The organism is Glycomyces sp. NPDC050141 (genome assembly GCF_055586545.1).
Window position 1 is genome coordinate 49,018 of record NZ_JBVJHZ010000007.1, and the last position, 57,143, is coordinate 106,160.

The 57,143-nt window shown below is 71.1% G+C and carries 47 protein-coding genes and 1 pseudogene (1 of these 48 running past the window's edge); 16 read left to right on the forward strand and 32 right to left on the reverse strand.

What is annotated here, in order from left to right:
- Positions 1–148: 148 nt before the first annotated feature.
- From ACZ60M_RS06455 to ACZ60M_RS06475, 5 genes are all read right to left on the reverse strand, one after another.
- The gene (locus ACZ60M_RS06455; RefSeq protein ID WP_465415333.1) at positions 149–1,201 is read right to left on the reverse strand and encodes a LacI family DNA-binding transcriptional regulator; all 1,053 of its coding nucleotides are present in this window, start codon (positions 1,199–1,201) and stop codon (positions 149–151) included.
- 99 nt (positions 1,202–1,300) lie between these two features.
- A complete protein-coding gene (locus ACZ60M_RS06460; protein ID WP_465415335.1) occupies positions 1,301–2,422 on the reverse strand; it encodes a glycoside hydrolase family 53 protein in 1,122 nt (373 codons plus the stop codon).
- 8 nt (positions 2,423–2,430) lie between these two features.
- Positions 2,431–3,318, reverse strand: coding sequence for a sugar ABC transporter permease (locus tag ACZ60M_RS06465; protein WP_465415337.1), 888 nt, complete (start codon positions 3,316–3,318; stop codon positions 2,431–2,433).
- A 2-nt stretch (positions 3,319–3,320) separates the two neighbouring features.
- Positions 3,321–4,691 (reverse strand): carbohydrate ABC transporter permease, encoded by a 1,371-nt coding sequence (locus tag ACZ60M_RS06470; protein WP_465415339.1) that lies wholly within the window; start codon positions 4,689–4,691, stop codon positions 3,321–3,323.
- Positions 4,692–4,713: 22 nt separating this feature from the next.
- A complete protein-coding gene (locus ACZ60M_RS06475) occupies positions 4,714–6,063 on the reverse strand; it encodes an extracellular solute-binding protein (protein WP_465415341.1) in 1,350 nt (449 codons plus the stop codon).
- A gap of 274 nt (positions 6,064–6,337) precedes the next feature.
- Between ACZ60M_RS06475 and ACZ60M_RS06480 the strand changes: the two genes are divergently transcribed.
- The 5 genes from ACZ60M_RS06480 to ACZ60M_RS06500 all read left to right on the forward strand — a co-directional run bounded on the left by ACZ60M_RS06480 (position 6,338) and on the right by ACZ60M_RS06500 (position 12,423).
- Positions 6,338–8,296 (forward strand): beta-galactosidase, encoded by a 1,959-nt coding sequence (locus ACZ60M_RS06480; protein WP_465415342.1) that lies wholly within the window; start codon positions 6,338–6,340, stop codon positions 8,294–8,296.
- 51 nt (positions 8,297–8,347) lie between these two features.
- The gene (locus ACZ60M_RS06485) at positions 8,348–9,463 is read left to right on the forward strand and encodes a glycoside hydrolase family 53 protein (RefSeq protein ID WP_465415344.1); all 1,116 of its coding nucleotides are present in this window, start codon (positions 8,348–8,350) and stop codon (positions 9,461–9,463) included.
- A 99-nt stretch (positions 9,464–9,562) separates the two neighbouring features.
- Positions 9,563–10,702 (forward strand): glycoside hydrolase family 53 protein, encoded by a 1,140-nt coding sequence (locus ACZ60M_RS06490; RefSeq protein ID WP_465415346.1) that lies wholly within the window; start codon positions 9,563–9,565, stop codon positions 10,700–10,702.
- Positions 10,703–10,865: 163 nt separating this feature from the next.
- Positions 10,866–11,477 carry a cysteine hydrolase family protein gene (locus ACZ60M_RS06495; RefSeq protein WP_465415347.1) on the forward strand — a complete coding sequence of 204 codons (612 nt, stop codon included), beginning with the start codon at positions 10,866–10,868 and terminating at the stop codon, positions 11,475–11,477.
- 16 nt (positions 11,478–11,493) lie between these two features.
- Positions 11,494–12,423 carry a GlxA family transcriptional regulator gene (locus tag ACZ60M_RS06500; protein ID WP_465415349.1) on the forward strand — a complete coding sequence of 310 codons (930 nt, stop codon included), beginning with the start codon at positions 11,494–11,496 and terminating at the stop codon, positions 12,421–12,423.
- Between the two features lie 17 nt (positions 12,424–12,440).
- Here the strand turns inward: ACZ60M_RS06500 and ACZ60M_RS06505 are convergent, their stop codons facing one another.
- Entirely contained in the window at positions 12,441–12,812 is a 372-nt protein-coding gene (locus ACZ60M_RS06505) for a DoxX family protein (protein ID WP_465415351.1), read from the reverse strand.
- A gap of 120 nt (positions 12,813–12,932) precedes the next feature.
- Here ACZ60M_RS06505 and ACZ60M_RS06510 point away from each other — a divergent pair, with 120 nt between their 5' ends.
- Both ACZ60M_RS06510 and leuE read left to right on the forward strand, forming a co-directional pair.
- Positions 12,933–13,607, forward strand: a complete 675-nt coding sequence (locus tag ACZ60M_RS06510) for a TetR/AcrR family transcriptional regulator (protein WP_465415352.1) — start codon at positions 12,933–12,935, stop codon at positions 13,605–13,607.
- Between the two features lie 299 nt (positions 13,608–13,906).
- Entirely contained in the window at positions 13,907–14,557 is a 651-nt protein-coding gene (leuE, locus tag ACZ60M_RS06515; protein WP_465415354.1) for a leucine efflux protein LeuE, read from the forward strand.
- Positions 14,558–14,612: 55 nt separating this feature from the next.
- Here leuE and ACZ60M_RS06520 read toward each other — a convergent pair whose 3' ends face one another.
- The 13 genes from ACZ60M_RS06520 to ACZ60M_RS06580 all read right to left on the reverse strand — a co-directional run bounded on the left by ACZ60M_RS06520 (position 14,613) and on the right by ACZ60M_RS06580 (position 36,172).
- Complete coding sequence (locus ACZ60M_RS06520) at positions 14,613–15,056, reverse strand: group II truncated hemoglobin (RefSeq protein ID WP_465415356.1); 444 nt, start codon at positions 15,054–15,056, stop codon at positions 14,613–14,615.
- 115 nt (positions 15,057–15,171) lie between these two features.
- On the reverse strand, positions 15,172–16,881 hold the full coding sequence (locus ACZ60M_RS06525; protein ID WP_465415358.1) for an Hsp70 family protein: 1,710 nt from the start codon (positions 16,879–16,881) through the stop codon (positions 15,172–15,174).
- Between the two features lie 15 nt (positions 16,882–16,896).
- Complete coding sequence (locus ACZ60M_RS06530; protein WP_465415360.1) at positions 16,897–19,029, reverse strand: Hsp70 family protein; 2,133 nt, start codon at positions 19,027–19,029, stop codon at positions 16,897–16,899.
- Positions 19,026–19,595 (reverse strand): nucleotide exchange factor GrpE, encoded by a 570-nt coding sequence (gene grpE, locus ACZ60M_RS06535; RefSeq protein WP_465415362.1) that lies wholly within the window; start codon positions 19,593–19,595, stop codon positions 19,026–19,028. The genes ACZ60M_RS06530 and grpE overlap by 4 nt, the downstream gene beginning before the upstream one ends.
- Positions 19,596–19,603: 8 nt before the next feature.
- Entirely contained in the window at positions 19,604–20,056 is a 453-nt protein-coding gene (locus ACZ60M_RS06540; protein WP_465415364.1) for a hypothetical protein, read from the reverse strand.
- Positions 20,053–25,410, reverse strand: a complete 5,358-nt coding sequence (locus ACZ60M_RS06545) for a CHAT domain-containing protein (RefSeq protein WP_465415366.1) — start codon at positions 25,408–25,410, stop codon at positions 20,053–20,055. Before ACZ60M_RS06545 ends, ACZ60M_RS06540 begins: the two co-directional genes overlap by 4 nt.
- Position 25,411: 1 nt before the next feature.
- Positions 25,412–28,576: a hypothetical protein gene (locus tag ACZ60M_RS06550; protein WP_465415368.1), complete on the reverse strand. Its 3,165-nt coding sequence runs from the start codon at positions 28,574–28,576 to the stop codon at positions 25,412–25,414.
- Between the two features lie 6 nt (positions 28,577–28,582).
- Positions 28,583–29,038, reverse strand: a complete 456-nt coding sequence (locus ACZ60M_RS06555; protein WP_465415370.1) for a hypothetical protein — start codon at positions 29,036–29,038, stop codon at positions 28,583–28,585.
- 282 nt (positions 29,039–29,320) lie between these two features.
- The gene (locus ACZ60M_RS06560) at positions 29,321–31,501 is read right to left on the reverse strand and encodes a carbohydrate binding domain-containing protein (RefSeq protein WP_465415372.1); all 2,181 of its coding nucleotides are present in this window, start codon (positions 31,499–31,501) and stop codon (positions 29,321–29,323) included.
- Positions 31,502–31,765: 264 nt separating this feature from the next.
- Positions 31,766–32,824, reverse strand: a complete 1,059-nt coding sequence (locus ACZ60M_RS06565) for an AI-2E family transporter (protein WP_465415373.1) — start codon at positions 32,822–32,824, stop codon at positions 31,766–31,768.
- Positions 32,825–33,034: 210 nt separating this feature from the next.
- Complete coding sequence (locus ACZ60M_RS06570) at positions 33,035–33,847, reverse strand: heme ABC transporter ATP-binding protein (protein WP_465415375.1); 813 nt, start codon at positions 33,845–33,847, stop codon at positions 33,035–33,037.
- A gap of 241 nt (positions 33,848–34,088) precedes the next feature.
- Positions 34,089–35,189, reverse strand: a complete 1,101-nt coding sequence (locus ACZ60M_RS06575) for a FecCD family ABC transporter permease (RefSeq protein WP_465415377.1) — start codon at positions 35,187–35,189, stop codon at positions 34,089–34,091.
- Positions 35,186–36,172, reverse strand: a complete 987-nt coding sequence (locus ACZ60M_RS06580) for a heme/hemin ABC transporter substrate-binding protein (protein ID WP_465415378.1) — start codon at positions 36,170–36,172, stop codon at positions 35,186–35,188. Before ACZ60M_RS06580 ends, ACZ60M_RS06575 begins: the two co-directional genes overlap by 4 nt.
- Positions 36,173–36,316: 144 nt before the next feature.
- Here ACZ60M_RS06580 and ACZ60M_RS06585 point away from each other — a divergent pair, with 144 nt between their 5' ends.
- Together ACZ60M_RS06585 and ACZ60M_RS06590 are read left to right on the forward strand one after the other, a co-directional pair.
- A complete protein-coding gene (locus ACZ60M_RS06585; protein ID WP_465415380.1) occupies positions 36,317–37,771 on the forward strand; it encodes an HtaA domain-containing protein in 1,455 nt (484 codons plus the stop codon).
- A gap of 5 nt (positions 37,772–37,776) precedes the next feature.
- The gene (locus ACZ60M_RS06590) at positions 37,777–39,186 is read left to right on the forward strand and encodes an HtaA domain-containing protein (RefSeq protein WP_465415382.1); all 1,410 of its coding nucleotides are present in this window, start codon (positions 37,777–37,779) and stop codon (positions 39,184–39,186) included.
- A gap of 63 nt (positions 39,187–39,249) precedes the next feature.
- Here ACZ60M_RS06590 and ACZ60M_RS06595 read toward each other — a convergent pair whose 3' ends face one another.
- From ACZ60M_RS06595 to ACZ60M_RS06615, 5 genes are all read right to left on the reverse strand, one after another.
- Complete coding sequence (locus ACZ60M_RS06595; protein WP_465415384.1) at positions 39,250–39,732, reverse strand: SgcJ/EcaC family oxidoreductase; 483 nt, start codon at positions 39,730–39,732, stop codon at positions 39,250–39,252.
- Positions 39,733–39,843: 111 nt separating this feature from the next.
- Positions 39,844–41,997, reverse strand: coding sequence for an MMPL family transporter (locus ACZ60M_RS06600; protein WP_465415385.1), 2,154 nt, complete (start codon positions 41,995–41,997; stop codon positions 39,844–39,846).
- A 178-nt stretch (positions 41,998–42,175) separates the two neighbouring features.
- Positions 42,176–42,448, reverse strand: coding sequence for a hypothetical protein (locus ACZ60M_RS06605; RefSeq protein WP_465415387.1), 273 nt, complete (start codon positions 42,446–42,448; stop codon positions 42,176–42,178).
- Between the two features lie 13 nt (positions 42,449–42,461).
- On the reverse strand, positions 42,462–42,773 hold the full coding sequence (locus ACZ60M_RS06610; protein WP_465415389.1) for an ArsR/SmtB family transcription factor: 312 nt from the start codon (positions 42,771–42,773) through the stop codon (positions 42,462–42,464).
- 116 nt (positions 42,774–42,889) lie between these two features.
- A complete protein-coding gene (locus ACZ60M_RS06615; RefSeq protein ID WP_465415391.1) occupies positions 42,890–43,327 on the reverse strand; it encodes a DoxX family protein in 438 nt (145 codons plus the stop codon).
- A gap of 179 nt (positions 43,328–43,506) precedes the next feature.
- Here ACZ60M_RS06615 and ACZ60M_RS06620 point away from each other — a divergent pair, with 179 nt between their 5' ends.
- Both ACZ60M_RS06620 and ACZ60M_RS06625 read left to right on the forward strand, forming a co-directional pair.
- Complete coding sequence (locus tag ACZ60M_RS06620) at positions 43,507–44,706, forward strand: sulfotransferase family protein (protein WP_465415393.1); 1,200 nt, start codon at positions 43,507–43,509, stop codon at positions 44,704–44,706.
- Between the two features lie 67 nt (positions 44,707–44,773).
- Positions 44,774–45,880: a winged helix DNA-binding domain-containing protein gene (locus ACZ60M_RS06625; RefSeq protein ID WP_465415395.1), complete on the forward strand. Its 1,107-nt coding sequence runs from the start codon at positions 44,774–44,776 to the stop codon at positions 45,878–45,880.
- Positions 45,881–45,886: 6 nt separating this feature from the next.
- On the opposite strand, the gene ACZ60M_RS06630 is transcribed toward ACZ60M_RS06625, so the two are convergent.
- Positions 45,887–47,107, reverse strand: a complete 1,221-nt coding sequence (locus ACZ60M_RS06630; protein ID WP_465415397.1) for a sulfotransferase family protein — start codon at positions 47,105–47,107, stop codon at positions 45,887–45,889.
- 160 nt (positions 47,108–47,267) lie between these two features.
- Complete coding sequence (locus ACZ60M_RS06635; protein ID WP_465415399.1) at positions 47,268–47,807, reverse strand: DinB family protein; 540 nt, start codon at positions 47,805–47,807, stop codon at positions 47,268–47,270.
- 240 nt (positions 47,808–48,047) lie between these two features.
- Between ACZ60M_RS06635 and ACZ60M_RS06640 the strand changes: the two are divergent.
- Both ACZ60M_RS06640 and ACZ60M_RS06645 read left to right on the forward strand, forming a co-directional pair.
- Positions 48,048–49,082 (forward strand): annotated as a pseudogene (locus ACZ60M_RS06640) (glycoside hydrolase family 62 protein); the annotation flags it as partial.
- 81 nt (positions 49,083–49,163) lie between these two features.
- Positions 49,164–49,436, forward strand: a complete 273-nt coding sequence (locus tag ACZ60M_RS06645; protein ID WP_465415507.1) for a cellulose binding domain-containing protein — start codon at positions 49,164–49,166, stop codon at positions 49,434–49,436.
- 211 nt (positions 49,437–49,647) lie between these two features.
- Here ACZ60M_RS06645 and ACZ60M_RS06650 read toward each other — a convergent pair whose 3' ends face one another.
- Together ACZ60M_RS06650 and ACZ60M_RS06655 are read right to left on the reverse strand one after the other, a co-directional pair.
- On the reverse strand, positions 49,648–50,370 hold the full coding sequence (locus ACZ60M_RS06650; RefSeq protein ID WP_465415401.1) for an ABC transporter permease: 723 nt from the start codon (positions 50,368–50,370) through the stop codon (positions 49,648–49,650).
- Between the two features lie 23 nt (positions 50,371–50,393).
- Positions 50,394–51,308: an ABC transporter ATP-binding protein gene (locus ACZ60M_RS06655; RefSeq protein ID WP_465415403.1), complete on the reverse strand. Its 915-nt coding sequence runs from the start codon at positions 51,306–51,308 to the stop codon at positions 50,394–50,396.
- A gap of 121 nt (positions 51,309–51,429) precedes the next feature.
- Between ACZ60M_RS06655 and ACZ60M_RS06660 the strand changes: the two genes are divergently transcribed.
- Together ACZ60M_RS06660 and ACZ60M_RS06665 are read left to right on the forward strand one after the other, a co-directional pair.
- A complete protein-coding gene (locus tag ACZ60M_RS06660) occupies positions 51,430–52,662 on the forward strand; it encodes a sensor histidine kinase (protein WP_465415405.1) in 1,233 nt (410 codons plus the stop codon).
- A complete protein-coding gene (locus ACZ60M_RS06665) occupies positions 52,659–53,264 on the forward strand; it encodes a response regulator transcription factor (protein ID WP_465415406.1) in 606 nt (201 codons plus the stop codon). Before ACZ60M_RS06660 ends, ACZ60M_RS06665 begins: the two co-directional genes overlap by 4 nt.
- On the opposite strand, the gene ACZ60M_RS06670 is transcribed toward ACZ60M_RS06665, so the two are convergent.
- Together ACZ60M_RS06670 and ACZ60M_RS06675 are read right to left on the reverse strand one after the other, a co-directional pair.
- Positions 53,261–54,094: an MBL fold metallo-hydrolase gene (locus tag ACZ60M_RS06670; RefSeq protein ID WP_465415408.1), complete on the reverse strand. Its 834-nt coding sequence runs from the start codon at positions 54,092–54,094 to the stop codon at positions 53,261–53,263. The genes ACZ60M_RS06665 and ACZ60M_RS06670 overlap by 4 nt on opposite strands.
- Positions 54,084–55,031 (reverse strand): MBL fold metallo-hydrolase, encoded by a 948-nt coding sequence (locus ACZ60M_RS06675; protein WP_465415410.1) that lies wholly within the window; start codon positions 55,029–55,031, stop codon positions 54,084–54,086. Before ACZ60M_RS06675 ends, ACZ60M_RS06670 begins: the two co-directional genes overlap by 11 nt.
- A 92-nt stretch (positions 55,032–55,123) precedes the next feature.
- Between ACZ60M_RS06675 and ACZ60M_RS06680 the strand changes: the two genes are divergently transcribed.
- Entirely contained in the window at positions 55,124–55,423 is a 300-nt protein-coding gene (locus ACZ60M_RS06680; RefSeq protein WP_465415509.1) for a LysR family transcriptional regulator, read from the forward strand.
- On the opposite strand, the gene ACZ60M_RS06685 is transcribed toward ACZ60M_RS06680, so the two are convergent.
- Positions 55,417–56,274: a serine hydrolase gene (locus ACZ60M_RS06685; RefSeq protein WP_465415511.1), complete on the reverse strand. Its 858-nt coding sequence runs from the start codon at positions 56,272–56,274 to the stop codon at positions 55,417–55,419. The two genes, ACZ60M_RS06680 and ACZ60M_RS06685, sit on opposite strands and share 7 nt — an antisense overlap.
- 5 nt (positions 56,275–56,279) lie before the next feature.
- Positions 56,280–57,143, reverse strand: partial view of a DUF1648 domain-containing protein gene (locus tag ACZ60M_RS06690; protein ID WP_465415412.1) — the 3' portion only. The gene runs 279 nt beyond the window's last position; 864 of the gene's 1,143 nt are visible here — the last part of the coding sequence; its start codon lies beyond the right edge, outside the window; its stop codon occupies positions 56,280–56,282.

A 57,143-nucleotide genomic window follows, 5' to 3' on the forward strand; every position in this document is an offset into this window, starting at 1 on the left:
GGGGCGACCGGTGAACCGGTCGCCCCGACTTCGTAGTACATGACATATGACGCAGTACAGAGCGCTGGAGCAGGGCCACTTCGGTGCCGCCGCCGGAGCGAAGCCGCGCTCGAAGAGTGCCCGGCCGTCGCTCGGCCAGCGGCACCGATCAAGCCGAGTCGCGGACGATCAGCTCGGTCGGAAGGATCATCGGTTCGACTTCCTCGTCCTCGAGCAGCGCGAGGAGGAGGCGGACGGTCTCCTCGGCGACCTTCGCGAGCGGCTGGCGGACCGTGGTGAGGGCCGGGCGGGTGGCCGAGGCGATCGCCGAGTCGTCGAAACCGCCGACGGCGACGTCCTCGGGCACCCGGCGGCCGGCCGCGTGCAGCGCCTGCAGCGCACCGGCGGCCATGAGGTCCGAGGCGACGAACACCGCGTCGAGGTCCGGCACGTTCTGGAGCAGCCGGTGCATGGCGGCCTCGCCGCCCGCCTGCGTGTAGTCGCTGTGCACGACCATCTGCTTCCCGGCCTTGCGGCCGAGGACGCTCGTGAAGCCCTCCAGGCGGAGCGAGCCGCCGGGTGTGTCGAGCGGGCCGGTGATCATGCCGATCTTCCGGCGCCCCTGCTCGACCAGGTACTCGGCCATGGCACGGGCGCCGCCGCGCTCATCGGCTGCGGCGTACGGGATCACCGATTCGCGGCCGAGGACCGCGCCGAGGGCGACGGCGGGCACGCCCGCCCGCTCGATCTCGTCGAGCAGCGGGTCGCCCGCGTGGGTGGAGATGAGCAGCGCGCCGTCGGCGTGGCCGCCGCGCAGGTACCGGGCCACCCGGTCGCGGCCGCCGTCGTCGCCCGCGATCATGAGCACCAGCGACATGTCGCGGTCGGCGAGCTGGTTGGTGGCCACGCGCATGAGCACCGAGAAGTTCGGGTCCTCGAACAGCCGCTCCTGCGGCTCCGAGAGCACCATGACGATCGAGCCGGTCCGGCTGGTCTTCAGGCTCCGCGCCGCCCGGTTCACCACGTAACCGGTCTCGGCGACCGCACGGCGCACCGCCGCCTCGGCCGACAGCGACACGTTCGCCTTGCCGTTGAGGACGCGGGAGACGGTACCGCGCGAGACGCCCGAGGCCTCGGCCACGTCGTGGATCGTCGGTCGTTTCCGTGTCAAGATGCTCAGCTCTCCCTTGTGTCTCACTCGATTATCGCCCGCCCCGGCCATCGGCTCGGCCCGGGCGGGGTGCGGGGAGGCCGCCCAAGGGGACGGCGGCCTCTCCGCGGCTTCCGCGCTCTGCGCCGAAGCGGCCGCACCGCAGGGGTGTCACCCGCCGCCGAGCGCCCGCAGTGACGAAAGCGCGTTCCCTTCGAAATCGAACAGCGCCTGGTTGGCCCACGAGCTGCCGTGCTCGTCGACCACGTCGTCGCCGTACTCCATCCCGGCCCGCGAGGCCCAGGTGGTGCCGTCCACCGGCAGCCACGCGGGCTCCCAGTAGACGATCCCGAGGCCGCGCCCGCCGGGCACGTCGTCCACAGTGGTGTACAGGTCGCGCAGGTACGCGGCCTGGCCCTCCGGCGAGGCCGGGTAGCCGCCCGTCTCGGCCAGCCCCAGCTGGAACACCTGGTGGTGCCCGGCCGGGGACTCGCCGGTCCACGCGTACGCGGTCTCGACCACCACGAGGTCCTTGCCGTACCGGTCGGCGAGGTCGTTCAGGTTGGCGCCCAGGTCCTTCAGGGTCCCGTGCCAGTACGGGTAGTAGGACAGGCCGATCACGTCGAAGTCGAGGCCGCGCGCGGTCGCCTGGTCGAACCAGCCGCGGTACAGCTCGTTCGCGCCGCCGAAGTCGAGGTGGATCATCACCCGCGCCTCGCCCGCTTCGCGCACTGCCGCAACGCCCGCCGCAAGGAGCCCGGCGAGGCGGTCGAACGCCTCAGGGTCTTCGCGTTCGAAGCGCCGTTCGGCGTCGATGAACTTCGGGGTCCGGCCTTCGGGCCAGAGCATGCCGTTGGTGATCTCGTTGCCGACCTGCACCATGTCGGGCGACGCGCCGGCCGCCGCGAGGGCCGCGAGCACGTCGGAGGTCCAGTCGCGCACGCGCGCTTCGAGCTCGGCGCCTTCGAGGCCGCGCCACGCCTTGGGCGTGGACTGCTTCTTCGGGTCCGTCCAGAAGTCCGAGTAGTGCAGGTCGAGCAGGACCTGGTGGCCCGCCGCCTTGGCGCGGCGGGCCAGCGCGACGGTGGTCGCGAGGTCGTTGGTGCCGCCCATGTAAGGATCGCCGGCGTCGTCGCGCGGGTCGACCCACAGGCGCAGGCGGATCCAGTTGACGCCTTGCGCGGCGAGCAGTCCGAACAGGTCGTGCTCGGTGCCGTCGGCGCGGAAGACCGCGCCGCGCTGTTCGATCTCGGCGGTCATGGAGACGTCGGCGCCTCGGATGGGCAAGAGCATCAGTTTCCTTACCCCTTCTCGGCGCCCGCGGCGGCCCCGGTGACGAGGTAGCGCTGCAGGACGATGTAGAGGATGGTGATCGGCAGGGCGAGCACGACGGCGCCCGCGGCGAACGTCGTGTACGAGTTGGCGTACTCGGAGCTGATCATGTTGAACAGGCCGAGGGCCACGGTCTGCTTGTCCGCGCTCTGCAGCACCAGGCGCGGCAGGATGAAGTCCATCCACGGCAGCGTGAACTGCGTGATCGCCACGAAGGTGAGCATGGGGCGCATGAGCGGCAGGATGATGCGCACGAAGATCGTCAGGCGCCCGGCGCCGTCGATCGCGGCGGCCTCGTCGAGGCTCGCGGGCAGGTTGTCCGTGTAGCCCTTCATGAGCCAGATGTTGTACGGCAGCGCCCCGGCGATGCTCACGAGCGCGAGGCCGGTGAGCGAGTCGAGCAGGCCGAAGTTCAGGAAGAGCATGTAGACGGCGATGGCGGCCAGGAAGGCCGGGAACATCTGCAGGATGAGGATGCTCAGCAGGCCCGCCTTGCGGCCCTTGAACTTGACGCGGGAGAACACGTAGCCGCAGATCGCGGCGAGCACGACCGAGCCGATCATGTTGACCACGGCGACGAAGAGCGAGTTGAGGTACCAGCGGCCGTACGAGGTCTCGGTGAACAGGTCCACGTAGTGGGCCATGGTCGCACTCGAAGGGAACGGCGAGACCTCGCCGAGGCCGTCGCCGGGGCTCACGGACGCGCCGACGACCCACAGGAGCGGGAAGATGACGATCGCGGCGACGACGAGCAGCTCGAGGTGGATGAGGACCGTGGAGAGGCCCTCGCCGCGGGGCTTGCGGCGGCGGCGCGGGGCGGCCTTGGTGGCCGGGCGTTCGGCAAGTTGCGTAGTCATGGTCAGAGCTCCCGGATCGCCTTGGAGCGGTTGAGGTTCCACACGGAGATCGTGCCGACGATGAGGAAGATGAAGAGGCTCATCACGGCGCCGATGTTGTACAGCTGGGTCTCGAACGTGAGCTTGAACAGCCAGGTGACGAGCAGGTCGGTGCTGCCCGCGAACCGGTAGTCCGCGTTGTCGGGCCCGCCTTCGGTGAGGAAGTAGACCACGCCGAAGTTGTTGAAGCTGGACACGAACGAGAGGATGAGCAGCGGCGCGACGGTCTTGTGGACCACCGGCAGGGTGATGTGGCGCAGCTGCTGGAAGGCGCTGGCGCCGTCCATGCGGGCGGCCTCGTAGTAGCTGGCGTCGATGTTGGTGAGCACGCCGCCGACGAGGGCCATGAAGAACGGGAAGGTGAGCCACAGGTTGATGAGGAGCACTACGGCGCGGGCGAGGTTCGGGTTGGAGGCGTCGGTGAACCAGTAGATGCGCTCGTCGGTGAGGCCGACGTCGACCAGCCACTGGCTGATGGGCCCGAACTGGCCGTTGAACATGGAGCGGAACACCAGGGCCGAGACGATCGCGGGGACCGCCCACGGCAGGAGGAACACCGAGCGCCACACGCGCGGGAACTTGACGCGCTTGTTCGCCAGGAGCACGGCCTGGAAGAAGCCGAGCGCGTAGGAGGCGACGGTGGTGATGAGCGCGAACACGAAGGTCCAGGCGAGGACGCCGAGGAACGTGTTCGTCCAGGCGGAGCCGGAGAGGATCGCGCCGAAGTTGTCGAAGCCCACCCATTCGACGAGGTTCTTGGGGGGCAGGTTGTCGCGGTTGTAGTTGGTGAACGCGACGAGGATGACGAACAGGACCGGCAGGACGGACATGAACACGACGAGCACGAGGCCCGGCGAGAGCATGATGTACGCGAAGGCGCTGTCCCACAGGCGGCGGGCGTAGGCCGCGGAGGACTCGCGGGGGCCGCCCGCGTTGAGCGTCGCGCGGTAGGCGGCGGCGTCGCGGATGCCCCAGATCCAGATGATCGCCAGGAGGGCGAGGACGAGCAGCGCGATGAGGCCGCTGGCCAGGAGGGTGACGGAGTTGTCGCCTTCGGACAGGCCCGTCACGGTCATCTGGCGCGGCTGGGTGCCGAGGGTGAACAGGCCCCACAGGCCCTGGATGAAGAACCCGCCGTTGCTGCGCGGCGTGAAGTCCATTCCGGCGTAGTAGTTGCCGGAGGCGATCTCCCAGCCGACCAGGCCTGCGAAGAACGCGAAGAAGAAGACGGCTTTGCCCGCCTGGCGGTTGATCAGCTGCCCGGCCCCCCACACCAGTGCCGAGGCGAGGCCCGGCACCAGTGCGGGGAGCTTGCTGCTTGGAGCGTTGCTCATCGTGCAGTCAGTCCTAGTTGTCCTAGAGTCCGTGCAGCTCGTTGTAGGTGTCGACGGCCTTGGTCTGGGCGTCGGCGGAGGAGCTCAGCTTGTCCCACACGTCGACGGCGAGGGCGTTGCCGACCTCCCAGAAGTACTCGGGGACCTGCGGGATGAGGTCGGCCTGGGCGGACTGCTCGACGATGCCGGCGACGTGCGGGTCCTCCGAGAGGCCTTCGATGCCCGCGAGCAGGTCGGCGTTGAGGGCCGGGATCTGGCCGGTGGTCGCGTAGAGGACCGCGGCGCCCTTGTCGGAGGCGAGGAAGTTCGCGAAGACGCGCGCGGCGGCCGGGTAGTCGGTGTGCCCGGAGACGACGGCGGTGTGCATGCCCGCGAAGGACGAGGCGGGTTCGCCGCCCGCGACGCTCGGCAGGACGGTAACGCCGTACTCGAAGCCGTTGGCCTCGGCGCCCGCGTCGGCGTCGGCGAAGGCCCAGGGGCCGTTGATCGCGTAGGGGACGGTGCCGGCGGAGAACTCCTGGCGGATGTTCTCCTCGGTGGCGTCGGCGGCCGGGACGTCGAAGATCTCGCGCAGGCCCGCGTAGTAGTCGAGGGCGGCGATGAGCTTCGGGTCGTCGAAGTTCGGCTTGGCCGGGTCGAGGTCGGGGTAGAGCTGCCAGCCGGTCGCCGAGAGGATCGAGTAGGCGTGGTAGATCTCGCCGGGCGTGAACTGGACGGTCCACTGGTTCTTCGACGCGTCGTTGTACTCGGCGGCGAGGGTCTTGATCTCCTCCCAGGTGGTGGCCGGGGCGTCGGAGCCGGTGAGCTGCTTGAGGAGGGTCTTGTTGTAGAACAGCGCGATCGACTCGGTGGTGATCGGCACGGCGTGCATCGAGTTGTCCTCGCCGCCGGAGACGACGCCGGTGAAGGTCTCGCTCATGCGGCTCTTGAGGACGGCGTCGTACTCGCCGAGGGGGGCGGCCACGCCCTGGTCGATGGCGCGGGAGAGCTGGTCGTAGAAGGACATGTAGACGTCCGCGCCCTTGCCGGCCTCGGCGGCGGTCGTCATCTTCTCGACGGCGTCGTTCTTGGGGACGAGTTCGTACTCGACCTTGACACCCGGGAACTGCTCGGTGAAGGCGGCGATGGCGGCTTCGGCTTCGTAGTCGGTCTCGAACCAGACCTTGAGGGCCTTCTTGCCGGAGGCGATGTCCTCTTCCATCACGTACTGCTGGGCGTCGGCGTCCCACTCGATGCCGCCGCTCTCGGTCTTGGCGTCCTCTTCGGGGCTGCCGCAGGCGGCGAGTGTCCCGGCCGCGGCGACGCCGCCGCCGAGGGCGAGGAGGTTGCGGCGGTTGAGTGAGGGTCCCGCGTGAGCACCTTTGCTGCGCATGTCAAGTCCTTGTCTCGGTAAGTGAGGGGCCAGGTCGGCGCTGGGCGTATGAAGCGCGCCACCGGGCTGTGAACGTTTACACGAATCTAGCGACTCAGATCCCAGTTAGCAACCAAGTTTTGCGCCACTTGTCCGCTTTTTGGTTAAATATTCTTCATGAAACGATCACAATTTTGAAACGGCCCTCGACATAACCTCAGGTTGCGCGATCGCTAGGCGTCGAGTACTGTGCACGTTCACAGGCATTGATGCAAGGAACCTCACAGGAGACACGGTGCAGACCATTCGCTACGGAGGCGACTACAACCCCGAACAGTGGCCCGAGGAGGTCTGGCACGAGGACGTCCGCCTCATGCGCGAGGCGGGAGTGAACCTCGTCAGCCTCGGGATCTTCAACTGGGGGATCATCGAGCCCGCCCCCGGCGAGTACGACTGGACCGGCCTCGACAAGGTCATCGGCCTGCTGCACGACAACGGCATCGGCGTCGACCTGGGCACCCCCACCTCGGCCCCGCCGTCCTGGTTCCGCCGCGCGCACCCCGAGACCCGCCTCGTCGACTTCGAGGGCCGCACCATGGCCTCGGGCTCGCGCCACGGCGTATGCCCCTCGCACCCGGTCTACAGCGACGCGTGCGCGTCGATCGTGGAACAGCTGGCGTCCCGCTACGGCAAGCACCCCGCCGTCGAGATGTGGCACCTGCACAACGAGTACGGCTGGGCCAACGTCCAGTGCTACTGCGACGAGTCCGCCGCGCACTTCCGCCGCTGGCTCGCCGACAAGTACGGCGACGTGGACGCGCTCAACGAGGCCTGGGGCACCGCCTTCTGGGGCCTTACGTACCGCGACTTCGACCAGGTCGAGGCCCCCGCGCTCGCCCCGCCCGGCGTCAACCCCGCCCTGCAGCTGGACTGGATGCGCTTCTCCAACGACGCGCACATCGCCAACTACCGCCTCCAGCGCGACATCATCGCCAAGCACTCCGAGGCCCCGGCGACCACGAACTTCATGGTGCCCAACTGCAAGGACATGGACTACTTCCGCTGGGCCGAGCACGTGGACGTCGTCTCCAACAACCACTACCTGATCGCCGAGCGCGAGGAGCACGAGATCGAGCTCGCCATGAGCGCCGACCTCACCCGCGCCGTCGCGGGCGGCCCGTGGATGATCATGGAGCACTCCACCTCCGCGGTGAACTGGCAGCCGCGCAACATCGCCAAGACCCCCGGCGAGCTGCGCCGCAACTCCCTCTCGCACGTCGCACGCGGCGCCGACGGACTCATGTTCTTCCAGTGGCGGGCCTCCCGCGCCGGGTCCGAGAAGTTCCACTCGGCGATGCTCCCCCACGGCGGCACCGACACCCAGGTGTGGCGCGACGTCGTCGCCCTCGGCAGCGACCTCGACAAACTCTCCACTGTGGTGGGTTCTGACGTGCACGCCGACGTCGCGGTCCTGTGGGACTGGGAGTCCTGGTGGGCCCTCGAACTCGAATGGCGCCCTTCGGTGGAGCTGGAGTTCCGCGAGCGCGTCGAGGCCTACTACAGGTCGCTGTGGAAGCAGCACATCACCGTGGACTTCGCGCACCCCGAGGCCGACCTGGGCCGCTACAAGGCCGTGATCGCGCCGTCCTCGTACCTGCTCACCGCCGCCGCGGCGAAGAACCTGCGCGGGTACGTCGAAGGCGGCGGGCAGCTGCTCGTCTCCTACTTCTCCGGGATCGTCGACGAGCACGACACCGTCCACCCCGGCGCGCACGCCGCCGTGCTGCGCGAGACGCTCGGCCTGTGGGTCGAGGAGTTCCACCCGGTGCACGAGGGCACCCGGCTCGCCCTCACCTCGGGTGCGGGCGGCCGCATCTGGTCCGAGCACGTGCGCCTCGACGGCGCCGAGGCCCTGGCCGCGTTCGCGGACGGGCCCGATGCGGGCCGCCCGGCGATCACCCGCCACCGGGTCGGCTCCGGCTCGGCCTGGTACGCGGCGACGGCCCTCGACCACGAGACCGGTCTGAGCGAGCTCCTCGCCGAAGTGCTCGACGCCGCCGGTGTCGAACGGCCCCAAGGGCTCCCCGACGGGCTCGAGGCGGTCCGCCGCGGCCCCTTCAGTTTCCTGATCAACCACACCGGTCAGGACCAGCACGTCCCGGACCTCCGGGGCACTGACGCCCTCACCGGCGCCGCCTACGCGGACGGCGTCCCGGTACCCGCCGGAGCGGTCGTCATCGTCGCGAGCGCCTAGGCGCTGCAACCCTTCCCACAAGTCTCTACCTCACAAGGACGTGATCTCGCAATGAAGCGAAGGACAGCCCTCACCACCGCCGCCGCGGCCCTCGCCGCGCCGGCCCTGGCCCTCGGCGCGGCCGAGTCCGCCCAGGCCCAGACCGCGTTCGCGCGCGGCGCCGACATCTCCAGCCTCGCCAAGTCCGAAGCCAAGGGCGGCGTGTACATGTGGGCCGACGGCTGGCAGGAGGACGCCATCTGGATCCTCCAGAAGAGCGGCGTCAACTGGATCCGCCTGAAGGTCTGGGTCAACCCGGCCGACGGCTACAACAACAAGACCCACGTCGTCAACGTCGCCAAGCGCGCCCGCGCGGCCGGGATGAACGTGCTCGTCGACTTCCACTACACCGACACCTGGGCCGACCCGGGCGCGCAGACCAAGCCCGCGGCCTGGGCGAACTACAGTGTCGCGCAGTTGAAGACCGCGATCTACAACCACACCGCCGACGTCCTCGGCGCCATGAACGCCGCGGGTGCGGCCCCGCAGATGGTGCAGGTCGGCAACGAGCTCAACGCCGGGATGCTGTGGCCCACCGGCCGCTACGACCAGCTCGACAACCTCGCGCAGTTCCTCATCTCGGGCGTCAACGCCGTCCGCGCGACGGTGCCCGCCGCGAAGGTCATGCTGCACCTCGCCGAGGGCGGCAACAACTCGGTGTTCCGCTGGTTCTTCGACGCCATGCAGGCCCGCGGCGTCTCCTGGGACACCATCGGTGCCTCGTACTACCCGTACTGGCACGGCTCCCTCTCGGGGCTCCAGACGAACCTCAACGACATGGCCTCGCGCTACGGCAAGCCCGTGTACGTGGTCGAGACCGCGTACCCGTTCAACCCCGGCGACCGGGACGGGTTCGGCAACATCATCAGCGCCGCAACCCCCGTCGCGGGCTACCCGGCGAGCTACACGGGCCAGTCGAACATGCTCACCGCGATCGCCAACGTCGTGAAGGCCGTGCCGAACGGCCGGGGCGCGGGCGTGTTCTGGTGGGAGGCCACCTGGACCGCGGTGGCGGGCAACGGCTGGGACCCGTACGACGCGAACAGCAAGAACGGCTGGGAGAACCAGGCGCTGTTCGACTTCGCGTGGAAGGCCACCCCGGCGCTGAAGACCCTCGGCACCCTGTAGAGCCACACCCCTAGGCTGGCCGGTCCCGCGACGCGCTGCCTTTACAAGGCACCGCCCCGGACCGGCCCGCCGATCCCCTCCCTCAAGAAAGCGAACCGCATGAAGCGCAGAACCGCCCTCACCGCCGCCGGAGCCGGCGTCCTCGCCGTCGGCGCGGCCGCCGCCGCGACCCCCGCCCTCGCCGAATCGCTCAGCGGCGGCCGCCCCTCCAAGCAGGGGTTCGTCCGCGGCGCCGACATCTCGGGCCTGATCAAGAACGAGGACTTCGGGGCGGTCTACCGCCGCGCCGACGGCCGCCGGGGCGACGCCGTCAAGATCCTCGCCGAAAACGGCGTCAACTGCATCCGCGCCAAGGTGTGGGTCGACCCCGCCGACGGCTACAACACCAAGACGCAGGTCGTCGAACTCGGCAAGCGCGCCAAGCGCGCAGGGATGGACCTCCTGGTCGACTTCCACTACTCCGACACGTGGGCCGACCCTGGCAAGCAGTACAAGCCCGCGGCCTGGGCGGACCTCAGCTTCGCGGACCTGAAGACCGCGGTGTACGAGCACACCGCTGACGTCCTCGGCGCGCTCAAGGCGGCCGGGGTCAAGCCGGGCCTGGTGCAGATCGGCAACGAGACCAACGGCGGGCTCATCTGGCCCGACGGCCGCTGGGACCAGCTCGAGCAGATGGCCGAGCTCCTGACGGCCGGATGCGACGCGGTCGCCGACGTCCTCCCCAAGGCGCAGACCATCCTCCACCTCGCCGAAGGCGGCAACAGCGGCGCGTTCCAGTGGTTCTTCGACAACGCGGTCGCCAACGGCGTGCCGTTCCACGCGATCGGCGCCTCGTTCTACCCGTACTGGCACGGCGAGCTGAGCGGCCTCGCGGCGAACCTGAACGACCTCGCGACCCGGTACGGCAAGCCGCTGTACGTGGTCGAGACCGCGTACCCGTTCACCACTGAGGACTCGGACGGGTTCGGGAACATCATGACCGACCCCGAGCCCGTGGCGGGCTTCCCGTCGAGCCCGGAGAACCAGTCGTACTGGATCGAAGCCATCGCCGATGTCGTCAAGGCCGTCCCGGACGGGCTCGGCAAGGGCCTGTTCTGGTGGGAGGCGACCTGGACCGGCGTCGCGGGCGCGGGCTGGGACCCGGCCGACCCCGCGAGCGGGAACGGCTGGGAGAACCAGGCGCTGTTCGACTTCGACGGCAAGGCGCTCCCGGGGCTCAAGACCCTCGGCAGCCTGTAGCACCCCCATTGGACGGCCGTGCCGTCCGATCCGAAGCCGCCCACCGGGTCAAGACCGGGCGGCCCGGGATCGGGCGGCACGGCCTTTTCCATGACCAGATCGGTCCGGGGCCGGGCCCGATCGTGCCTGGCCGCAGGGCCTCCGCTCCGCGAGCATTGACCGTATGAGAACCGCGCTCTTCGTCATCGACGTCCAGGAATCCTTCCGCCAGCGCCCCATGTGGGCCCACATGTCCAACCCCGGCATCGTCGACAAGATCAACCCGCTCGTGGAGACCGCGCGCGCCAACGGCGACCTGGTGGTGTGGGTGCGCCACATCGAACCGGGCACGGACAACGTGTTCGACCCGGCGCTCGGGTTCGTGGAGTACCTGCCCGGGCTCAAGCCGTTCGCGGGCGAACCGGAGCTGTTCAAGACCTCGCACAACGCGTTCACCACGACCGGCGCCCAGCAGCTGCTCGTGCAGCACGGGGTCGGCGAGGTCGCCGTCACGGGCATCCGCACCGAGCAGTGCTGCGAGACGACGGCCCGGGTCGCCTCGGACCTCGGGTACGCGACGGTGTTCGTCACCGACGCGACGTCGACGAACCCGATCGAGCACCGCGACGCGCCGCAGGGGCGCGGCCTGGAGGAGATCCTGGCCGACCCGCGCACGCTGGGGACGGACGCGATCATCGAGCGGACCGAGTACGCGCTGGCGGGGCGGTTCGCGACGGTGACGGGGGTGGACGCGCTGGTGCGCGAGTGGCAGGATCGTGCTTCCGATCGCGACTGAGAGGTGAGGAGGCGCGGTGTCGGAGGTGGTCTTCCTGCTGGTGCCGAAGCTGCACCTGCTGGATCTGGCGGGTGCGGCGCAGGTCTTCTCGACTGCGGCGGACCTGTCGGTCGCGGCGGGCGCCGCCCCGGCGTACCGGTTGCGGTACATCGCGGAGGAGCCGGAAGTGCCTACGGCGCAAGGGCTCCCGGTGCGGGCCGAGACCGGGTGGCCGGAGCTCGACGCTGACGACCTGGTGATGGTGCCGGGCTGGCGGTCGCCGGGGACGGCGGGCGGGCCGAGGCTTTCGGAGACGCAGGCGCGGCACCTTTCGGAGCATCACCGGCGGGGCGGCACGGTCGCGAGCGTCTGCTCGGGCGCGTTCGCGCTCGGGCAGGCGGGCCTGCTCCACGGGCGCCGGTGCACGACGCACCATGACCTGCAGGACGAGCTCGCACGTCGTTTCCCTGAAGCCGCAGTAATACGTGACGTCCTATACACCGAGGACGACCGGGTGATCACGTCTGCGGGGATCGCCAGCGGCATCGACTTGGCGCTGCATTTGGTGGCGGTGCGGCACGGGCCCGCGATGGCGGCGCTGGTGGCGCGGGAGATGGTGGTCTTCGCCCGCCGCAATGGCGATGAGCCGCAGGCGAGTGCGATGCTGCGGCACCGCTCGCACCTGTCGGACGCGGTGCACCGGGTCCAGGACCGGATCGACGCCCACTACACGGAGCCGCTGCGGCTGCCGGTGCTAGCGGCCGGTTGCGGTGTCTCGCAGCGGACGCTGACGCGGCAGTTCGCGGAGGCGACGGGCTTGACGCCGTTGCGGTACCAGTCGGTGCTGCGGCTCGAGCGGGCCGAGCACCTGATCGGCCAGGGCGCCACGGTGGATTCGGCAGCGCGGGCGGTCGGGTTCGCCGACGCGAGGATGCTGCGGCGCCTGCGGGCGGGCGCCGCAGCGTGAACTGCGGGCGGTCGTCGTTAGAAGGCGTAGGGGCCGAATCGGCCCCAGGCGACGATCCCGGCGAGGATCAGGATGACGGCGTTGACGGCGATCGTGGAGTATTCGCCCTTGCGGAAGTGGTAGATCGCGGCGAGGACCATGATCAGACCGAGGCCGACGGCGGCGAGGGGTGTGAGGATCACCGCGATGCCGGTGAGGGCGGGCAGGATGAGGCCGAGCGCGGCGAGAACCTGCGAGATGCCGACGAGTTTGACCGCCGCGAGCGGGAAGTCGGACACCCAGGGGAAATTGGGGGCGAGCTTTTCCTTGGACTTGATGGCCTTCTGCGAGCCGGTGTAGAGGAATGCGGCGGCGAGCAGGCCTTGCAGGATCCAGAGGACGACGTTCATGGGGGCGATCTCCTTGTCGGTGCGCAGGGCGGCTCCGGAAGTGGAACGCCCTATCCGTTATTCGTCGGCCAGTGTAACAACCTAAGCGGATAGGGCATTCCACTTGGTTAGGATGTTCGGATGGAACCGAGCTCTGAGAGTGCCGTGTGCAAGCGCGTCCGACGGCTGCGCAGCGACGCCGAGCAGAACCGCGACCGGATCATCGAGGCCGCCCGGGCGGTCTACCGGCGCGAGGGGCTGAGTGCGTCGATGGCGAGCATCGCCCGCGCCGCCGGGGTCGGGATCGCGACCCTGTTCCGCCGGTTCCCCACCCGCATGGACCTGATCGCGGCGGTCTTCGAGGAGGCGCTGCGCCAATGCCGGGACGCCGCCGTGGCGGCGCGCGACGCGGAGGTCGCCTGGGAGGGCTTCCGGGACTTCGTGGAGACGGTGTGCGGGCTGCAGGCGGCCAACCGCGGATTCGCCGAGGTCCTGACCATGAACTACGGGGCGGTGAAGTCGCTCGAACGCCAGCGCCAGGAGACGTACCGGGCGTTCGCCGACCTGATCGCACGGGCGAAGCGGGAAGGGCGTCTGCGGGAGGACTTCTCCCCCGAGGACCTGCCGATCATCCTGATGGCCAACGCGGGCGTCCTGTCGGCGGTCGGCGACGCGGCGCCGGAGGCGTCGAAGCGGCTGGTGGGTCACCTGCTCAGGGCGTTCTCGGAGAGCGGCACCGAGCCGCTGCCGCCGTCACCGAGCCCGAAGGCCTTGATGCGCGGCATGGCCCGGCAGCGGCGGGCTGCGGAGTCCTGAAGGCGGCCGGTGCCATGTGACCGGTGATATGTCACATATCGCCGGGCCAAACCACGACAACGACCGAACGCGCCGCCGAGCGCCGCAGACGGGTTGCCTGGATGACCGACCACGGGCCGACGCTTCGGGAGCCCGGGTACACGGTTGCCGCCGCCTCCGGGTCGGCAATAGACTGGCGGAGTTTCGCGCGTCCGGCAGGCGGTGCGCCCGACCCCCCTCTGGTCGCCGAATCCGCGACCCCGGCCTCCCGTTCGACCACCCGGCCGCTCGGCCACGCATCCCCTTGAGAGGAACCGCCCGTGTTCGGCACCGTCGATCTGTGGACCTATGTCGTGGCCACCGTGCTCATCATCCTGCTGCCGGGGCCGAACTCGCTGTACGTGCTGTCGGTCGCCTCACGCAAGGGCCGCCGGGCGGGGTTCCAGGCCGCGACGGGGGTGTTCCTCGGCGACTCGGTGCTGATGGTGGCTTCGGCCGCGGGGCTCGCTTCGATGTTCGCCGCTTCGCCGGTGCTGTACAACCTGGTGCGCTGGGCGGGTGTCGCGTACTTGGCGTACCTCGCGTTCGGGCTCTTGCGCGGCGGCTGGAAGACCTGGCGTGCGGCGCGGCGGGGCGAGCCGCTGGAGGCGAAGGTCGTCCATGCGGGCGCGGCGAACGAGCGGCCGTTCGTGCGGGCGCTCATCGCGAGCCTGCTGAACCCGAAGGCGATCCTGTTCTTCGTCGCGTTCTTCGTACAGTTCGTGGACCCGTCGTACGCGTGGCCGGTGCTCAGCTACGGCGTCCTGTACGTGATCCTGCAGGTCTGCTCGATGGTGTACCTGTCGACGCTCATCGTCGCGGGCGACGGCCTGGCCCAGACCTTCCGCCGCCGCAGACGCCTCGCCGCCGCGGGCAACGGCGTCGTCGGCGCGGTCATGATCGCCTTCGCAGCAAAACTCGCCACCAGCTGACCGCACCTGCGCCCTGCGCGCATGCAGCCCCGCATCGCCGCTCCGCTCTCAACCGTTACGGCCAGCGCGGGACTTCCTGGCAGGGGTGCAGGTCGTCCTCGCCTTTGGCGTGGGAGTTCACTTGGGCCACTTCGGTGCCGAAGACGATGTAGTCGTGGAGCGAGGCGCGGAGCTCGTCGTCGGCGTCGCCGTGTTCGCTGACGGCGCGGTCGAAGAGTTCGATGAACCGGGCGCGCTGCTCATCGGTGATGGCGAGTCCGCGGTGGGCGTGGAGGAGCGTGCCGAAGCCGCCGAGTTCGTCGGTGTACCGGGAGGGGCCGCCGAAGACCTCCGCGAGGAACGCGGTGAGGTGGTCGACGTGGTGCGCCGCGCCCGCGCCGAACAGCGGTTGCAGGACGGGGTCCTTCAGCACCGAGCCGTAGAAGGCGTCGACGGTCTCGCGGAGGACGTCCTCGCCGCCGGCCCGCTCGTAGATGGTGGTGGTGTCGCCGTCGCTCATCGAGGTGTCCTTCCGTCAATTCGCTTTCGGAAACGCTTGGCGTCCAAGGGTTTCGGTCCACTCGAGCCTAGCCGGAGCCCGGTGGTATGTCACATAGCGGTGCGAGACGGCGGGCTCATCCGAGGCGTTTGAGACGCCGGAGGAGGTCGTCGGCGCCCTCGTGGTCGGGGTTCCACGACAATGCCTCCTGCAGGACCTCCTGGGCTTCCCGCGTCCGGCCCTCGCGTTTGAGTTCGCCGCCTTGGAGGAACGCCCGCTCCGCGAGGAGGTCGAGGACGCGGGGGTTCCCCGGGTTGTGGTGGTAGGCGCATTTGAGCCAGTTCTGCTGCCGCTCGTAGTCGTCGACGGTGGGCCGGTTCATGGCGGCGGCGATATGGACCTCGATCACCTCGTCGAAGAGTTCCGGGTCGGTGCCGTCGCGTTCCCAGGCCCGGTGCGCGAGCCGGACGGCCTCTTCGGGGCGGCCCGCGTCGATCTGCTTCCGGGCGGCCCCTCGCAGCAGGACCGCCTTCGACGGGGTGGGCCGGGCGGGGGTCGCCGGTGCGGCCGGGGGTTCCTCCACGACGGGAGCGGGCGTGGCCGGGTCGTCGGCCGGGGCGGGTTCGGTCGCTCCATCACGGCCGGAACGGATGCGGCCGAGCAGTTCCTCGGCCGCGGCGATCACCGCCAGCGCCTCCTTCTCCGCTTCGTCGGGGCGCCCTTCGGCGAGGAGGCTCGACGCGGCGGTCAGTCCGGTCACGGTAGCCGGGGTGTCGGCCACCGTGACGAGGGGTGCTTGGAGCCGGAGCGGGATGCGCTGCGGCGCAACGGCGGTGGCCGTAGACCAGTCGGCTGATCGGTCCTCTTCGGCGGCGCTCCGCGAGGCGTGGCTGAGCGCGCCGAGCGCGAGGGCCCGCGCCGAGGCGACCGCGACCGGCAGGCCCCGGCCCGCGGCGGTCTCGGCCACGATCGGGAGGCACACAGTCCCTCCATAGAGGAGTATCTGCCGCACCTCGCCCCAGTCCGTGTCCGCTTCCTCCAGCAGCGTGTCGAGCCGGGACATCGCCCCCGACGCGAGCTCGGCCGCCATCTGGTTGAACGCCTCGACGGTGAACCGGTCGGCCCGCAGCCGCCTGCCGATGTCGGGCAAGGCGATCCGGGTGCGGCCCGCCGACAGGCCCTCCTTGATGTCCTCCGCCGATTCGCGGAGTCGGCGCCAGGCGGCCTCGCCGCGCGGCGGTGCGTCGCCCTGGTCGCGGCCGGTGTCGAGATACCACCGCATCACTCGTTCGTCCAGTGTGGCCCCGCTGCCCTCGGCCGTGCCCCCGTACCCGAGGGCCCGGTAGCGGTGCCGGGTAGCTTCGACCAGGCCGAACTCGCATCCGCTGTAGCCCATGCCGAAGGCCGCGATCAGCCCGTCGGCCTTGCCGACGGTGTGGCCGATGACGGTGGCGAGCGTGTCGTTCAGGAGGCTCACCTCCCCCAGGCCCGCGGCGGCAGCGGCCCGCAGCAGGGCGGTCCGCTGCCGCGACTCGAAGCGGGCGGGCACGGCGATCACGGTGTGCCGCAGGGGCAGCGCGGTAGCGTCGCCGACGCGGTCGCGCAGCTCCCCCAGGGCGCGGGCGAACCGCGCCTCGGGGTCGTCCGGGCAGTCGTCGGGTCGGCCGAGGCGGCTCTTCCAGGTCGGAAAGGCCGCCGCGGCGTCGGGCCCGCCGGGCGCTTCGTAAGCGAGCCAAGGCCACTGCGCGCCTTTCAGCTCGATGAAACCCTCGGCTCCGCCGTGCGGGCCGAACGCGGCCCGCACGCCGGTGCCGCCCAGATCGATCCCGAGGTCGACGCTCGCCACCCGTTGCCCCCGGCCCTAGTCGCGCTTGCGGAGGATGCCGCCGAGGTCGTCGGCGTCCTCGATCTGCTGGACGCCGGCGTTCTCCCGGTAGACCCGGTTGATCATGGTGTTCAGCGCGCGGGACTGGTCGTTGACAGTGGCAGTGCTCCCCTTCAGGTGCGCCTCCTGGATCTTCGCGATGGACTCGTTGATGCTCTCGGCGTCCTGTCGGCTCGCCTGGCTGGCGGCCCGCTCGGCGAGGTACAGCTGCGTGGCCAGGCCCGACCCGAAGATGTCGCGGTTGAGCACGTCGACCATGCGGCGGCACTCGTCCTTGTTGTCGAACATCAGCGCCTCTTCGGCCCGGTCGAGGTCGCTGCGGATCTTCATGGCCTGCGCCGGGTTCACGTACTGCTCGTACACCGCAAGGAACTGCTTCGCGCCGTCCATGGTGGACATCAGGAGTTCGCGGTAGTCGTCGTCCTCGTCCTCGGCCTGCTCGGGTTCGACGGCGCGCTTGGTGCGCGCCTCGGTCACCTTGAGTCCCACGGTCTCCTCGAAGCCGACGCTGGGCACCGTGACGGTGACGTGCAGGATGCGGTCGCGGTCGAGGAACATGGCGACGTCGACCGGCGCGTGCATCTCCACCCCGGGCGGGAGGGTCACGTCGATGGCGCCCTGCTCGGTGTTCTCGCTGGCGACCTTGCTGTCGCCTTCGTAGACGGACACGAAGATCCGCGACGTGTCGGTGACCTCGAACGCGCCGCGGCGCGGCTCGGTCATCGGGTAGGGGGTGTGCGCGGGGATGATATCGACGAACACGTCGGTGTTCGAGCCGACCGCCGCGGCGATGCCCATGCCCATGCCGGTGACGTCGTAGACGTTCGTGTCGCCCACCGACACTCCGGCGGCGAGGCTCGCGCCGCACGCCGAGCAGGTCTCGGCCGTGTCGTCGTTGACCGTGCGGCATTCGGCATCGGGGCATTCCACGCCGCGGAGCGTGTCCGCGAGGATCGCCGCCCCGACGGCCACGCACTCCATCGGGTCGATCTGGCGGCGGACCTTGTCGGCGCCGAACACGCCCGACACGGCGGCGGCGACCTTCGGGACCATCGTCGAGCCGCCCACCAGGATGACGTCCGAGATGTCGTCGGGCTGCAGCTGCTCCTTCTTCAGCGCCTCCCGCACCAGTTCGAGCGTCCGGTCGATGAGCGGGGCGATCATCCCGTCGAACTCGTCGCGGGTCAGCATCATGTCGACGTCGCCGAGCCCGCCCGCGTCCTGGAAGGCCGCTCCGATGTAGATGTCGGCGCTCGGGGCCTCGGTCAGCTCCAGCTTGGCCTTCTCGCCGGCCTTCTTGGCCATGAACAGGAACCGCGGGTCGGCGGAGGGGTCCACGCCGTAGGTGTCCCGCACCCACGCCACGATCCGGTCCACGATGAGCTGGTCGAAGTCGTCGCCGCCGAGCCAGTTGTCGCCGACGTAGCTGAGCACCTGGAAGTGGTTGCGGCCCTCCTCGTCCCGGATCGAATTCAGGATCGAGATGTCGAAGGTGCCGCCCCCGAAGTCGTAGACGAGCACCCGGCGGCGCTCCCCCTCGCGCTGGTCGAGGCCGAACGCGATCGCGGCGGCGGTCGGCTCGTCGATGATCCGCTTGACCACCAGGCCCGCGGCCTCACCGGCCTTGCGGGTCGCGGCCCGCTGGGCCTCCCGGAAGTACGCCGGGACCGTGATCACCGCGTGCGTGACCTCCTCCCCCAGCTTCTCGGTCGCGCCCGAGCGCAGGTGCTCGAGGATCATCGTCGAGACCGCCTCGGGCGTATAGGGACGGTCGCCCATGACCACATGCGCCCGTGCGTCGTCGCCCTCGCCGGAGACGATCGCGTAGGGCCGACGCCCGGCGGCCTCGGTGACCGCCTTGTCGTCGAAGTCGCGGCCCATGAGCCGCTTCACCGACTGGATCGTGTTCTTCGGGTCGCGCTCGGCGAAGTTCAACGCGAACGTCCCGACCAGGAACTCGGGGTCGTGGCCGGGGCGCTGGCGCATCCCGACCACCGAAGGCGTGCTGTTCTTGCCGTGGATCTTCACCACTTCCACGTCGGCCCGCTCGCTGTCGCGGCGCGCCACGACCGAGTTGGTCGTCCCCAGGTCGATGCCGATGGCGGTCATTCGGTTGCTCCTTTGCCTGACGCTGTCGTGACCACTGCGGTGCGCAGCAGCTCTCCTCGGTAGCGGATGCCGTGCTCCCACACGTTGAGGACCGTCAGCTCGGCGGCGTCCGGCCGGTCCTCGACGCCCTTCACCTCGTGCGTGGCCGGGTCCGCGGTCTCCCCGACCCTGCCGATCAGCGCCGCTTCACTCGTCGTCGCGACCGCCCGCTCCAGGTGCCGGGTCAGCGCCTGGATGCGCGCCAGGTGCGGCCCGTCGGCCGCCGCCTCGTCGGCTCCCCAGCGGACGAGGAGGTCGAGCGCGTCGGCGACGCCCTCCAGGAGCGCCTTGACGTCCTTCTCGGGTTGCAGCAGCCGCCGCTCGACGCTCATGAAGCGCTTCAGCAGCTCGGTCAGCTGCGCGCGCTGCTCGTCGGCGCCCTTCACCAGGCCCGCGGTCGCCTTCCGGGCCTCGGCGAGCGTCTCGCGCAGTTCCAACTCGGGTTCGGGCTCGGGCTCGGGCGGTTTCACCGCGCGCCGGGTCTGCGACGCGGGCGGCCTGCCCTTCGCGTTCTTGTTGCGACTCATCGCGTTCCTCACTGGTCGAATCGGATCAGGGTGTCTAGCAGGGAATTGGACGGGAAGGCCGCCAGTTCGGCGGTCACGTCGACCGGCGGCGCCGGGCGGGCCTCGATCTCGGGCAGGTCGTCGCCGATCCCGCCGAGGAGTTCCAGGGCCGCCCCGCGCTGCGACGGGACCTCGGGCGGCGCGGCCGCCTCGGCCCGCTCGCGGTCGAGGCGGGCCCGCGCGTCCGCGAGCGCCGCGTCGAGGTCCACGTCGTACAGCAGCGCGTCGGCCAGCAGCCGGGTCGGCAGGTTCCGCAGCTCGTCCCAGGCCGCCTGGGTCGTGGGGTTCATCAGCCGCCGGGTCATCAGCGTGAACGACGCGTCCTCGACCGCGGCCTGGGTCGAGTCGGGGCCGATCCCGGCCGCCTCCAGCGCCGCGTACGGGTACTTGCCGTCCCACAACGGGTTCGGGTCGCGGATCATGTCGCCGTTCCTTCGCTCGCGAGTTTCGTCTCGACCCCGCCGATCAGCGCCTTCCGGGCGGCGGCGTCGGCCGGGTCCAGGCGGACGGCCCGCACCAGGTCGTCCACGGCGCGGGTGAGGTCGCCCGCGAGCAGCCGCGACTCCGCGCGCGCCAGCAGCGTCCGCGTCGTGTCGCTCTCGCTGTAGGTGCGGGAGATCGCGCCGACCTCCTGCACGGTCAGCCCGAGGAAGTTGACCTCCTTGAGCTCGTCGGCGACCTCGACCAGCGCGGTGAGCGCCCGGTTGCCCGGGCCCGCCGCGTCGATCGCGGCGTCGATCCGCACCAGCGCCTCCAGCAGCAGTCCGGTCTTCGCCCGGGCACCGCGGCCCCGCTCGGCGGCGAACATCAGGAACCGGGCGTGGCTCTCCACCGCCCGCCCCGCGCCGGGGTCGAGGTCGAGCGCCCGGCGCATCTCCGGCAGCAGCGGCGCCGGGTTCACGGTGCGGTTCGCGGCCCACCGGTACAGCACGCGGTCGACGATCCGGCGGGCGAGCTCGCGGTCGAGCTCGGCCGCGCCGACCGGACCGGCCACCGCGGGCGCGGCTTCCAGGAGCCGGATCGCCTCGTCCAGGCGCGTGTGCTGGCGGTTGTCGGAATCGACCAGGTAGTTCGCCCGGCCCAGGATGATCCGCAGGACGTCCTGCCTGGTCTTCACTGACGTGGCGGCGTTGGCCGAGACCGTGACCGCCGCGGCGAACTCGGCGATCGCGTCCTCGATCCGGCCGTCCGCGAGCAGGCTCTGCCCGTTGAACAGCCGGATGCGGACCGCCAGGTCGACCGCGTCGCGCAGGAGCCTGACACGGCGGCGCGGCAGGTGCACATAGGCCGGATCGCGGGCGAGGCAGTCCCGGCAGTGGTCGCAGTCCTCGATCGGGCCGTGGCCCTCGACGGCCGGACCGTCGCAGTCCGGGGGCTGCTCGGTCCTCGGCAGCCGGTGGAACGCGGGGAGCGCCGCGATCGCGGCGTCGTACCGGTGCCGCTCGTACTCGCTGAACGCGGCCGCCGACTGCGAGAACGACCAGCGGAGGCGGCGCGCCACCGACTCGTCGGCGCCGGCGTCGGCGTCGAGCGCCACCGTGAAGCGGCCCAACGCGTCCTGCAGCCCGGCGATGGCCAGATACCCAGGGCCGCAGGCGAACGTGCGCTCGGTGTCGGCGGTGACGAGGAGGCCGCCCGCCTCGCGCAGGACCTTCGCGGCCTCCATCTCGGCCTCCAGCAGCCCCACGAGCGCCCGGCCCCGACCAGCGAGCCCGGCCCTGCCGCCGCGCGCGTGCCGCTCGGTGTACCCGTCGACGACGGCGACCAGCGAGGAGCCGAGATCGGCCCTGAGCCGCCAGATGTCCGAGGGCGTCACGGGCCGCCCGTACCGCTCCGCCCGGGCCGCGCCCCAAGTCGACCAGTACTCGTCGTCGCCGATGAGCGTCGCCCAGCACGGTAGCGAGGCGCCCCACGCACCGGCGGCGGCCTCCCACGCGCCGATCTCCTCGAGTTCCTTCGCGCGCAGCAGGGTCGCGACGGCGAGCCGGTGGGCGTTGGCCATGTCCTCGGGCCGTTCGGCCGTGCGCCTTCGCATCTGCGCGACCGCCGTCTCGCGGTCGCCCGACAGGAGCGTGAACAGCGGCGCCTCCTCCGGCAGGAGGTCCCGCAGCTGCCGCAGCAGGTCACCGTCGAGGTCGGTCGCGGCGAGGGCCCGGCCGAGCGCGGCGGCGTCGCGCGCGGCGTACAGCTGCGTGTCGGTGAGCAACCGCTGCACCGGGTCCCGCAGGGAGTCCCAGGCCCGCCGGGCCTGGGCGCTCATGCCGCCGCGGCTCATCAGCGCGAACGGCGCCTCGTCCACATCAGCGGATCGCGAGTCCGGGCCGATCCCTGCGGCCGCGAGCGCGGCGTAGGGGAACTCGGGGTCGGCGGCGGCCAGCGGGTCGGGGACGAGGCTGCCGGTGAGGAGCGCTTCGGCCCACGGCAGGGCCTCGCGCAGGCGCCGCAGCCGGTCCGCGCGGGCGGCGGCTTCCGGCATGGTGGCGTTGGCGAACGCGGTGATCGCGTCGGTCCAGGCCCCCGCTTCCTCCAGGCACCGGGCCTCGCAGTAGGAGGCCCGCGCGTCGCTGTCGGCGAGCCCCGTGCAGGCGCGGTGGGCGCGGGCGGCCTCGGTCCAGTCGCCGTCGAGTTCGGCGATGCGGCCCTGGGCGTACAGGCCGAGCGGCCGGGCGTCGAAGTCGCCTTCGAGGTTCGCGGCGAGGTCGGCCACAGTGGACCAGTCACCCTGATCGAACGCCTCGTGGAGTGCGGCCCGGCGGGCGAGCGCGGCACTGTCCTCGAAGCCGTCCGGCAGCGCGCGGCACGCTTCGAGCGCGTCGGCCCAGCGCTTGTCCTGGGCGGCCTGCTGGGCGAGCGCGTACCCGCGCCAGCTGCGCACGTCCAGATAGTTCTCGGGGAGATCGGCGCACAGGTCAAGGACGTCGGTCCACTTCTCGGCCTCGGCGCGGACGCGCATGCGGGCGTAGGACCGGCGGTCGTCCTCGTCGGTGGCGTCGAGAACCTCGCCCCAGTTGCGGTCGCGCTCGGCGAGTTCGGTCCGGGCGCGGGCGCGGAGCCTGCCGACGGTGCCTTCGCGGGCCTCGTCGGGGGTGTCGCCGAGCAGGGGCCCGACCGAGTGCCAGTCCCCGGACGCGGCGCAGGCGGCGGCGCGGGCGTGGCGGCGGCGGTGCCCGACCTCGCCGTCCGCGAAGCTGTCGGGCAGGTCGGCGAAGCCGGTGATGGTCTCGGGCCACCGGTCGCGGGCGTCGGCGGCGCGCCCGGCGGCGTACTTGACGCGGGCGGCGGCGTCGCCGAAGCCGAAGGGAAGGCCCGTGAAGCACGCTCCGGCGCGTTCCCATTCGCCGCACTGTTCGGCATGGCGCCCTTCGGCGTAGGCGCGCCGGTGCGCGGCGTCGCGGTGGCCGGTGGACCGGTAGCGGTCGGCGGCGGGCGCCCATTCGCCTTCGAGTTCGAGGACGCGGGCCTCGCAGTAGGACCGGCGCTGCATGGTCTCATCGCCGTCGGGAAGCCTGCTGAGGCAGGCGGCGGCGCGTTGCCACTCACCGTCGTCCTCGGCGCGGTCGGCCTCGGCGCGCAGTGCGATGTGGAGTTCGGCGAGCGGCGGCGCGAGGTCGGGGACCTGATCGAAGTTCTCGGCGGCGGTGAGCCAGTCTCGCGCGGCGAGCGCGAGCTGCCCGGCGGCCAGCGCAGTGCGTCGCGCGCTGTCGCCGAAGCCGTCGAGCGCGGCGTACCGGTCGGCCGCGAGGGCCCAGTCGCCTTCGGTCTCGGCGGCGCGCGCCTCGGCGTACCGGCACCACTGTCCGATGTCGACGGCACTCGTGGTGCGAGGGCTGTCGCCGATCGCGAATCCGGCGTCGGCCGCCGCGCGGAAGCACTGGGCCGCTTCGGCCCAGGTCCCGGCGGCGGCGTGGCGGCGGCCCTGGACGTAGGCGAGCCGCGCTGCGGCGTCGGCGTACTCGCCGCAGCGCTCGTAGTCGGCGGTGGCGTTCTCCCAGGCCTCGGCCGCCTCGCCGATGCGGCCGCTCGCGTAGCCCGCCCGCCGGGTGGCGTCGCGGAAACCTTCGGGGCGTGCGGAGAGGATGCGGTTGAACTGGGCGCGGGCGTCCTCCCAGCGGGCGTCCCGCTCGTAGGCGGCGGCGTTGGCGAACCGCTCCTCGAGGCTGGCCTCCTCGGCGGCGGCGCGGAGCCGCGCGTCGGCGTCCCTGAATCCGCGTTCGCGTGCGGCGAGGACCCGCCGGTACCGGTCGGCGGCTTCGTCCCAAGCCTCGGCGGCCTCGGATGCGGCGGCGCCCGCCATGAGCGCGTCGAGTTCACCGGCCGCGGCGATCTCATCGGCGACCAGGCTTTCGATGTCGGCGGGGAGGCCGGGGGCGGTGCGTTCGAGGAGCGCCGTCGCGGCGGCGGAGCCGTGCTCGGCGGCGAGCTCGCGGCAGATCCCGTCGAGTCCTGCCGAGGCGAGTTCGAGCTGCGCCTCCTGCTTGAGCTGCTTGAGGGGGGCGCCGGGCCGGGGCACTTTCACGGTGCGCAGCACGGCTTCCCAGTCGCGCTGGTCGCGCCGGAACCGGGCGGCCAGGAGGACGTTCTTGGCCGAGACGTTCCCGTCCCCTTCGACCAGTTCGACGGCGATCTTCCCGGAGCTGAGGAAGTCGAGTTCGCCGGTGTCGCGCTCGCTGACCTCGCGGGCCTTGAAGAGCCAGCCGTGGCCGCAGCCTTCGTGCATGAACAGGGTCGGGGTGCCCCATTCGACGGAGGTGGCGCCGTGGTGGGCGATGCGCTGGCGCGCCGAGACGACGGCTTCGTCGATGGTCTTGTTGGCGCACAGGCTTTCGAGTATGCGGGGGCCGATCTCGCGCGCCGCGTCGTCGGTGATGAGCCCGCGCATGCCCACGACGGCGGGGATGCCGCGGCCGATGAGGGCTTCGGCGAGGCCGGAGAAGGGCTCGGCGGGGTTGGAGCGGGCGCTCTGGCAGAGGCTGAGGACGACCAGGCGTAGCTGCTGCGCGTTGACGAGCATGCCGCCGAGGAGGTCGCCGGGGACGATGTCGGGCGCACCTCCGGCGGTCTCCAGGACGACCGAGCCGATGCCGCCGGACGGGTCGAACCGTCCGTGCGCGATGAGGTGGACGGCGGCGGGGCCCCGCTGGGCCTCCAGCCATTCCTCGATGCGGGCGCGGGTGGCGTGGCGGATGACGTGCTGCCGCGAGCTGAACTCGGGTAGGAGATCGGCGAGTTCGGCGATCTCGGCGTCGGTGCCGAGTGCGGGGTACCCGTCGGGCGAAGCGACGGCGATGAGCGTGCTGATCGCCTCGCGCCGGTCCTCCGGGGCGGGGAGCCGGGCGTGGACGGGGTTGCCGCGGAGGGTCCGCACGAGCGAGAGGTTCGCGTCGAACGCGAGGGTCTGCTCAGGGAGGTCCGATGGGGCGCAGAGGGTCTCGATGGGCAGGTCGGCGAGTTCGGCGGGCAGGTCGAAGCGGAGCCGCAGGCCGCGGCTGCGCTGGGCGGCGCGGGCGTTGGCGAGGCAGCGGCCGAGCGGGCCGTCGAAGAGCAGCCGGTAGGTCTCGCTGCCGATCTCGCGGATGCGGGCGGCGACGTCGGCGCACGCGCCGGGGGCGCGGTGCAGTTCGATGTCGACGAGGTCGTCGTAGGCCGCGCGGAGCCGGGCGGGCTCGTCACCGAGGCGCAGGACCGCGGCTCCGGCGGCGATCCCGTTGGCTACCGCCAGGTAGCGCTGGGTGCCGATGCGCCGCAGTCGGATCCGCAGTTCCTCGTATTCCTTCATGTCACCATCCGTTCCGACGGGTGCGGAGGATGTCGCGGAGCGCCTGGCACTCCGTCATCCGTGTCCGCAGGGTGGGGTCCTCGCCGAATTTGGCCAAGAGGGTCTGGAAGTGCGTGATCGCTTCGTCCAGGAGCTCCCCGACCGCGCGGGCGCGGTCGGGCGGCAGGGGGGTGCGGGTGTAGTTGAGGAGTGTCTTCATGGCCGAGTTCTCCAGGACCGTGGCGAGGTTGCTTCGCGGCTGCCGGATGTCCGGGGCGAGTGCGACGGCCTCCCGCAGGTCCTTGAGCGCGTCGGGGAACCGCTCGCGGTCGGCGGCTTCGGCGCCGCGCCGGTTGAGCATGAGCGCGCGGATCTCGGTCGCACTGTCGCGCAGGCGGTTGAGTTCGGTGTCGTGGGGTCGTTCGCGCAGCGCGGCGTCGAACTGGCGCTGCGCTTCGGCGGTGATCTTGAGAATCTTGGCGGGGTCGAGCCGTGTCGAGTCGGCGAGGGCCTTGTCGGCCTGGTTGAGGAGCACGATGCCGAGGTTGCGGCGGGGTGCGATCTGGTGCGGGGCGAGGTCGACGGCGCGTTCCAGGTCGGCTTGGCCTTTCGCGGCGTCGCCGTTGTTGGCGGCTTTGACGCCTCGCACGGCGAGCGCTTCGGACAGCGCGGTGGCGACGCGGTCGCGGCGGGCGGCGGCCGGGCTGTCGCTGACGGGTGCGCCGCTCCTGGCGGACAGGAGGTCGCAGACCTGTTGGAGGAGGTCGATGACCTGGGTGTGCTTGCCGCGTCGGAACAGGGTCTCGCCGCGTCGGGTGGCCGTGTCGACCATCGCCGCCTCCACCGCGCCCCGTCGCGCGCACAATGCCGCGAGGCGCGCCGCGAGGCGCCAGTGGTCGACCGCTTCGGTGACCCCGTTGCCGCCCTTGGCGACTGCGGCGGCGGCCAGCTGCTGCAGGGCATCGCACGCGACTCCGGCGGCGAGGGACCTGAGCCGGTCGCGGCCGTCGGTCGAGGTGGCGAACGCGGGGTTGTGGGCAGCGAACTGAGGGCAGGCGGCGGCGCAGACGAGCGGCTGCTCACCGGTGTCGGGTTCGGAGCGGCATTCGGGGCAGCGCAGGTCGAGGGCCGCGTTCAGGGCCTCGCCAGGGTGGTCGCGGTCGAGCGCGGCCTGGGCAATGCCCGCAGCGGAGAACCACAGCCGCAGGTCGTCGTCGCCGAGGTCGCGGACGAGACGGCCGCACCAGGGGTGGAGGCCGAGTTCGACGAGTCGCAGTGGGCCGCAGACCAGTGCGTTGTCACCGTGCGGCAGGCCCCCGAGGCGGGCGAGGGCCTTGGCGGCGGCGATCTCGCGGTGCATGAGCGAGGCGGCGTCGGCGGCGCCCGCTTCGGCGGCGGCCGTTTCGACGAGTCGGCGCAGCCGGTCGCGCGCGGTAGCGATCGCGGTGGCGGGAACGGCGGCGGCGTAGCGGGTCTCGGCCGAACGCCGCCAGCGCTCCCAGCGGGCGTCGTCGCGCAGCAGCGGGGCCCAGGCGGCGATGCAGCGTTCGGCGGTGTCGCGGTCGCCGCCGCCGTTGAGGCCGTGCAGGAGCATGAGCGCGCGGGTGTGGTCCGAGCCTTCGCCGAGGTCGTCGAGGAGTTCGACGCCGCGTTCGTGGTCCCCGCCCAGGGCGGCGATGTACGCGGCGAGCTCGGTGGCGGCCGCGCCGGACCGGCGGTCCTGTTCGGAGGCGCGCTGCCAGTCCCCTTCGGCGGCAGCGTCGTAGGCGGCGGCGCGCAGGGCGCGGGCGGCTTCCTCGGCGGCGCGTCCCGTGCCGTGCCCGATGTCGGCGTCGGCGCCGCCGCTGATCGAGGCGGGCAGGTGCCAGGGGTTTTCGGGCAGGTCGAGGAGGTCGGCGGTGCGGCCCGACCGGTATAGGGCCTCGCCGTAGGTCGCGTCGGTGCGCGGGGGTTCGCCTTCGCGTTCGAAGGCGGCGCAGGCCCCGGCCCAGTCGCCGCCGCTGGCGCGGAGGGCCGCCAGTGCGCGCGTCGCCGCGTGCCGGATCGCCTGCGGCATGGTCGCACTGCTGAGTTCCTGCAGTTCGGTGCCGGGTCGTTCGCCTCGTTCGAGGGCCGCCAGTGCGAGTCCGAGCCGCACGGTCGGATCGCCGGGGGCGCGGGTCCATGCGGTCGCGGCGGCTTCGGTCTCGCCTTCGGCGAGGTCGATGAGGCCGAGGTAGACGTCGGCGCGGGGGTCGGCGGCGTCCTTGAGATGCGTTCGGGCGCTGTCGAGGTCGCCGTCGGCGACGGCTGCGGAGGCGGCGTGGAGGCGCAGTGCCGTCGTGGGGGCGTCGAACCCGTAGGGGGCGGCGGCTTCGAAGTCGGCGATGGCGCCGGTGTGGTCGTGGTCGTCGCGGCGTCGCAGCGCTCTGGCGTAGCGGGCTTTGGCTTCGAGGTCGCCGCGTCCGGGCACGCGCGACCAGGTCTCCAGGGCGCTGTCGTGGTCGCCGAGGCGGTAGGCGGAGGCGCCGTGGAGGGCCAGGATCGCGGGGTCGTCCAGTCCGGCACCCGTGGCCTTGGCGGTCGCTTCGAGGGCGGCAGTCGTGTCGCCGCGGCGGTGGGCGACGACGGCGCGGACGGCGTCGGCGAGGGGCGATTCGGCCATGGCGGCGAACTGCTCGGCCTGCGGGACGCGGTGGTGGCGCAGGGCGAGGAGCGCGCCGAGCGCGACCGCCGAGGGGTCGAGCGGGCCGTGCCTGGCGGCCTCGGCGAGGTCGTCGAGGGCCTGGAGGTCGTGTCCTCGTCGGACCCGGGTGTAGGCCCGTTGCAGGTGGGCGGTGCCGTCGGGGGCGCCGCGTGCGGCGGCGGCGGTGAAGCACCATTCGGCGCGGGCGTAGGAGGTGCCGTGCGCGGCGGCGCATCCGGCCCAGTAGAAGCCGCGCCAGTCCGCGGGCCAGCGCTGCTGGATCTCGCCGAACCACTGGTCGGCGGTGTGGGCCTGGTGTCGGGCGAGCCAGATGCGGCCGATGCCGATGCGGGCGGTGGCGGCGATCGCGTCGGCTTCCGGGGCGGTGCCGACGCGTTTCTCTATTCTTTGCGCGGCGTCGTTGAAAGCGCGTTCGGCGGTCGCGAGGTCATTGTTCGCGAATGCGCGGTCGCCGTTGTCGCGGGCGCGCCGTGCGCGGGCGATTGCGATGCTCCGGAACATGTGCGATCACCGTTCCACTTCATCGCTGACCGACCTCCAGGCCATTCTGGTCCGGTCGAAGTGGACGGGCCCTTTTCGGATCTCGGTAAGGTCGAGTGCGACGAGCGCGTCGATGGCCTCAGCGGGCAGGTCCGCTTCGAGCAGGATGCGCAGTCCGGTGTCGGGGTCCTGCACGACGATGGGGGCGGGGTCCGGTGCGGTGCGGCGGTGGCGTTGGGCGAGGCGGCGAAGGGCCAGGTAGAGGTCGTTCATGACGCCTGTGCCCAGTGTGGCGAGTGCGGCCTGGAGCGGCAGGGCGAGCAGCATGATCCAGGCGGGGTCCGCTCCCGATCGGTGCGGGATGGTGCGGTGTGCGTCGGTTTCCACTCCGGCTTCGGCGAGCAGCGCGGTCAGTTCCGCCTCATCCGCATCGGTGATGGAATCGTGTATCAGGAGTTCCGCACGAATTGAATTGGACGGCATTGGGTCCCCAAGGTGCATTCGTGTTCGACGGCTGTGAACAGACATCATATGTCGGTATCGCAATGCTTGCGGTACAGCGGTTCTCGTCCGTCCAGCAGTGCGATTCGATGATTCTCGTGTCAATTGCGGCGGCGTCATCGCGTCCTCGATTCCGGTCGGCGTTTCATGGCTCTGGAGCCTGCCGGGCGACGTCACCGATCCGTCCCGAATCCATCCCAGCCGCGTCCCGGGGACACGGAGGGGCCCGGGCGGCATTGCCGCCCGGGCCCCCGGAAACGATTGTCAGCAGGTGATGTCGAGCGGTTCTGCCGGGCCGGTCGCCAGGAACCCGAAGACCTCACGGGACTCGCCCGCCTCGATGCGGGCGTTCCAGCCGACGTCGGCGGCGGTCACGGTCGTACCGTCCTGGGCCCATTCGGCGTTCCACAGGTGACGGATGCGCTGGTCGCCGGTGAAGTCCCAGGCCAGGTCCCAGCCGTCGACGGGTTCGTCACCGGCCTCGATGACGACCTTGCCGAGCCAGCCGGTGCCCCAGTCGGCGACGACCTCGACGTGCGCCTGGCAGGACACGGTGTCAGCGGCTTCGATGACGACCGTGGTCACCGACCTCGGGGCGAGGTCGACGGCGGTCTCAGCACCGGCGAGGACGGACTGCCCGGTCGTTTCGAGGGCGTGGTCCTCGTCGGTCCGGTAGGTCGTGATCGTCTCGCCCGCTTGGGCTCCGGCGAGGGCCAGGTCCATGGTGACGGCGGTGTCGCGGTTGTTGATGAGGTTGACGACGCGGCTGCCGTCGGCGTTGCGGTAGGCCGAGACCTTGACGAGCTGGGCGTCGGTGGCGGCCTCGGTGCGGTGGGCGTCGGGGCGGATGAACCGGCTGTAGGCGGCGGTCGCCCAGAGCCGCTTGGAGACGTGGTAGTCGGCGCCGTCGAGCTGGATGGGCGCGGCGGTGGTGCCGAGCGAGGCGCCGAACCAGGTGATGTAGGCGTTGACCTCGGCGCGGGTGAGGGTGTCGTGGATGTCGTTGGCGAGGGCGAGACCGGAGTTTGAGCCGCCTGCGTCCCAGGATCCGTTCCAGACGTTGCTGGCGAGGGCGTATTCGGACATCCAAGTGGTGCCGTCGGTCGGCAGCGGGGAGCGCGCGGAGGACACGTAGCTATGTCCGGAGTGGATGTCGACCCACTGGGCGGCGTCGGGATCGGCCTGGATGGCGTTGGTGTACTGGATCTGGCGGTTCCACCCGGCCGCGTCGCAGCAGACGAGGTTCATGTCGAGCCCGGACTCCTCGATGGCGGGGCCCATGACCTTGACGAAGTCGGTGATCTGCGCGTCGGTGAAGCGCATCGAGTCGTAGGTGGCGGTGAAGTCGGGTTCGTTGGTGAACCCGAGGTCGGTGATGTCGATGCCCTCTTCCTCGTAGAACTTCGCGTACTGGACGAGGTAGTCGGCGTAGGCCTGCCGCCAGTCCTCGCCGCCGCAGTCGGTGCCGGGCGTGCCGCAGAGCTCGCCGCCGTTGGCGACCTCGTCGTTGGTCTTCATGTAGCCGGGGGCGCTCCAGGCGTCGGCGTAGAAGCGTTCGACGCCGTAGGCCTGCGCTTCCTTCGCGAGCCAGACCTGGCCGAAGTCCTCGCCGTCCCACACGTACTCAGGTTCGGCGTCGGGGCCACCCGGGTTCTCGGGCTGGATGCCGAAGACGCCGAGGCGGAGGATGGAGAGCCCGGCGCCGGTCTCGGTGTCGAGGAGGAGGTCGAGGACTTCGCGCTGGTTCTCGGGGGTGAGGCCTTGGGAGCCTTGGATGATCTCGGCGCGGCCGAAGGTCTGGGAGAAGCCGAAGCCGTCGATGCGCTGGTGGTCGGCGCCGAAGTCGATGGCGGCGGTGCCCTCGGCGGGGAGGTCGACGTCGGGCGGGGGCTGGATCATGGTGATCGCGACGGCGTCGATGTAGTACGAGACGGTCGCGTCGGTGCTCTCGACGTAGAACTGCATCTGGGAGGCGGGTTCGGGCGGGGTGTACTCGCCGGAGACGGTGGTCCAGGCGTCGTCGGTGACGGTGTCGGCTCCGGCGATGCGGTTGTAGGTGGTCTCGCCGGTGTTCTCGGAGGTGGTCTGCATGGTGAGCTGGATGGGGGCGTCGGCGGCGCCTTCGAGGAGGCGCACGTCGAGTTTGAACTCGTAGACGCCGAGGGGTTCGACGATGTCGAGCATGTTGTGGGCGGGGCCGTTCCAGCCGGAGGTGCGGCCGGTGGTGCGGAGGCTGTACTCGCCGGATGAGGCCTGGTCGGCGCTGGCGGCGAGGGTGACGCCGCCGCGGCTGACCCAGCTTTCGACTGAGGCGCTTTCGAAGTCGCCGGTGAAGATCACTTCGGGCGTCTGGGCTTGCGCGGCGCCAGGCGGGGTCGCGCCCACGGCGGCCGTGAGCGCGAGGACGCTCACGGCGAAGGGCGCCAGGACTCTGGAACGTTGCACGTCGCCTCCAAAGGGCTTATCGAAACTATCGGAACATATTCCGATACTTCGATGAACTTATCGGAAGGACGGTTGCGGCGCAAGCGCTTGCCCTCAGGCATGGCGCAACCGCGCCGATGCCGGATACGCCGTCCCTGCCCGCGGCCGCGGGCATTCGCGGAGGTCAGAGCGGCGGGCTGGCAGCGGCCGCCTATCCTGGACGCGAAGACGAGGCCGGAAGCGCGTGCGGGTATGCGCCTCCGGCCTCGTCGCTGCCGTGCCCGGTCAGGAGTTGTCGAGGCGCGGGATCACGATCTCCTTGGCGATCAAGCGGATCGCGGCGTAGATCGGCACCGAGAGGACGATGCCGACGACGCCGAACAGGGTCCCGCCGACGAGCACGGCGACGATCGCCGCCAGGTTCGACACCTTCACCGCACTGCGCATCACGGTCGGATAGATGACCCAGTTCTCCAGCTGCTGGTAGGCGATGAAGAAGATGGCCGAGGCCACGGCCGTCATGGGCGAGACGGCGAGCGCGACGAGCGTGACGACGACGGCGCCGATGGTGGCACCGATCTGCGGGATGAGGTCGAGCAGGGCGACCAGGAGCGCCAGCAGCGCACCATAAGGGATGTCCACAATGGCCATGAAGATCCACGAGGAAATACCTGCGAGCGCCCCGATGGCCAGCGCGCCGATGAGGTAGGCGCCGATCTGGCGGAGGATGCCCTCGATGATCCGGTCGGTCTGCTCGCGCTGGGAGGCGGCGAAGAGCCGGACCATGCCCTTGCGGAGCTGGACGTAGGCGGCGAGGATGAAGATGGTCAGCAGGATCGTGGTGACGGTCCACACCAGACCGCCGAAGAAGGACGCGACGCCTCCGGCGACCCCGCCGAGGGCCTTGGTCATGTTCGCCGGGGTGAGGGCGCCTTCGGCGCGTTTGAGCAGGCCGTCTTCGCCGCCGAAGCGGTCGGCGAGGTTGCTGGCCATGAAGGTGTCGTAGTAGGTGGGGACGTTCTCGACGAACTCGGCGGATTCGCGGACGATCGCGGGGATGATCGCGGCGATGCCGCCGCAGAAGACGATGGCCACGCCGAGGAAGAGGATGGTCATCGCGAGCCAGCGGGGCATGCCGCGCTTGGTCATGCCGCCGATGATGCGCTGGAGGCCGACGGCGAGGAACGCGGCGACGATGAGGGCCGTGATGACGGTGCCGAGTTCCTGGACCGCCCACACGGCGGCGGTGACGACGGCCAGACCGGCGCCGAAGAGGACGCCGGCGGTGAGCGGCGGGGTGTTCGCGAGACTTCTGCGCAGGGGCAATCCGGGTTTCTCAGCCATGGGAGGTTTCTAGCAGACACCGGCTCGGACCGGGGTACGGCACACGGGCGGTGCCCGTTCGGCCTCACTCCCGGCGGCGCGGCGGGCGGCCCGGGGCCGCGGCTCGCGGTGCCGGGGTTCCTGAAGTCGGCTTCAGGCGGGTTAAGGCTGGCTTCAGGTTCGGGGGTCCATGATTGCGCCAACAGATCGGGACAGGCCCGATCGGACAGATCACCTCAGGGGGATCACATGGGGCACACCGGTTTCCGCATCGAGTTCCACTTTGACTGGCTGGCGGTACACCTCGCTGAGCCGGTCGGCGGTGAAGACCTCCACCGGCGGACCGGAGGCCGCGACCCGCCCTTCGGCGAGCAGCGCACACCGGTCTGAGTAGGCGGCGGCGAGGTCGAGGTCGTGGAGCACGATCACGACCGCCCGGCCTTCTTCGGCCAGCGCCCGGCACAGGCGCCCTACGAGCTCCTGGTGCCGCAGGTCGAGCGCGGCGGTCGGCTCATCGAGCAGGACCAGTCCGGCGTCTTGCGCTATGACGCGGGCGAGCATGACCCGGGCCTGCTCGCCTCCGGAGAGCGAGGTGAACGGGCGGGCCGCGAACGCTTCAGTCTCGGTGAGGGCGAGTGCGGCGGCGATGCGGCGCTCATCCTCTTTCGTCCGGTCGGTCCCGGCCCACGGGGCGCGGCCCATCTCGACCACTTCCCGCACGGAGAAAGGAAAGGAGACGCGATGCGATTGGGGTAGCACCGCGCGGCGGCGGGCGACGTGGACAGCGCTCCAGGCGCTGACCGGCCGATCCCAGAGCTCGACTTCGCCGGAGGCGGGTTCGAGGTCGCCTGAGAGCGCACCGAGGAGTGTGGATTTGCCGGCCCCGTTGGGCCCGACGAGGCTGAGCACCTCACCGGCGCGCACACCGAGGTCGACGCTCTGGAGGACTTCCTTCCCGCCGAGCTTGATCCGCAGTCCAGAGACGGCCGCGGTAGTGGCAGGGGCGGTCCCGGGATCGCCGTCCCGGCGGGCTCGCAGCCGCATCACCCCCGCCCTCCCCGACCGGTCAGGCTGGGCGAGGAGGCGGGAGCGCAGGGCCGGGTGCCCATGCGGGAAGGGGCGACACGCCCGACGCGGGCGGCAGCCCGGGGGGTAGCGGTGAGGCAGGGGTGGGTGCGAAGGCTGGGATGGGTGAGGTGGGGGGTGGGGGCGGGGCGGGGGGCCCGGGAAGGAAGCACGGCCCGCAGGGGCGCGGGCGTCCCGGTTCGGGGATCGTTGCGGTGCATCAGGCCCAGCCTCCTTGGTGGCGTCGGGTTCGGCGGAGGAGCCAGAAGAAGAACGGGCTGCCGACGAGGGCGGTGAGGATGCCGAGGGGGATCTCGGCGGGGGCGGCGATGGTGCGGGCGGCGAGGTCGGCCCAGACGATGACTGCTGCGCCGCCGAGTGTGGACAGTGGGAGGAGCGCGCGGTGGCCGGGGCCTGCGGCCATGCGGAGGAGGTGCGGGACCACGAGTCCGATGAAGCCGATGACGCCCGAGACCGCGACGGCGGCGCCGGTGAGGAGGGCGACGATCACGATGAGGTGCAGGCGGAGCCGCTCGACGTCCACGCCGAGGTGGCGGGCGGGGCGTTCGCCGAGGGCGAGGAGATCGAGCCGCCGCGCGTAGCGCGGGGCGACGAGCAGGCCGAGGGCGGCGAGCGGGAGGATCGCGAGAATCTTCGGCCAGGTCGCCTGGGAGAGGCTGCCCATCTGCCAGAAGGTGATCGCGGTGATCTCGTCGTTGTCGGCGTAGAAGATGAACATGCCGATGAGCGCCCCGGCGAGGCCGTTGACCGCGACGCCGGTGAGCACGAGTGTCACCACTTCGGTGCGGCCGCCCGAGCGGGAGAGGAGGTACACGAGCGAGACGGTCGCGAGACCGGCGACGAAGGCGCACACCGGGATCGTCCAGTTGCCCGCGAAGGTGAACCCGAAGGCGATCGCGGCGACGGCGCCGACCGCCGCGCCGGAGCTGACGCCGATGACGCCCGGTTCGGCGAGGGGGTTGCCGAACATGCCCTGCATGAGGGTCCCGGCGCAGGCGAGGCACGCGCCGACGATCACGCCGAGGGCGACGCGCGGGAAGCGGATGTTCCACAGCACGCTCTCACCGGTGCCGTCGATGGGCGTGCCGCCGAGGCCGAGCCGGTGGCCGATCGAGGCGATGATGTCGCCGAGCGGGATGGCGAAGGCGCCGTTGGAGGCCGAGACGAGCACGCCCAGGACGAGGAGCCCGGTCAGGCCCGCGCCGAGCAGGGTCGGCACGGCCCAGCGGCGTTTCGGTGCCGTCGGGGCGGTGGTTTCTGCCGAGGCGGCGGCAGTCCGGGAGGGGGCGGTGGCGGTCATGATGCGGAGCCGTGGAGTTGGGCGGCGAGGTCGGCGACGACGTCGCCGGTGCGGGGGCCGTAGTTGAGCATGATGCCGTCGGGGAGGTGCGCGATGCGCTCCTGCTCCCCCGCCGGGGTCTGCGCCACGCCCGGGATCTCCAGGAGGCCCGCGATGCCGCCGACCGATTCGAGTCCCTTGTCCATCACCAGGATCACGTCCGGTGCGGCCGCGGCGAGGGCTTCGGGGGTGAGTTCGAGGAAGTCGCCTTCGAGGGCTTCGGCCCCTGCGTCGATGCCTCCGGCGGCTTCGATGAGGGAGGTGGCGCCGGAGTCGCGGGCGCCGATCATGTAGACGGACGCGGAGCCGCGCAGGTAGAGGAACGCGACCCGCGGCGGGTCGGAGAGGTCCATGCCTTCGGTGGCGGCGGCGATGCCCGCTTCGGTGCGTTCGATGAGCTGGGTGCCGAGGTCGGTGACGCCGAGGGCGGCGGCGACGGCGGCGATGCGGGTGGCGGCGGATTCGATGCCGTCGGCGGGGTCGAAGACGACGATGGGCACGCCTGCGGCGGTGATCTGGTCGAGGGCGGTCTGCGGACCGGAACTGGTCTCGGCGAGGACGAGGTCGGGTTGGAGGGAGAGGACGCCTTCGGCGGAGATGTCGTGGCCGTGGCTGACGACGGGGAGGTCGGCGGCCTGTTCGAAGGTGGCGGTGATGTCGCGGGCGACGACGCGGTCGCCGAGGCCGAGGGTGAAGACGATCTCGGAGAGGGATCCGGAGAGGGGGACGATCGCGTCGGCGGTGTCGATGGTGATCTGGGCGCCGGTGGCGTCGGTGATCTGGGTGGGGAGGGCCGGGTCGGCGGTGTCGGTGAGGGGTTCGATGCGGTCGACCGCGGGTTCGGCGGTGTCGTCGCTGGGGGTTTCGGTGCCGCCGCAGGCGGAGAGGCTCAGCAGTGCGGTGGCCGCGACGATGGCGGGTATCCAGCGGGGGCGTCGTGCCACGGGCGTGCTCCAGTTCGATGGTCAGGGGCGGCCGGTCGAGCATAGGTTAGGCTACGCTCACCTAGATTAGGACCCCCTTTGTTAACAGATCTTTGCTTAGGTTAGCCTTGCCTTCGTTAATATTGCATACGGAGGTCCCCTGCCATGCCCCACGCCACCGCCCGCCTCTCGGGAGCCCTGGCCGCAGCGGCGGCGCTGACCGCGTCGCTCCTGCTGTGGGCCGCTCCCGCGAACGCCGAGGACCTGTCGGGCGGGCGCCTCGACTGGGGCGTCAAGGAGTCGTTCCGCTCCTACATCACCGGGTCGATCGCCAAGGGCGAGGTGCAGACCGGTGACGGGGCATCCGCAGTGGACGGGGCGTACCGGTTCCACTCGGCGACGGGCACCTACGAGGGCGGCACCGCCGAGATCGACTACACCGGCTGGGTCTACTTCTGGGGCCACGACGGCGAACTCGACCTCACCTTCGCGAACCCGTCCATCGAGTACTCCGGGTCCTCCGGCACCCTGTACGTGTACGTCAACGGCACGCAGACCGACATGGCCTCGCTCAGCGGCGCCGAACTGAACGTCTCCGGCGGGACCCTCTCGGTCAGCGGCGCCTCGGCGAGCCTGACCGCCAACGGCGCCGAGGCCTTCGCCGGGTACTACGAGCCGGGCGAGCAGCTCGACCCCGTCTCGTTCTCCGCCGACATCGCCGCCGCCCAGGCGCCGACCGCCGAGGCCGCCGACCCCACTACGGCCGCAGCCGAGACCGACCAGGTCGGCGGCGCCGTCCTCGACTGGGGCGTGCGCACCTCCTGGCGCGACTACGTCTCCGGCGATATCGCGAACGGCGAGTGGGCCGTGAGCGGCGGTGCGGCCGACGGCGGCGCGGTCTTCCGCTTCACCGAGGGCGCGGGCACCGCCACCCCCACCGACTACTCGCTGTCCTACAAGGGCACCGTGGCCTTCACCGGCACCAACGTGGACCTGGCGCTCACCGACCCGGTGATCACCGCGACCGCAGGCAAGGGCGTCCTCTCCGCCGAGGTCGCCGGGGCCCGCGTGGACCTCGTCGCGTTCGAGGCGACCCTCGCCGAGACCGGCGGGCTGCTGCTCGCCGAGAACGTCCCGACCGTGCTCACCGAGGCCGCCGTGCCGGTGTTCGGCGGGTACTACCAGGCCGGGGACGCCATGGACCCGTTGACGATCGCCGTCCCGGTCACCGCCGACGCCGCCGTCCCGGCCCTGCCCGACCTCGGCGCCGAACCCGAGCAGCCCGCCCCGACCGAGACCGCCTCCTCGCTCGACGCCGACGACGCCGCGACCGAGAGCACCGGCACGAACCCGCTCGTGTGGATCGTGCCCGCCGCGCTCGTCCTGCTCTTCGCGGCCGCCGCGGTCACCGTCGCCCTCGTCCAGCGCGCCAAGCGCAACCGCGCCGCCAACGGCGATCCCCAGACCACCGGCGAGGAGGCGACGGCGACCGACAACGCCCCAGCCGCCTCGACGGACCCCTCGGAGCCCACCCCCTCCGAGACCGAAGGCCCCGCAACGAACGGGCCCGACCCCGCCGCGTCCTCCACTGAGGACGCGGAAGCAGACAAGGAGTCATAACACCCATGAAGTCCCCCACCCGCAAGCGCCTCGCGGCCTTCGCCGCGCTCGCCCTGGGCGCCGGCGCCGCCGTGAGCCTCACCTCGCTCCCCGCGCAGGCCCAGGAAGTCGCCGCGTACCCCATCATCGACGGCTCGATCACCTGGGGCGTCAAGGAGTCCTTCCGCAACTACGTGACCGGCACGTTCTCCAACGGCACCATCTCGGTGCTCGACGGCGCGGTGAAGAACGACGACGGCACCTTCGCGTTCGGCTCCGCCACCGGCGTCAACGACCTCCCGAACCAGGCGATCGACGCCGCGACCGAGGGCGGCGTCAACTTCGCCGTCCCGGTCCACGGCATCGACATCACCCTGGAGAACCTGTACGTCGAGATGGATGTCGCCGGGTACACCGGCACCCTCTTCGCGGACGTCGCCTACGGCACCACCGAAGCCGACGACGTCCCGATCGTCGACATCGACGCGGGCGGCCAGTGGACGTACGTCTCCGGGTTCATGACCCTCACCGACGCGCCCACCTCCCTCACCGAGGAGGCCGTGCCGATCTTCCAGAACTACGCCGCGGGCACCGCCATGGACCCCGTCACCATCGCCGTCAAGACCGACATGGCGAACCCGATCGAGGAGGAGCCCTCCCCCGAGGACCCCACCAGCGACGAACCGTCGAGCGAGGCGCCCTCCGACGACCCGTCCAGTGAGGACCCGACCGGGGACGCGACCGTGTACGCCGTGACCGGCGGCGCCGCCGACTGGGGCGTCAAGGAGTCCTACCGCCAGTACGTGGTCGGCCCGATCGCGAACGGCGAGATCACCCTCACCGACCCCGCCACCGAGAACAGCGACGGCACCTACCGCTTCCCTGAGGCCACCGGCACCTTCACCGCCGAGACCTGCGCCGTCGACGCCGCATTCGCGGGCGGGGTCAACTTCTACGGCCACGAAGGCGAAATGGACCTCGACATCGCCGGACTCACGGTCAAGAGCACCGACGGCGCCCTCGCCCTCTACTCCGGCGGCACCCTCATCGCGGACGTCGCCGTCGCCGAGCTCGCCGTCAAGGACGGCGCGATCACCGTGGACGGCGCCGCCGCCACCGTCAGCGCCGACGGCGTCGACTTCTTCGGCGGCTTCTACGAGGAAGGCGAAGCCCTCGACCCGGTGAGCTTCGACCTCGAACTCGCCGACGCCCCCGACACCACCTGCGAGCCCACCGGCGACGGGAACGGCAACGGCGGTAACGGGAACGGCTCCGGCAGCTCCGCGAGCACCAGCGCCAACGGCGCAGGCTCGCCGAAGCTCCCCACCACGGGCAGCCCGCTGACGTTCGTGCTCGCCGCCGCCGCGGCGCTCCTGGCCGCCGGCGTCGCCGTCACGGTCGTCGCCCGCCGCCGCGCCCTCCAGGCCGACGCCTAACCAGAGACTCCACTCTCACGAGGGGCCGCCCAGCCTGCAACCGGGGCGGCCCCTCATTCGCGTTCAGAAGCTGAACTGGCGCGTGTTCTGGAACGAGGTCTGCAGCCATTCGCCGCGCTCGCGGGTCAGCACGTTCGTGTTGGTGGACAAGGAGTCCGCGCGGCACCCGGTCTCGCCGTCGTTGACCAGGCACGTCTCGCGCACGATGACCACCACGTCCCGCTCGACGTACCGCACCTGCTCGTGCAGGACCTCGATCCGGTTGCCCTCGATGAACCCGTCGAAGTAGTACTGCATGCCCTCGGCGATGGCCTCCCGGCCCGCCATGTGGTCCCCGTTGAAGGTGACCATGTCGCCGTCGTCGTGGAACGTCGCCGCGAACGCCGTCCCGTCCTCGTCGACCCACGCCTGCTGCTGGGCCTCCAGGATCGCGTCGAACGCCGCCTGGTCGCTCGGACCCCGGTCCCCCGCCGACGCCGCCGCTCCGCTGGCGAGCAGCGCCACCGCGGCCGCCGCGACCGCTCCCGTCCTGACCTTGCCTCGCATGTTGACCTCCTCTGGTCGTTGCGGCCGACGCTAAGGGGACGCACCCGGCGGGCGCGTCCCCCTGCAGTCGGCACCCGGCCGAAACCTGCGGTGTAGCAGTGGAACGAGGTGTCACCCTCCGGTAGCGGCCGCCCTCCCCCACGCCCGGTCGCCCAGCAGCGCCAGCGCGGCCGGGAGCAGGACTCCGCGGACGACGGTGGCGTCGATGAGGATGGCGAGCGCCATGCCCAGGCCGAGCATCTTGTATTCGATCGCGGAGAGGGTCACGAACACGGAGAAGACGCCGGTCATGATGAGCGCCGCGCTGGAGACGACGCCTGCGCTGGCGCTGATGCCGCCGATGACGGCGTCGCGGTTGGCGGCTCCGGCGAGGCGGCGTTCGGCGACGCGGGAGAGCACGAAGATGTGGTAGTCCATGCTCAGTCCGAACAGGATGATGAACATGAAGAGGGGTATCCAGGAGACGACGCCGCCGTAGGAGGTGAAGTCGAGGAGGTTTTCGAGGTGGCCGTCTTGGAAGATCCAGGCGAGGGCGCCGCATGCGGCGCCGATGGACAGGAGGTTGAGGGCGATCGAGGCGAGGGGGATCGCCCAGGAGCGGAAGGTGATCGCCAGGAGCGCGAACGCGAGCAGGAGGATGAATGCGATGACGTAGGGGGTGCGGGCGGTGAGCTGTTCGGTGAAGTCGTGCGGGAGTGCGGTTTTGCCGGTGACGGCGATCGGGGTGTCGGTGTGGCCGAAGGCGTTCGGGAGGGCGTGTTCGCGGAGGTAGGTGAGGGCGGCGTCGGCTTCGGGGCCGGTGGTGTCTCCGGCGAGGGGGACGCGGATGACGAGGGTGTCGCCGAGTGCGGTGGTGGTGATGGGTTCGAGGAGGCGGCCGTTGCTGGCGGCGGCTTCGGCGTGGAGGGCTTCGACGGCGGCCTGGTCGAGCGTGCTGGCCGGGGCGATGACGACTCGGGCGCTGGTGGCGGCGCCGGGGAAGTGTTCGTGCATGGTGAGGGCGTTGTCGACGGCGGTGGAGGTGCCGGGTGGGAGGCTGGCGGTGACGGCGGCGTCTTGGAGTCTGAGGCCGATGACGGGTGTGGCCATGATGAGGAGGAGGACGGCGGCGAGGCCGCCGGTGGCGATGGGGCGTTTGACGACGGTGGTGGCGGTGCGGGCCCAGAAGCGGGAGGGTTCGGCTTTGATGCGGTGCTTGCCGAGCCAGGGGAGGCGGGCGGCGTCGATGCGGTGTTTGAGGGTGGCGAGGAGTGCGGGGAGGAAGGTGACGGAGCCGAGGACGGCGAGGGCGACGACGAGCGCGGCGCCGAGCGCGAGTCCTTTGAGGACGTCGATGCCGGTGATGAGGAGCCCGGCCGTGCAGACGATGACGGTGAGGCCGGAGGCGGCGACGACGTGGCCGGAGGTGCGGGCGGTGGTGGCCAGCGCGGTGGCGGGGTCGTGGCCTGCGGCGCGTTCTTCTCTGAAGCGGCGCAGGTAGAACAGGGAGTAGTCGATGCCGACGGCCATGCCGATGAGGAGGACGATGGCGGAGCCTGCGCCGTTGAAGGGTACCCAGTGGCCGAGGAGTTGGAGGAGGCCGAAGGCTCCGGCGACGCTGGTGGCGGCGAGGAGGAGTGGGAGTCCGGCGGCGACGAGGGAGCCGAAGACGGCGAGGAGGACGAGGATGGTGAGCGGGAGCGAGGTGGTTTCGGCGCGTTGCATGTCGGCTTTGATGCCTTCGTCGACGGCGCCGGAGAGGGTCGCGTCGCCTGCTTGCCGGAGTTCGGTGTCGGGGTGTGCGGCTTGGGTTTCGGCGACGGCGTTCAGGACGGTGTCGTAGTTGGCGTCGTAGGCGGCGTCGGGTCCGAGGATCTGGAAGGTGACGAGTGCGGCGTTGCCGCTCTGCCAGCGTTCGCCGTGTTCGCTGAGCGGGGAGCCGATGTCGGCCACTGCTTCGGGGGCGGCGCTGAGGGCGGTGACGAGGTCTGCCATGGCCGCTTGGGTTTCGGTGCCGGTGATGAGGACGTTTTCGCGGACGGCGTAGCCGCCTGCGGCGTCGATCATCGTTTCGGCGGTGCCTGCTTCGCCGGGGTCGGTGGCGCCGGCTTGCTCTCCTAGGGGGAGTGCGCCGGAGAGGACGGCGAGGGCGGTGAGGGCGAGCCAGCCGCCGATGGCGAGGGCCCGGTGGCGGGCGGACCAGTCGGCGACGGCGGCGACGGTGCCGCGGCGGGCGGTGTGGGGCGGTTTCTGGGCGCGGGGGTCTGCGGTGATGTCGTGCAGCACGGTCTGCTTTCCTTTTGGTTCGGGGGCGTTCCTGTGGAACTCGCCGCGGCTTTGCGTGCGGCGAGGTGGCGCGTCTCTGTCGGGTTTGGATCGCCGGGTTGCCGCCCGGCGTGGAGGCCCTGGTCGGGGCCGTCGAGTTGCCGCTCGACGGCCCCGGCCGATACCGGGCCCTCAGTGACTATTCGACGACTTTGAGGGTGTCTTCGATCGCGGCGTTGCTGGTCTCGATGCGGGTGAGGCGTTCGTTGACGGCGGCGAGCTGCTGTGCGAGTTCGGCCTGGTTCTTGTCGGCGCGTTCGGCGAGTTTCTTGTACCGGTCGTCCTGCCGGATCTGCATCTCGGCTCGTTTGAGGAACGCGTTGCGCCACAGGAGGGTGAGCACGACGGTGATGAGGAGGATGAAGAGCCCGACCGTGCCGATGACTTCCTGCCAATCGTAGGGACTGACCATTCCCGTTCCTTTCTCAGAGGGTGAGGGTCGTCGAGGCGTGCTCGACGGTTTCGGGGGTGAGGTTGACCGTGAACGGGACGACCTCGTAGTAGTGCATGGCCTTGCCGTCCTCGGACATTTCGAGGGTCGAGGTGACCAGGCCGGATGCTTCCAGTTTCTTCAAGTGGACCTGGAGCAGCGCCCGGCTGATGCCGAGTTCCCGCGCGAGCTGGCTGACGTAGTTGCGTCCGCCTGCGAGGGCGGCCACGACGCGCAGCCGGTGGGGGCTGGCGAGCGCCGCCAGGAGCGCGACCAGGTCGTCCCCGGTCGGGATGCCTTCGTCCATACGGCCTCCAATACCTGCAAGCAGATATTAGCAGGTGCTTGCTTTGGTTTGCATGCATCGCGGGGCGGGCATGCGAAAGGGCCGGTGGCGGTGCCACCGGCCCTTGCTCGCGGGGTTCACCGCACGGACTTGAAGCCGTGCTTGAAGAACCGCGCCGTCTGGTGCCGCCGGACCCACGCGATGCCCGCGAACAGGGCCAGCAGGATCAGCGGGGTGAGGACCGGGTAGTCGAGGATCGCGACGTTGAAGATCGCGGCGCCGACCATGAGCAGGCCCAGGCCGGTCGCGGCAAGGCCCGCGACGCGCGGGACAAGCAGGCCGATGCCGCCCGCGATCTCCAGGGCGCCGACGGCGTACATGAACCAGTCGCCCCAGCCGATGAGGTCGAAGCCCTCGGCCGCGGACTCGACGGCGAACAGCTTCGGCGCGCCGGAGGCGGCGATCATGAACGCGCCCAGGAGGATCTGGAACACCCAGGTGGTGATGTCCAGGGCCTTGCCGGGGCCTTCGGCGGTGGTGGCGAGGACGGTCTCGGTGCGGTCGTAGGTCGTCATGATGGTGCCTCTTTCAGGGAGTATCGGGCTCTTGCCGATGTAGACGAGGCCCGCCGCGCGGATTCATCGCGGCCGGGGCCGGGAATTTCCAGCGGTCCCGCGCACCCATACTCCTACTATTCAGATAGGATTACCGGCAGTAGTGATCCCGGACCCCAAGGCCCCCTTCGGAGGAACGCATGTCCAGCGTCCCGGCCAGTACCCGCCTCCTCAACGCGTTCCTCACCCCGACCCTCGCCAGCCAGAACACCCCCGACGCCGTGTTCACCGGGCTGGTCGCCGAGGCCCGGGCCGCGCTCGGCGTCCAGGACGAGGACGACACCGCCTTCGACGACCTCCGGTTCCTGCTCGGCGCGTTCGCCCGCCAGACGGACCTGACCGCCCTCGGGTGGCAGACCGCGCTCATGGACCTCCAAGTGCGCGTAGAGAACCGCATCCGGGTCCGCCGGGCCCACCGCACCGACCCCGCGATCGGCCGCGAGCCGGTGCACGCCCCGGTGTTCGTGGCCGCGCTGCCGCGCACCGCGACCGCGCTCGTCCGCGGGGTCCTCGCCGGATCGGCGACGCACCGCGCGCCCCTGCTGTGGGAGATGGGCTGCACCGAGACCGGCCGCGGCGAGACCGCACGGCACCGCAGTTTCAAACGGACCGCGCGGCTGTACCGGTCGCTGGAGCGGCTCGTACCCGGCGGCGACGCCCCGTCCGCGCTGGAACCCGAGGCCCCGAACGACTGCGCGCACCTGCTCCCCCACGGCGCCCACCACCTGCTGCGGGCCGACCTGCCCGAGTACCGGGAGTGGCTGGCGGTCAGGGACTTCACCGCCGACTACGCGTTCCTCAAGCAGGCGCTCCAGGTCCTCCAGTACGGGAAGCCGCCCGCGAAGTGGATCATCGAGGCGCCCGCGAACCTCGGCCGGTTCGAGGCGATCCGCCGGGTCTTCCCCGACGCCGCCATCGTGTGGGTGCACCGCGACCCGCTCACCGTGCTCGGCGCGCACTGCGGTCTCGTGGAGGCCTCATGGGCGCTGCACCAGCGCCGCCCGGACCCGCGCCGCATCGGACCGGTGTGGCTCGCGATGGCGTCCAAGGCGATCGAGCGGTCCCGGCAGGCGCGGCTGACCCTGCCGCGGGACGCGATCGTCGACCTCTCCTATGCGCGGCTCGCCGCCGGACCGGAGGTGTGGCCGTGGCTCTACGAGCGGATCGGCAGCCGCTGGACCGGGGCCGACGCCGCGAACCTGGTCCGGGCCGCCGCCGAACCGGACGCCGGGCGGTTCCACGAGCACGAGCTGGCCCGGTACGGGGTGGGCCTGGCCGACGTGGAGGCCGCCTTCGCCGACTACCCCCGCACGATCGACCGGATCGCGGTGCTGCGCTGAACGGTCCGGGGCCGGTGTTCGGTTCGAACGGACCCCGCGTGTCGTACCCCGGCGCTACCGTGTGGGGATGATCGAACCCCAGCAGGTGCGCCGCTACCGGGTGCGGGCGCAGCAGCTCGACCGCGAACACGGCACCGTCGCCGACACCGCCGCCCTCGACCTCGGCGTGCAGGACACCGGCCCCGACGGGGCGCTGTGGGCCCTCGAAGTGCGCGGCGTCGACACCGCCGGGCTCGGGTCCGCCGCCGAGCACCACGAGGAACTCGTGTGGCTGTGGACCCTGCGCGGCGCGCCCCACTGCTACCGGCGCACCGACGCCGCCCAGGTGGCGGCAGCGGTCGCACCGTGGTCCGAGGCGGACGCGTCGAAACGGATCTTCGACGCCTCCAAACCGCTGAAGGACGCCGGGATACCGGTCCTCGACGCGCTCGGGGCCGTCGCCGCGCAGATGCGGTTGATCGTCAAGGAGCCCATGGTCAAAGGCGAGATGTCCACCCGCCTCCACGAGGCCCTGCCCGAGCCGTACCAGCGGTACTGCCGCGTGTGCAAAGCCGTGCACCTCTACGAGATGCCGTTCCGGCTCTCGGCCGTGCAGGCCGGGCTCGAACTCGTCCCCGACACCTCCCCGCCGGTGCTCCAGCCGATGCCCGGCTTCGCCGCCGCCGAGGAGCACGAGGCCCGCCTCGACCCCGTACGCGCCTACCTGCACCTGATGGGACCGGCCACGCACAAGCACGTCGCCGAGTACGTGGACGCGCCCGTCCGCGAAGTCAAGGCGCACTGGCCCGACGACGCCGTCGAGGTCCAAGTGGACGGCGAGACCCGGTGGATGCTCGAAGGCGACATCCAAGCACTCCAGGACGCCGAAGCCTCCGGGACGCGGCTCCTCGGCCCCTACGACCTGTACCTGCAGGCCCGCGACCGGGCCACGCTCGTCACCGACCCCGCCAAGGCGAAAACACTGTGGCCCGTCCTCGGCAGGCCCGGCGCCGTCCTCGTCGACGGCGAGATCGCCGGGCTCTGGCGGCCCCGCAAGGCCGGGAAGCAGTTCCACGTCAACATCGAGCCCTGGCGCGACCTCGAAGCGACCGAACGCAAGACGATCGAAGCCGAGGCCGAGCGGCTCGCCGCGTTCCGCGGCATCGCCCTCACCGGCCTCGACTACACCGCATAGCCGCGGTCAGCGGGCGCTCGCGGTCAGGTTGTCCACGAACAGGCCGTAGTCGCCGAACGCCTCGTCGATCATCCCCGGTTCCAGCCCGTAGTGGACCATCGAGTACTCGTGCCCGCGCTGGTCCCGGGGGCGGTTCAGCGCCTCCTCCAGGTTGCGCTCGTCGTCCCCCGTCCACTTCAGGTCGAGCTTCTCGAACAGGCCCGGCACGTACTTGAACGGATCGGCCATCATCGCGTGGTAGGCGACGTCCACTGTGGCCTCGCGCGGCATCTGGATGCGCTCGCGCCGGGCCCGCTCCACCATCTCCGGGAGGATCTGCAGCCACACCCGGCCGATCTCGTGCGGGTCCACCGACTTCGGGTGGTTGTGCAGGTACGCCAGGGACTCCGCCATCGAGCACATCGAACCCATGACGGTGTGCGGGTCGCGGTGCGTCCACACGAACTTCGCGTCCGGGAACACGTGGTGGATCGCGGCCGTCTCCCCCAGGCAGTCCGGGTGCTTCAGCATCCAGCGCGGGGTCGCGCGCTGGAACTGCAGGATCTGCAGCACGTCCCGCACGAACCCGTAGTCCGGGCGGGCGTCGTAGGAGCGCAGGAACGCCACGTACTCCGGCATCGGCGCCATCGTGTTGTGCAGGCGGGACTGGTTGAGCAGGAAGTAGATCTCCTCCACCCAGTCCGCGCGCACCGGGTGGATGCGGGACCACGACGGGCTCAGCATGAGGATCTGGTCGAGCCGCTTCTGCGTCTGGCGGCGCAGCTTCGCGACCTCCTCCTCCGGCCGGGGCAGCCCGATGTTGTCCATCTCCCACATGTACGGCCCCCGCCCGCCCGGCGCGTTCGCGAGGATCTTGTGGGTCAGCGTGGTCGCCGTGCGCGGCAGGCCGATCACGAACACCGGCGCCTCGATCCGCTCCTCGCGGACCTCCGGGTGCTCGGCCTGCAGGCGGCGCACCAGGAACCGGTTGCGGATGCGGGTCTTCACCATGTCCTGCACCGAGAGCCAGCCGACCCCCGACAGGGACGGGACGTCGGCGATGAACCCGAGGAAGCGGCGCAGGTGCCGCAGCTCCGACTCGTCCTCCTCGGTCAGGGCCGTCCCCGTGTTCGCGGCCCGCTGGGCCTCCAGGGCCCGGTCGAAGAACCGGTAGGGGTCGTGGCGCGCCCGCGCGGCGGGGGCGGTCAGGGCATTGACAAGGCGCAGTCGTGCGGTGGTCCGGCGCATGAAAGGTCCTCTCTGCGTTGGCATTCGACGCCAAAAGGGGTGACGCCCCCGGAGCGTAGCGCAACGGGGGCGTCCGTAGAAGCCCTGCGAGAGAACGGATCAGCGCCGCCGCGCCGACACGGCCGCGACCTCCATTTCAGACCGCTCCAGTCGGATTCGGCTACTCGCCGGTCTCACCGTCCACCGCTTCACGGATGAGGTCGGCGTGGCCGTTGTGGCGGGCGTACTCCTCGATCATGTGGCACAGGATCCACCGCAGCGACGGGCTGCGCCCGTCCGGCCAGCCCCGCACCGCCAACCGGCCCAGGCCGCCGTCGGCCAGTGCCTCGGCGGTGCACGCGCGGGCGAGGGCGATGCTGTCCTGCCACATGGCGTGCAGGGTCTCGGGGGCGTCCTGGGCGGCGGAGTGCCATTCCCAGTCGCGGTCGGCGCTCCAGTCGACGGAGTCCCAGGGTTCGCCCATGGGGCGGCCGTGGAGGGAGCGGTTGAACCAGCTGGTCTCCACATAGGCCATGTGCTTGAGGAGGCCGCCGAGGGTCATGGTGGAGGCGGCGACGGTGCGGTCGAGGGCGGCGGCGTCGAGTCCGCGGGTCTTCCAGTCGAGGGTGGCGCGCTGGAAGTCGAGGAAGCCGATGAGGGTGGCGGCCTCGTCGCCGTCGGGGGGCGGTTCGGGGCGGCCTTGGGCGTCGATGACGGTCATGGGGGGACTGTACTCCGGGAGCGGGGTTCTGAAACTATTCAGGCGATCTAGTGGCATTTACAGATATCAATGTTTATCGGTAACCTGTGCATGCGGTCCGGCACTTTCGGAAAATCAATCGAGAACTCCTGGAATTTTCAGGTCCCGGTCGCGACCGCCTTGTCCCCCAAGGAGAGACAGACTATGAGCACAACCATCCGAAAGCGGCTGCGGGCGGTGCGCATCGCGCTGCTCGCCGCCGCGATGGCCGCGACCATGGCCGTGGGCCTGGCGGCCCAAGCCCAGGAAGCCGGAGAGGACGCGGCCGCCCCGGTGCAGGCCGAAGCCCTCCCCGCGAGCTTCACGTGGAGCTCCAGCGGCGTCCTCGCCGGGCCCAAGCCCGATGCGGCGCACCCGAGCATCGCCGGGCTGAAGGACCCGTCCGTGGTGTTCCACAACGGGAAGTGGCACGTGTTCGCGTCCATCGCGAGCTCGGGCGGGTACAACATGGTGTACTTCAGCTTCACCGACTGGTCCCAGGCCGCCAGCGCCACCCACCACTTCCTCGACCGGTCCGCGATCGGCACCGGCTACCGGGCCGCGCCCGAGGTGTTCTACTACGAGCCGCAGGGCCTGTGGTACCTCGTCTACCAGGACGGCAACGCCGCGTACTCGACGAACACCGACATCGCGAACCCGACCGGGTGGTCGGCGCCCAAGCACTTCTACTCCGGGATGCCGCAGATCATCCAGGACAACATCGGCTCGGGCTACTGGGTCGACATGTGGGTGACCTGCGACGACGTGAACTGCCACCTGTTCTCCTCCGACGACAACGGGCACCTGTACCGGTCGCAGACGACTGTCGCGGCCTTCCCGAACGGCATGAGCGAGCCGGTGATCGCCATGGAGGACGACAACAAGTACGCGCTGTGGGAGGCCAGCAACGTCTACAAGGTCAAGGGCAGCAACGAATACCTGCTCTTGATCGAGGCGTTCGGGACCGTCGGCCGGTACTTCCGGTCGTGGACCTCGCCGAGCATCGCCGGGCCGTGGACGCCGCTGGCCGACAGCAACGCCAACCCGTTCGCCGCCGCGTCCAATGTGACCTTCCCTGGCGGGGTGTGGACCGAGGACATCAGCCACGGCGAGATGATCCGCGCCGGGGTGAACCAGAAGCTGGAGATCGACCCGTGCAACCTGAAGTACCTGTACCAGGGCATGGACCCCAACGCTTCCGGCGACTACAACAGCCTGCCGTGGCGGCTCGGGCTGCTCACGCAGACCAACACGAGCCCCGGCTGCGGCGGCACCTCGGAGCCGACCGATCCGCCGACCACCACGACGCCGCCGCCTTCGGGCACGTGCACGGCCAAGATCACCGTGGTCGGCGACTGGGGCTCGGGCTGGCAGGGCCGCGTCGACGTGACGGCAGGGGGCATTGCGATCAGCGGCTGGGACCTCGACTGGACCTGGCCGGCCTCGCAGCAGATCACCTCGGCGTGGAACACGGAGTGGTCGCAGTCCGGGGCGGCGGTCAGCGCCGGCGACGTGGGCTGGAACGGGACGGTCGCGGCGGGCCAGTCGCGGGAGGGGTTCGGGTTCATCGCGTCCGGACCGGCCGCGACCCCGACGGTGACCTGCGGCTAGCAGCGAGATGAACGAGCCGGTGCCCGCTCCCCCGGATCTGGGGAGCGGGCACCGGAGTGTTCGGGGGACGGGGTCCAGTCGCGTTCACCGCGATGGTTCAACGCTATGGCCCCGGCCGGGACCGGGCAATACGTGTGCGGCAACGGTTTGGTAAATCAGCTGTTCAGTCGAGGCGGACCGGCACCAACGGCGAGCCGCCCAGGCTGGCGGTTCACGCGCGGGGCTGCCAGCGGAAGCGCCTCGCGGCCAGGAGTGCGGCGGCGACGGCCGCGGCGGTGGAGAGCAGGAGCGGTTCGACCGCGGCCGCATACCCGCCGCCGTCCCACGCGAGGCGGGTCAGCTCGGCCATGCCCGCACCGGGGACCGCTGCGGCCAGGACCGATGTGGCGCCCTCGAACTCGAAGAGCCCCAGGACGGTCCCGGCCATGAACACGAACGTGCCGGGGATGACGGTGATCTGGGCGGCCTCCGGGGTCTTCGTGAACGAGGCGGTCAGGAAGCCCAGCGCGACCGACGTGACCGCGCCGTTCGCGAAGGCGAGCACGAGCAGTTCGGGATGGGCGGGCGCACCGCCGGTCTCCCATGCGTTGTAGGCGAGGATGACTGCGGCCTGCACGGCGACGACGAGCACGAGCGGTCCGGTCAGACCGGCCACGATCGACAAGGTCGACGCCGGGGAGCTGCGCAGGCGCTTCAGGTACCGCTGCTGGCGGCGGGCCGCGAGCGTCATCGTGCTGGTCATGAACACGCCGAAGACGAGCAGCATCGCGAGCTGCACGGCGGCGAGCGCGCTGCCGGTAGCGGTCAACGCGCCGATCTCGGACCGGCTCATGAAGAACGCCATGGCGATCGGGAGGACCGCGGCGGTCAGGAGGACGGTGCGGTTGCGCAGGATGAGTCGGGTCTCGGCGACGGCGAGGGTCAAGGCGGTCATAGCGGGCTCCTTCGTTCAGGGGTTCAGGCGGACTGGGTTTCGAGTTCGGCGAAGATCTCGTCCAACGTGGCGGGACCGGCGTGGAGGTCGCCGAGGTCGGTCCCGGTCCGCGCGGCCCAGTCGAGGAGGCGGTGCAGGTCCGCCTGGAGTTCGGTGGTGCGGATCGTCAACCGCCCGTCCGCGACGGCGGTGCGGCCCGCCAGGACCGGCAGATCGAGCACGTCGAACGGCTTGGGGCTCACCGTGATCCGGGCCTCGTGGGAGCCGGTGATCTCCGCGACCGTGCCGAAGCGGGCGATGCGGCCCCGGTCCATGATCGCCACGTGGTCGGCGAGTTCGGCCGCCTCGTCGAGGTAGTGGGTGGTGAGCAGGACCGCCGTCCCCTGTGCGGTGAGCTCGCGCAGCAGCGCCCAGGTGCGCCGCCGCGAGGCCGGGTCCAGGCCCGTCGTCGGCTCGTCCGCGAACAGCACCGCCGGGTCCGTCGACAGTGCCAGCGCCAGGTCGAGTCGGCGGCGCTCGCCACCGGAGAGCGCCCCGACGCGGACCGCGGCGCGGTGGGCGAGGTCGACGCGTTCGATCAGGTCGGTGCGGGAGGGCAGGCGGTGCAGGTCGGTCCACAGTCGCAGGGTCTCGGTCACGGTGAGGTCGTCGGCGAAGCCGGTCTCCTGGCCGATGACAGCCGCCTTTCCGGCGAGTTCGCGGCGGTGCCGGTACGGGTCGAGGCCGCGGACGCGGACCGACCCGGAGGCGGGGCGGCGCAGGCCGACGGCGGTCTCCACCGTGGTGGTCTTCCCCGCGCCGTTGGTGCCCAGGAGCGCGAACAGCTCCCCGGGGGCGATGGTGAAGGAGACGCCGTCGACGGCGGTGAAGGAGCCGTAGCGGCAGGCGAGGTCGCGGACCTCGACGGCGGGGCGGTCCTCATGGGTGGTCGTGTTCATGCCTCAATCCTGCGGTTTCGCAAGGGCCGCAGGTAGTGCCGGAACCGCATCAGTCCAGGTGACAGACGTGTGCGGCCGGTCTGACAAATGTCATCCGGGGCCGGGGTGGTTGAATCTCGGGGTGCCCCCAGAAGCTGAGTCCTCCACGCGCGGCCTGCGCCGCCTGCGCACGTACACGTTCTTCACCGTGATCGGCTCCGGCCCGCTGGCGCTGTTCATGGGCGCGATGTTCCTCGCGAACTCGCCGCTCCCGTACGAGGACCTGCCGGTCGCGGCCGGGGCGATCACCGTTTCGGTCGCGCTGTCCACGGCGGCGCTCGCGCTGCACTGGCACGGGCAGGGGCGCTGGAAGCGGCGCGTCCTCTGGGGCACTTCGCTGCTCGTGCTGCTCGCCGGGGCGGTATGGGAGGCCCAGGCCGGACCGGTCGGCCCCGCCTGGGCCGCACCGGCATCGCTGCTGCTCACGGAGGCGTCCCTGTGGGCCCGCCCCGGCAGGCGGGCACGGGCGCTCGGTTACGGGACGGCCGCGGTCGTGGCACTCGTCATCGCGCTCGCGCAGTTCGGCCTGGTCGCGGGCCAGACAGTGGTGATGGCGATCGCCCTGGTTCCCGCGATCGCGGGCGGCATCGTCTGCCAGCTGTGGCACTTCCAGGTCGCGCAGGAGCTCGAGCGGGCGCGGGGGCTCGCGGGCGACCTCGCGGTCGCGGAGGAGCGGCTGCGGTTCGCGGCCGAGCTGCACGACATCCAGGGCGGGAACCTGCAGGCCATCACGTTGAAGGCGCAGGTCGCGCGGCGGCTCGTCGCGGTCGACCCCGAACGCGCCGAAGCCGAGATGCAGGCCGTCGAGGACCTGGCGCGGGACGCGTTGAAGGACACGCGGGAGGTCGTGGGCGGGTACCGGAAGGTGGCGCTCGCCGACGAGATCGACTCGGCCGCAAGGATCTTGAAGTCCGCCGGGGTGCAGGCGACGGTGCCCGACGCCGCGCCGTCGCTCGACGAGGACACCGAGAAGCTGCTCGGCCTGCTCGTGCGGGAGGCGACCACGAACCTCATCCGGCACGCCGACCCGACCGCCGCCGACGTCTCCATCGTGGAGGTCGACGCCGAGATCACCGTGACGGTGACCAACAACGGGGCGGCCGCGCCGACCCCCGGCGGCAACGGGCTGACCATGCTCAAGGACCGGTTCACCGAAGCGGGCGGGTCCGTCGAGCACGCGCACAACGGCGACCGGTTCATCCTCAAAGGCACCGTGCCGAAACCCCAAGCGCCGCAGCCGGTCCCGCGGCAGGCCGCGCGGGCGCGGCGGGTACCGCCCGTGCGGCGGTTCGCGGCGAAGCGGGTCCGGCGGTGATCCGCCTCCTCGTCGCCGACGACGAGACGCTGGTGCGCGAAGCGCTGGCCGTGCTCCTCGGGCTCGAATCCGACATCACCGTGATCGCCCAGGCCGACAACGGGGCCGACGCCGTGACCCTCGCCGGGACCCGCCTCCCCGACATCGCGGTCCTCGACCTCGAGATGCCGCCGCAGGACGGCCTGTGGGCGGCCGAGCGCATCCGCGAGGCGAACCCCGGCGTCAAGGTCATGCTCGTGACCCGGCACGCGCGCCCGGGCGTGCTGCGCCGGGCCCTCGCCGCGGGCGTCTCCGGGTTCGTCCCCAAGACCACACCGGCCGAGCGGCTCGCGCAGATCATCCGCGACATCGGTCAGGGCCGCCGCTACATCGACCCGGAGATCGCCGCGACGGCCCTCACTGAGGACCGCTCACCCCTGACCGAGCGCGAGCTGGACCTGCTCCGCGCGGCCAGGGGCGGCGGCACGATCGAGGAGATCGCGGCCGAGCTCCACCTCGCCCCCGGCACGGTGCGGAACTACCTGTCGACCGCGATGCGCAAGCTGGACAAGAAGACCCGCCACGCCGCAGCGCAGCACGCCTGGGAGCAGGGCTGGATCTAGCCGGGGATCGTGAACGACTCCAGGTGGTCCAGCAGGACCCACTCCGACTCAGGGCTGGCCTCAGCGACCAGCTCCCCCAGCTTCGCGGCACCGAACATGTCCACGGCCGGTTCTGCAAGTGGCGCTTCGTAGTCGTCCCAGTGGGTCGGGATGATGTACGGCGGGAACCCGGTGGCCGCGAGCATCCGCTCCACGTAGTTCGGGTAGTTCGGGTTGGGACCCTGCATGAACAGGACCGTCGGCGTCATACCGGCGACCTCGCGCTCGTGGAACGACGGCACGCCGTTGAAGAACAGCGAGACCTCACCGAACCGGACCAGGTAGGCGAGGCTGCCGCCCTCCACGAGGTCCTTGATCGTCTCCGGCCGGGCCGGGGTCGCACCCGGGCGCGTGCCCGGGAACAGGAGGCTCTTGTGCTTGCCGGTGACGCCGTGCGAGGAGCGGAAGACCTCCACTGTGTACCCTTCAAACTGGTACAGCTCGCCGCCGCCCACCTGTGACAACTGCGCGGCGGGAGTGTCCATGGCGCGCAGCAGGTTCAGGTGCGTCTCGGTGCCGAGCACCGTCGCGCCGGTCTTCTCGGCGATGTACGGGACGTCCGCGATGTGGTCGAAGTGGGCGTGCGTGATCAGGATCGAGTCGGCCGTGCCGATGTGCTCGTCGATCGCGGTCTCGTCAATGGTGATGGGCGTGTCCGGGTTGAACTCCCCCGGTTTCGTCGCGCCCGTGTAGGTGCGCGAGAGGTACGGGTCGACGAGCACCGTGGTGCCGTCGCAGACGACCTCCCAGGCGTTCGTGCCCAGCCAGCGGACAGTGACTTCAGAAGGCATGGCTCTCCAGGTGGTCGATGAGCAGGAACTCGGAGTCGGGGCTCGCGGCGGCCACGCGGGCGCGCAGCGCCTCCACGTCCCCGCCGGGGACGGCCGGTTCGGTCAGCGGCTTGTCGAAGTCGTCCCAGTGCGTCGCGATCACGTACGGCGGGAAGCCCGTGGCTTCCAGCAGCCGCTCCACGTACGCGGGCGTGTAGCCGCCGCCGGGCTGCACGAACACGGCCGTCGGGCGGATACCGGCGATCTCCGGCTCGTGGAAGCCCGCCGAACCGGCGTTGAAGAACGAGACGCCCCCGAAGTCGACCAGGTAGGTGAGGCTGCCGCCCTCGACCAGGTCCTTGATCTTCTTGGGGCGCTTGGGCACCGACCCGGGCCTGGTGCCGCCGAACAGGATCTGCTTGTGCTCGCCGCTCGCCGAGTGCGAGGACCGGAACACCTCCACGGTGTACCCGTCGAACTGATACATCTCGCCGCCGACCAGCTGCGAGAGCTGCGCCTCGGGGGCGTCCATGGCGCGCAGCAGGTTCAGGTGCGTCTCGGTGCCGAGCACCGTCGCGCCCGTGCGCTTCGCCAGGTAGGGGACGTCGGCGATGTGGTCCCAGTGGCCGTGCGTGACGAGGATCGTGTCGGCTCGCGGCAGGTGCTCGTCGACCACGTCCTCGAAGACCTCGATCTCCGTCTCCGGGTCGGCCCCCTTCGCGGTGTAGGCCCCGGTCGGGAAGCGGCTGACCCACGGGTCGATGAGCACGGTCGCCTTCGCTGTCGTGAACTCCCAGGCGTTCGTGCCCAGCCAGCGCAGCTGCACCGTGGGCGCGGCCGCGTCGTCGGTCTGGGCCGCGGCGATGCCGCCCGCGGTCGCGGTGGCCGCCAGCGCGGCCGCGCCGGTGCCGACGAGGAGGCCGCGGCGGCGGATCTTGGGATCGTTGGGTGTGGTCATGGCTGACATTCAAGCCGCCGTGTCCCGTTCCGTCCAATATCGACGCGCTCATGGGTTGATACGCGCGTTGATATCGTTGCCGCGTGGACATCATGCGGCACTTGGAGTGTTTCCTGGCGGTAGGTGAAGAACGTCACTTCGGCCGGGCCGCCGAGCGTCTGGGGATGGAGCAGCCGCCGCTGAGCCAGCGCATCCGGCGTCTGGAGAAGGAGCTGGGCGCGGACCTGTTCGACCGGGGCGGCGGGCAGGTGCAGTTGACGCCCGCGGGGCATGTGCTGATGCGGGAGGCGCCTGAGCTGCTGCGGGCGCATCAGCGGATGCGGACGCTGGTGCAGCGGGCGGCGGCGACGGACCCGTTGGACCCGCCTAGGCCTTGGTCGGCGCTCTACTGAGCTGAGATCGCTTCGGTGAGCGCGAGTGCGGCGCGGCTCATGGCGAGTTCGACTTCGCGGAAGTTGCCGCGGGTGACCTGGGCGAAGACGGCGATGGCGTGGCGGCGGCCGTCGGGCCACTCCCAGACGGCGACCTCGTTGAGCCAGCCGGGGAGCGAGCCGGAGCGGCCGAAGGGTGCGACGGTGCTGGGGGCGAGGCGGGAGAGGCGGCCGCCGGTGAGCTGGCGGCCCATCCAGTGGCGGACGTCGGCGGCGACGGGTGCGGGTCCGTCCCAGATGCGGCGCAGGAACGCGGTCATGTCGGCGGGGGTGGAGGCGTTGGTGCGCATGGGGTCCCAGGCGCTGGTGGCGCGGAGTTCGGCGGTGGTGACGGCGCCGCTCTGGAGGACGTGGGCGAGGGCTTCGAGATCGGCGATGTCGAGGTCGCGGGCGACTTCTTCGAGGACGACGCGGGGTGAGCCGAGGAGGCGGGTGTCTTTGAGGCCGAGCCGGGCCGGGAGGCTGCGAAGCGCGCCCGCGCCCATGTGCTTGACGACGAGGTCGGCCGCGGAGTTGTCGGAGACCTCCATCATGAGCGAGGCGAGGTCGCCGACGGCGATCTGGGAGTCGTAGCGGAATCCGGCGACGCCGGTGCCGCCGAGGCGGTCGGCGGCGGTGACGCGGACCGGCGCGGCGGGGTCGATGAGCCCGGCTTCGACCTGGCAGCGGAACTCCCAGGCGATGAAGAGCTTCACGACCGAGACGAGGATGACCGGGTCGGTCTCGCGGACGCCGATGCCGCGTCCGTCCGCGAGGTCGCGGATGTGGGCGGAGGCGGTGGCACCCAGGGGTTCGAAGAACTCGTCGATCATGGTCCTCACAGCCCCTTGGTGTCGGGGAGATCGACGATGCCGAGGACGTCGCTGACGGCGGCGCCGACGGCGGCTACCGTGATCAGCGCCAATAGCGCGGCGACCCCCCAGCCGACGGGGTGTCCGAAGTTGACGGTCCACTGGGAGCCGCCAGCGCGCTGGTGCACGAGGATCGCCGGGTCGTTCCGGTTGGCGTAGACGAAGCCGCCGAGGTGCCAGTGCCGGTCGTCGTCGTGCTGCACAAGGCCGGTGGCTTCCGGTTCGCCGCCGGGGAGGCGGTGTCCGCCCGCGCCGACGCGGATTTCGAAGCGCACTGCCGCGACGGCGAAGGCGAGCAGCGGTAGGAAGATCGCGATGGTCACCGCCAGCGAGGCAGGCAGAATCTCCCACGACCGCAGGGCGATGCCGAGGAGCGCGAGGTTCACGCACGCGGCGGCAAGCAGGAGCAGGTTGGCGAGGGAGCGCAGGTAGACGCGGTAGCGGCGGGCCGAGTCGGCCGGGCGGGCGGCATCGAGTTCGGGCCGGGAGCGCATGATCGCCGCGAGCAGGAGCAGCACCGTGAGGGTGAGGGCGGCCTGCGCGAGAACCGGATTCGCGGCCGTCCAGAATCCGGTGGTCACCTCCGGTCCGCTGTCTAGGGTCGGCCCGGCGGTGCTCGGGAGCGTGTCCGGGAGCGATCGGGCGCGGACGATACCGATGGCGGCCGTGACCGCGAGGATGAGGACGGCGGGAGCGGCCCAGCGCCACGGCACGCGCACCGGGTCGGTGCGGAAGCTCAGGTCGGCGGTGACGCCCTGCTTCACTCCGGCGTACCAGCCACCGGAGGCTTTCGCGGCCCGAATGTTCCGGCCCGCGAGTGCGTAGGCGGC

Coding starts and splice junctions, on each gene's coding strand:
- ACZ60M_RS06455 (WP_465415333.1), bottom strand. CDS start 1,201: ATGGCCGGGGCGGGCGATAATCGAGTGAGACACAAGGGAGAGCTGAGC.
- ACZ60M_RS06460 (WP_465415335.1), bottom strand. CDS start 2,422: ATGCTCTTGCCCATCCGAGGCGCCGACGTCTCCATGACCGCCGAGATC.
- ACZ60M_RS06465 (WP_465415337.1), bottom strand. CDS start 3,318: ATGACTACGCAACTTGCCGAACGCCCGGCCACCAAGGCCGCCCCGCGC.
- ACZ60M_RS06470 (WP_465415339.1), bottom strand. CDS start 4,691: ATGAGCAACGCTCCAAGCAGCAAGCTCCCCGCACTGGTGCCGGGCCTC.
- ACZ60M_RS06475 (WP_465415341.1), bottom strand. CDS start 6,063: ATGCGCAGCAAAGGTGCTCACGCGGGACCCTCACTCAACCGCCGCAAC.
- ACZ60M_RS06485 (WP_465415344.1), top strand. CDS start 8,348: ATGAAGCGAAGGACAGCCCTCACCACCGCCGCCGCGGCCCTCGCCGCG.
- ACZ60M_RS06490 (WP_465415346.1), top strand. CDS start 9,563: ATGAAGCGCAGAACCGCCCTCACCGCCGCCGGAGCCGGCGTCCTCGCC.
- ACZ60M_RS06495 (WP_465415347.1), top strand. CDS start 10,866: ATGAGAACCGCGCTCTTCGTCATCGACGTCCAGGAATCCTTCCGCCAG.
- ACZ60M_RS06505 (WP_465415351.1), bottom strand. CDS start 12,812: ATGAACGTCGTCCTCTGGATCCTGCAAGGCCTGCTCGCCGCCGCATTC.
- ACZ60M_RS06510 (WP_465415352.1), top strand. CDS start 12,933: ATGGAACCGAGCTCTGAGAGTGCCGTGTGCAAGCGCGTCCGACGGCTG.
- ACZ60M_RS06520 (WP_465415356.1), bottom strand. CDS start 15,056: ATGAGCGACGGCGACACCACCACCATCTACGAGCGGGCCGGCGGCGAG.
- ACZ60M_RS06530 (WP_465415360.1), bottom strand. CDS start 19,029: ATGACCGCCATCGGCATCGACCTGGGGACGACCAACTCGGTCGTGGCG.
- grpE (WP_465415362.1), bottom strand. CDS start 19,595: ATGAGTCGCAACAAGAACGCGAAGGGCAGGCCGCCCGCGTCGCAGACC.
- ACZ60M_RS06540 (WP_465415364.1), bottom strand. CDS start 20,056: ATGATCCGCGACCCGAACCCGTTGTGGGACGGCAAGTACCCGTACGCG.
- ACZ60M_RS06545 (WP_465415366.1), bottom strand. CDS start 25,410: ATGAAGGAATACGAGGAACTGCGGATCCGACTGCGGCGCATCGGCACC.
- ACZ60M_RS06550 (WP_465415368.1), bottom strand. CDS start 28,576: ATGTTCCGGAGCATCGCAATCGCCCGCGCACGGCGCGCCCGCGACAAC.
- ACZ60M_RS06555 (WP_465415370.1), bottom strand. CDS start 29,038: ATGCCGTCCAATTCAATTCGTGCGGAACTCCTGATACACGATTCCATC.
- ACZ60M_RS06565 (WP_465415373.1), bottom strand. CDS start 32,824: ATGGCTGAGAAACCCGGATTGCCCCTGCGCAGAAGTCTCGCGAACACC.
- ACZ60M_RS06570 (WP_465415375.1), bottom strand. CDS start 33,847: ATGCGGCTGCGAGCCCGCCGGGACGGCGATCCCGGGACCGCCCCTGCC.
- ACZ60M_RS06575 (WP_465415377.1), bottom strand. CDS start 35,189: ATGACCGCCACCGCCCCCTCCCGGACTGCCGCCGCCTCGGCAGAAACC.
- ACZ60M_RS06585 (WP_465415380.1), top strand. CDS start 36,317: ATGCCCCACGCCACCGCCCGCCTCTCGGGAGCCCTGGCCGCAGCGGCG.
- ACZ60M_RS06590 (WP_465415382.1), top strand. CDS start 37,777: ATGAAGTCCCCCACCCGCAAGCGCCTCGCGGCCTTCGCCGCGCTCGCC.
- ACZ60M_RS06595 (WP_465415384.1), bottom strand. CDS start 39,732: ATGCGAGGCAAGGTCAGGACGGGAGCGGTCGCGGCGGCCGCGGTGGCG.
- ACZ60M_RS06605 (WP_465415387.1), bottom strand. CDS start 42,448: ATGGTCAGTCCCTACGATTGGCAGGAAGTCATCGGCACGGTCGGGCTC.
- ACZ60M_RS06610 (WP_465415389.1), bottom strand. CDS start 42,773: ATGGACGAAGGCATCCCGACCGGGGACGACCTGGTCGCGCTCCTGGCG.
- ACZ60M_RS06615 (WP_465415391.1), bottom strand. CDS start 43,327: ATGACGACCTACGACCGCACCGAGACCGTCCTCGCCACCACCGCCGAA.
- ACZ60M_RS06620 (WP_465415393.1), top strand. CDS start 43,507: ATGTCCAGCGTCCCGGCCAGTACCCGCCTCCTCAACGCGTTCCTCACC.
- ACZ60M_RS06625 (WP_465415395.1), top strand. CDS start 44,774: ATGATCGAACCCCAGCAGGTGCGCCGCTACCGGGTGCGGGCGCAGCAG.
- ACZ60M_RS06630 (WP_465415397.1), bottom strand. CDS start 47,107: ATGCGCCGGACCACCGCACGACTGCGCCTTGTCAATGCCCTGACCGCC.
- ACZ60M_RS06635 (WP_465415399.1), bottom strand. CDS start 47,807: ATGACCGTCATCGACGCCCAAGGCCGCCCCGAACCGCCCCCCGACGGC.
- ACZ60M_RS06650 (WP_465415401.1), bottom strand. CDS start 50,370: ATGACCGCCTTGACCCTCGCCGTCGCCGAGACCCGACTCATCCTGCGC.
- ACZ60M_RS06655 (WP_465415403.1), bottom strand. CDS start 51,308: ATGAACACGACCACCCATGAGGACCGCCCCGCCGTCGAGGTCCGCGAC.
- ACZ60M_RS06670 (WP_465415408.1), bottom strand. CDS start 54,094: ATGCCTTCTGAAGTCACTGTCCGCTGGCTGGGCACGAACGCCTGGGAG.
- ACZ60M_RS06675 (WP_465415410.1), bottom strand. CDS start 55,031: ATGACCACACCCAACGATCCCAAGATCCGCCGCCGCGGCCTCCTCGTC.
- ACZ60M_RS06680 (WP_465415509.1), top strand. CDS start 55,124: ATGCGGCACTTGGAGTGTTTCCTGGCGGTAGGTGAAGAACGTCACTTC.
- ACZ60M_RS06685 (WP_465415511.1), bottom strand. CDS start 56,274: ATGATCGACGAGTTCTTCGAACCCCTGGGTGCCACCGCCTCCGCCCAC.